Source organism: Labrys sp. ALF-8, assembly GCF_059699065.1.
The window spans coordinates 559,526-616,692 of the sequence record NZ_AP048538.1 but is presented as its reverse complement, the minus strand read 5'-3'; the positions used below and the strand labels follow the sequence as shown (position 1 = coordinate 616,692).

Genomic DNA, 57,167 nt, shown 5'->3' with positions numbered 1-57,167 from the left:
TTTTCCAGGGCCTCGACGAGATCAAGCACGACATTGTCTTCAACCGTCTGGCCGAAAGGCGTGACATCCCGGCCAGGGGCGTAGAAATTCGCCTTGCGCACATCGAGCGGATCACGCCCGAGCCGCCAGGCGATTGCATCGATGACGCGTTCGATGCCCATCATGCCCTGTGGTCCGCCGAATCCGCGGAACGCCGTATTGGACACGGTGTTCGTTTTCATCCGCCGCGTGGCGACACGGCAGTCGCCGAGGAAGTACGCGTTGTCGGCGTGGAACATCGTACGGTCGCAGATGCCGAGCGACAGATCCGCCGAATAGCCGCAACGTGCCGCATAGGTGACGTCATAGCCGCCGATCACCCCGTCCTCGTCGAAGCCGACATCGTAGTTGACCAGGAAGTCATGGCGCTTTCCGGTCATCGCCATGTCGTCGTCGCGGTCGAGCCTGAGCTTGCAGGGCTTGCCGGTGGCATGAGCGGCCAGCGCCGCGAGCGCCGCCCACTGGCTGGCCTGGCTCTCCTTTCCGCCGAAGCCGCCTCCCATGCGACGCACGGCACATTCGACGGCGGCATCAGGGATGCCCAGCACGCGCGCGACGACATGCTGCACCTCGCTGGGGTGCTGGGTCGAGGAAAGGACATGCATGTCGCCGGCCTCGCCCGGCGTTGCCAGCGCAATCTGCCCCTCGAGATAGAAATGCTCCTGCCCACCTACCCGGATCGAGCCCTGCAGGCGATGTTCCGCCTTGTCGAGGGCGCCATCCGGATCGCCCTGCCCGAAGGCATAGTCGGGCATCACCTCGCCGCCATGGTCGAGCGCTTCGTCGACGGTCACGACGGGAACCGTCTCTTCATAGCCGATCTTTGCGAGCCTGCCCGCCCGGCGTGCCTCGTCGCGGCTGCGCGCGACCACGGCGAACACCACCTGCGCATGGAACTCCACCTGCCCGTCGGCAAAGCAGGGATCGACATCGAAATCCACCGGAGAAACATCGTTCCGGCCTGGTACGTCGACAGCCGTCAGTACGGCGATCACACCGGGCGCCGCTCGTACGGCATCGAGATCAATGGAAACGATCTTGCCGGACGCGATCGCCGCGCCGACCGGCACCACATGCAATGTGCCCGCCGGCTCCAGCACGTCGTCGATATAGAGGGCGGCGCCCGCAACGTGGCGGACGGCCGAGTCATGCGGCAATGCCTGCGAGACCGCGGGGGCATCGATCATGGGGGTCGCGGGCTTATGCAGCATCTGCGCGCTCCCTGCGGCCGATGAGCCGCGTTTGCGAGGTTTCGGCGCCGGCGACTTCCACCAGTGCCTTCATCAACAGCGCGCGGGCCACTTCGTTCCGGTATTCGGCGGAAGCCCGCATGTCCGAAATCGGCTTGTAGTCGAGCGCCAGCGCGTCGAGCGCTCTCCCCCAGTGGGAACTGTCGTCGAGTTCCATGCCGGTGAGGGCCTGTTCAGTATGAGGACCGCGCCTGGGCGTGGCGGCCATGCCGCCGAAGGCGACGCGGGCGGCAGTGATGCGTCCCTCGGCCACGGTCAAGCTGAACGCGCCCATCACGGCGCTGATGTCTTCGTCGAACCTCTTCGAAACCTTATAGCAGCGGAAGCTCTCGCCTTCCCCGGGACGGACCACCGCCAGGCCAACGACGAATTCGCCTGGCAACCGGTCCTGCTTGCCGTAGTCGAGGAAGAAGTCCTCGAGCGCCATGGCCCGCCCTTCCTCGCCCCGCCGCAGATAGACCCTGGCGCCTAGCGCAATCAGGGCCGGGGCGAGATCACCGATGGGCGAACCATTGGCAATGTTGCCGCCGACCGTCCCAGAGGCACGCACCTGGGTTGAGCCGAAGCGACGCATCAACTCGCCGAGATCGGGATCGATGGCGGCGAGTACGGGCAGTGCACGGGCATGGGTGACGGTGGCTCCCATCGACACGCCGTCCTCCGCCAGGGACAGCCGGTCGAGCTTCGCCACCCGGCCCAGCCAGATGACCTTCTTCAGATCCCGCAATTGTTTCGTGATCCACAAGCCGACATCCGTGGCTCCGGCCACGAGGATGGCGTCCGGGTGTTCGAGATAGAGGCAGGCGAGCGAATCGATGGAGGCAGGAGCGGCGAAGAAGCGCCGCTCATCTCCCACGAACACGTCCATCTCGTCCTGCAGGTTCATCAGGGCCAATCGTTTGCCCGCGCGTGCGCGCGCGTACCCGTCCGAGGCCGGCGTGGCGCAGACGGAATGTGCCGCTTCGATGATCGGCCGATAACCGGTGCATCGGCACAGATTGCCCGAAAGCTGATCGGTGATCGCCTGCCGGGTCACCGGCCGTGCGCCGTCCTGATACAGCGCGAACAGCGACATCACGATGCCGGGCGTGCAGAAGCCGCATTGTGAACCGTGATGATCCACCATGGCCTGCTGTACCGGATGCAGTGTCTCGCCCTCGGCAAGATCCTCTACCGTGACGACCTCGCAGCCATCGACCATGCCGGTGAGAGTGATGCAGGCATTGACGGGCTCATAATGGAGCTCGCCGTCGCGGATGCGTCCAAGCACCACCGTGCAGGCGCCGCAATCGCCCTCATTGCAGCCTTCCTTGGTGCCGACGGCCTGCTTGGCCAGACGCAGATGATCGAGCAAAGTCTGCTTCGGATCGAGATCCTCGATGACCTCGACGGCACCGTTGCGCAGGTAACGGACGGAATTGCGCATTCACTTGCCCCGGCAGAGCAACGCGGCCAAACGCACCGCGAACCAGCTGCCATGATACCGCTTTGCAAGAGGCAAGCCAAAGCGATTCGAGGGAGGGCCTTCGCCTCGCCCGCCGTGCTGCCCCATGATTGGTTCCACCGCCATACTGTCGACTGCCTCGATTTAGAGCAGGTCGATAATTGCCTCTTTTTGGGGCGACGGAAAGGGGAATTTCGGTGCGGCCGAGACGGCAGGCATTCCGGCCTGCCGTCCGGGCGAAATCACAGCGCCTTGTCGAGGGCCTGGCTGAAATCGGCGATGAGGTCGGAGGCATCCTCGATGCCGGCGGAAAAGCGCAGCATGCCCTGCCTGATCCCCATGCCCAGACGCTGCTCCTCGTCGAAGCGCTGGTGCGTTGTCGTGGAGGGATGAGTAAGCAGGCTCTTGGTGTCGCCGAGATTGTTGGAGATGCGGGTAATCCGCAGGGCGTTGGCGACGCGGAAGGCGCCCGCCTTGCCCCCCTTCACCTCGAAGGTCACGAGCGTGCCACCAGCCTTCATCTGCCGGCGTGCGAGCGCGGCCTGCGGATGATCGTCGCGGAAGGGGTAGATGACCCGCTCGACGGCCTTATGGGCTGCGAGGGCATCGGCGATCTTGGACGCGTTCTCGATCTGGCGCGTCACGCGCAGTTCCAGCGTCTCGATGCCTTTCAGCATGACCCAGGCATTGAAGGGCGAGATCGAGGGGCCGGTCTGGCGCAGATAGGTGTGGACGTAGTCGGCGATGAATTTTTCGGAGGCGAGGATCACGCCGGCGAGGCACCGGCCCTGCCCGTCGACGTGCTTCGTAGCCGAATAAACCACGCAGTCGGCGCCCAGCTTCAACGGGCTCTGCAAGAGCGGCGTGGCAAAGACGTTGTCCACCACCAGCGTCGCATCGGCGCTCTTGGCGATCTTGGCAATCGCAGCGATGTCGAGAATCTCAAGCGTCGGATTGGTGGGGCTTTCCAGGAAGAAGACCTTGGTCTCCGGCCGCACCGCCGCCTGCCACTGTGCAAGGTCCGTGCCGTCGACCAGGGTCGACTGGACGCCGAAACGCGGCAGGAGTTCCTCGATCACGTAGCGACAGGATCCGAACAGTGCTTTCGCGGCGACGACATGGTCCCCTGCCTTGAGCTGCCCGATCAGGGCGGCGGTCACGGCCGCCATGCCGGATGCGGTGGCGCGTGCCGCTTCCGCGCCCTCCAACTCCGCCATGCGTTGCTCGAACATCGCTACCGTCGGATTGGAGAAGCGGCTGTAGATGAAACCGGCCTCGTCGCCCTTGAAACGTGCCTCGGCCTGCTCCGCGGTTTCGTAGACGAACCCCTGCGTCAGATACAGAGCCTCAGACGTCTCTCCATATTGCGAACGCAGCGTGCCAGCGTGCACAAGGCGGGTGGCCGGGCTCAATTCCCGGGTAGAGCGAGCGGTGGTTATGTGTTTGGTCATCTGCGGCAATCCCAATAGCCGCAAGTTGAGCGGTTAAGCTCTTTCTCACGGCCTCTTTAGCGAGTTGTTTAACGTGGCTGCAAGCCGGCCGGCCCAAATCCACCACGACGAGGGCTGTTGAGTAGACCTCCTGCCCCGTGGCGTCAATGGATGGTTTGGTCTAGAGCGAAACATACTGCGGCGGACACGGCTCACCAAGTCCATTGCCAGGCCGCCCCGACGAGAAGCGAGACACATGCACTCCCAAGGCATCCTGCCCTCCCAGGCGATCACGGCCCTCATCGAAAAGGGCGCCATCCGCATCGGCCCACCGCCGGCATCGGACCAGGTCCAGCCAGCGAGCCTGGATCTGCGGCTTGGCACCAAGGCCTATCGCATGCGGGCGAGCTTCCTCCCGGGGCCGCGCTCGACGGTGGCCGAGCGCATCGCTGATCTCGCCTTGCATGAGATCGACCTCACCAACGGCGCCGTGCTTGAAACGGGCTGCGTCTATATCGTGCCGCTACTCGAAAGCCTCTCCATGCCAGAGGGGCTGCTCGCCTCGACTAATCCGAAAAGCTCCACTGGCCGGCTCGATGTCTTCACCCGCGTGATCACGGATCATGCCCGTGCTTTCGACCAGGTCGAGGCAGGCTATGACGGGCCGCTCTACGCGGAAATCGGCCCGCGCACCTTCCCGGTTCTGGTACGCACGGGCTCGCGACTGTCGCAAATCCGCTTCCGCCGGGGCGAGGCCCGCATCGATGATGGGGCCCTGCGGGAACTCCAGCGCCGCATGGGCCTGGTCTCCACACCCGATCCGGATGTCGCTGGCGGCGTGGCTGTGTCGGTGGATCTCACGGGCTTCGGGAATGGGATCGTTGGCTATCGCGCCAAGCGCCATACCGCCGTCATCGACGTCGACAAGCGCGCGGCCTGCGACCTGCTCGACTTCTGGGAGCCGATCCCCCACCGCGGCAAGAACGACATGATCCTGGATCCGGACGAGTTCTACATCCTGGCTTCGAAGGAAGCGGTGCATGTTCCGCCGGACTTTGCCGCCGAGATGGTGCCGTTCGACCCGCTCGTCGGCGAGTTCCGCGTACACTATGCCGGCTTCTTCGATCCAGGCTTCGGCTATTCGCCCGATGGCATGGAAGCGGCCCGCGCCGTCTTGGAAGTGCGCTCGCGCGAAGTGCCCTTCATCGTCGAGGACGGACAGATCGTTGGTCGCCTGATCTACGAGCGCATGCTGGAACGGCCCCAGATTCTCTATGGCGCGGGGCTGAATTCAAACTATCAGGGCCAGGCGCTGAAGCTGTCCAAGCATTTCCGCTGAACCATCGAGGAATCGAGAATGTCGAAGCCGGCCTACACCTTTTGCACGCTGCTTGTTCTCTTCGCGACGCCCGCCCTCGCACAACAGCAGGAATGCATGCCGGGCGTCAGCTGCCACCAGATGGCGGAAGCCTCGGTCTCCTTCGGCATCGTGCGTGACTGCCCCGGCAACTTCATGATCAAGTCGGAGCTGAAGCCGCGCTATGACGACATCGTCCGTGCATTGAAGAGCGTGCATGGCAAGAAGGGCGCCCCGCAACTCACCTCCAAGCGCCAGCCGGTCGCCCCCGGGCTCTGCGACAACGTCGCCCGCAAGGTCCTCAAGGGCCAGTCGAACATCGAGTTCCTCGCGGTAAAGCCCGACGCCGCCGGCCGGCTCATGCAGGGCGTGAACTGAGGCGATGACGCGACGAGTGCGCCGGAGAGGCAGTCTGCTCGTCGTGGTCAGGCCACCTAGCCACTTGATTGTTTGAAAGCCTCTGTTAGTCTCGCTCTCAATCAACAACAGTCGACATGGGCAGGAAATGCCGTTCCAGGCGGTGGCGTCACAGAGGCTGTTTCAGCAGGTGGCCGAGCAGATCGTCGGCCTCATCCGTTCGGGAGAATTGCCACCGGGGACGCGACTTCCGGCTGAACGGGACCTTTCCAAGAAACTCGGTGTCAGCCGCCCGGTAATCCGCGAGGCGATGATCGCGCTCGAGATCTCCGGCTTTGTCGAGGTCAAGACCGGGACGGGCAGCTACGTCGCCGCCGCCACGCCCCGTGCCCGTGAGATTTCCGATGCGGGCCCGAGCGCCTTCGAGTTGCTCGCCGCACGCCGCACCATCGAGGGAGAGATCGCCGCGGCCGCCGCCGTTTCCGCGAGTAGCGAGAACATCGCCGGCCTGGACGAGGCGCTCGCCTGGTATCGGCGAGAATATCTGAAGGGCGAGGACTCATTCGAGGCCGACCGCGCCTTTCACCTCGGCGTGGCGGAGGCCACGGGCAACTCGGTCTATGTCCGCATGGTCGAACTGCTTTGGGGCGACATGCGCGGGCAGATCTTCTCGCGTCTGGGCGAACTCACCAAGAATTCCAACAAGCTGCGCACCAACATGGCCGACCACGAGGCGATCCGAGACTGCATCGCGGTACGGGACGCAGAAGCGGCAAGGCAGGCCATGCAGAACCACATCGCCAATGTGGAAGCCTATTTCCTGATGGATGCCGCGGAAGACGGCCAGCCGGGACAGACGAAACGCATCACTCGCGGACGCTAGACCAAGACAAGCGAACAACCTGGGAGGGTTTCATGACTTCATCCTATACGCGCCGGCAGGCGCTCGGCATGGGCGCGGGCCTCGTCGCCCTAGGCGTCACAGGCGCCCGTGCACAGGCCCCGGCGCTGCCGACCTCGCCAGTCTCACTCAACATCGTCGACGTCGCCGGAAATCTCGCCCTGACCCAGAAGGCGATCCAGAACTACGCCAAGGCCAAGTCCAACCTCGTCTCCAAGATCAACTTCACCAAGGCCCCTGCCCCGGACCTGCCCGGCAAGCTCAAGGCACAGCAGGATGCCGGCAGCGTCGATATCGATCTGGTGCTGACGGGCACCGATGCTCTCTCCGCTGGCCTCGACCAGAAGATCTGGGTGCAGCTCCTGCCCGAGCTCGCCGGCTCGCTGCCCAAGCTCGACGATATCCTCTTGCCTGCGGCAGCCAGGATGCAGGGGCTTGCCGGAGGCGCGGGCGTCGTCGTTTCCTACTACCCATCGGGTCCGCTGCTCGAATATGCACCCGAGCGCGTCTCCAAGCCCCCGACCAGCGCCGAGGAGCTGCTGGCCTACACCAAGGCCAACAAGGATCGCTTCTTCTATGCCCGCCCCGCCAATTCAGGGCCTGGCCGCACCTTCCTTATGGGGCTGCCCTATATCCTCGGCGACAAGGATCCCAAGGATCCGGTCAAGGGCTGGGACAAGACCTGGGCCTATCTCAAGGAACTTGGAGAGAACATCGAGTATTATCCCACCGGCACCGCTGCCGTGATGAAGGAGTTCGGCGAGGGTTCGCGCGACATCATCGTCTCCACCACCGGCTGGGACATCAATCCCCGCGTGCTCGGCGTCGTCCCGGAGAACGCCGCCATCACCACGCTCAAGGGCTTCCATTGGGTGACGGACGCGCATTATGCCTGCATCCCGAAGGGCCTGGAACCGGAGAAAGTCGCCGTACTCCTTGACCTGATCAACTTCATGCTGACGCCCGAGCAGCAGGCCTACACTTACGACCAGGGCTATTTCTATCCCGGCCCCGCGGTGAAGAACGTGACGATCGACATGGCGCCGCAGGAAAGCCAGGACGCGATCAAGGAATTTGGCCGGCCGGAATACGACAAGCTGATCGCCGACAATCCGACCGAACTGCCGCTGGTCCCGGCCCAGATGGTCCAGGCATTCAACATCTGGGACAAGGAAGTCGGCGCCGCCAAGACGAAATAAGGACAGGGCCTCCGCCAGTCCGGCTCGGATGACGCAAGCGCGACGTGTCATCCCCTTTCCGAGGCACTCGACCTCGCAGGGGATGACGGTCCTTTGTCTCCGGGACTGCGCCCCGAATTGTTTCCACGAGTTCGTCTCTCAACCGCCGGTATCCCGGCGCTCCATCGACCGGTGGCCTCATGTCCCCACTGAACAACTTCAAGACCTTGAAGCTCGATCATGTCGGGCGGGATTTCGGCGCCATGAACGCGCTGAAAGACCTGACCTTCGAGGTCCGGCGCGGCGAGTTCATCGCCCTCCTCGGCCCGTCCGGCTGCGGCAAGTCGACGGCGTTGAACTGCATCGCCGGCCTCCTGCCCACAACCCGTGGCTCGATCTGGCTCGACGACAGGCGCATCGACACCCTCGGCCCGGAGGATCGCGGTTTCGGCATGGTCTTCCAGAACTACGCTCTCTTTCCGCATATGAGCGTCCGCGACAACGTCGGCTTCGGCCTGCGCATGCGCAGCGTGGCCAAGGACGAGGCAGCCAGGCGCATCGAGGCAGCCCTGGCGACCGTGCGCCTCACCAACCAGGCCCGGAAACTGCCGGGCCAATTGTCGGGTGGCCAGCAGCAGCGCGTCGCGATCGCACGCGCCATAGCCATCGAGCCGCCCTTGGTGTTGATGGACGAACCGCTGTCGAACCTCGACGCCAAGCTGCGCCTGGAAATGCGCCAGGAGATACGACGCATCCACGCCGGCCTCGGCTCGATCACGCTTTACGTCACCCACGACCAGGACGAAGCCCTCTCGCTGGCGGACCGCATCGTGGTCCTGCGCGACGGAGAGATTCGCCAGATCGGCACCCCCGAGGATCTCTATCAGCGTCCCGCCACCCTCGATGTGGCCGAGTTCATGGGCTTCCGGAACCGGCTCGCCGGCGAAATCGTCGGTGGCGCGGGAGATGCGATCTCGCTGAGCGTCGAGGGGGAACGGCTGCACGGTTCGGCACGCGAAAAACTCAGTGGCCGCACAGCCGTCGCAGCCATCCGCCCGGAGGATCTCCAGGCTGGGGAACACGGGTTTCCCGCCGTCGTCGACATCTGCGAATATCGCGGCCATGCCTTCTTCGGTGCAGCCAGGGGGCCCGGGGGCCGCGAGGTGTTCTTCCGGTCTGCCACCCGCGTGAACCCTGGCGAGCAGGTGCGCCTGGCCGCGGATCCTGCCCGCGTGCTCGTGTTCAACGAGGTTGCGGCATGAGCCTGCCGAGCACCCACATATCAGATGCCGCGAAGCCGGACATCGGCTTCAAGGCCCGGCTCGCGGCCCGCGGTATCGACGGCGTCACGCTGCTGGTCCTGCCCGCAGCCGTCTTTCTGCTGGCCCTCTTCATCTACCCCTTCTTCTACGGCCTCTGGCTTTCCTTCCGACCCAAGGATGGCTCGGTCTTCGGGAACTACATCACCTTCTTCAGCGATCCCGCCTTCTACGGCACCATCTCGACCACGCTGTGGATCGCCGTGCCGGTCACGCTGTTCAACCTCCTCGCCGCCATACCGGTGGCATTCCGGGTGAGGCTGATGCGCCATCAGCGCCTGCTAACCACCATACTGGTGCTTCCGATCACCCTCGGCACCGTGCTGGTGGCCGAGGGCCTGCTTACCTATCTGGGACCGCAGGGCTGGTTCAACCGTGTGCTGGTCACCCTCGGCTTCGGCCAGGCCCGCCTCATCCACAACTATTGGGGCGTCTTCCTCTCCCTCGTCATCACGGGCTTTCCGTTCACCTTCCTGCTGACGCTTTCCTATGTCACCGGCATCGATCCTGCCCTGGAGAATGCTGCCTCCACCCTTGGGGCAAAGCCGGCAGCGCGGTTCCGGCACATCTTCCTGCCTCTGCTGGTTCCCGGCCTTGCAGTGACCTTCTGCCTGAGCTTCGTGCAGGCCTTCTCGGTGTACCCTTCGGCGGTGATGCTCGGCGCTCCCGCCGGGCCGACACGCGTCATCACCATTCCCGCCTATCAGGCTGCCACCGAGCTCTACGACTATTCCATGGCCTCGGCCATCGCGATGATCATGGGAGCGATCCTGCTCATCGTGATCGCAATCGTGCTCGGTCTGCGATCCCTGGCCTATCGCGGCCCGGCCGGCGGTGGAAAGGGGTAAGGCCATGCAAGCTTCCCGCCCTCTTTCCGAACGCCTTTGGGCGACCGCGGTCTGGGCACTCACAATCTTCTTCGTGATCAACCTGCTCGCGGTCATCGCCGCCGTGGTGGTGAGTTCGTTCGCCACGCGCTGGCTCGGCACATGGCTGCCGGCGGGCTGGACCACGCGCTGGTACTCCTCCGCCTGGGAGGAATTCCAGCTTGGCGGCCTTACCGGCGTGCTTGCCGTCACCTTCGAAGTCGTCTTCGGCGTCGTCCTTCTTTCCGCCGTCCTCGGAATTCCCGCCGCCTATGCCCTTGCCCGGCGCGACTTCCCGGGGAAGAAGCTGGTGACGCTCCTCTTCCTGCTGCCTCTGCTCGTGCCGCCGGTGACCTACGGCATTCCGCTGACCACGGTGCTCTACAAGGTCGGGCTCGGCAGCACTCTCGCGGGCGTCGTCATCGCCAACCTGGTGCCTGCCCTGCCTTTCGTCATCCTGGTGATGATCCCCTTCATCGAGCAGATCGATCCGAGGCTCGAGGCGGCGGCTCGGGTCTTCGGCGCACGGACGGGCTCGATCTTCCGGCACGTGCTGATCCCGCTGCTCCTGCCGGGGGCGCTGGCAGCCCTGTTGCTGGTGATGGTACGCACCATAGCCATGTTCGAGCTGACCTTCCTGATTGCAGGGTCGGACAGCCAGACCCTCGTCGTCTCGCTCTATGCCGCCGTCACGGCCTCCGGCGTGCGGGCGCCGCAATCGATCGATGCCATGGCTGTCATCTACATGCTCAGCACATTGGTATGGCTGGTCGTCGCACTGCGCTTCGTCAACCCGACCCAGATGGTCACGCGTGTGAAGAAGGAGCCGGCCCACTAGAGCAAAGCGCGTGTAGGTAGAAACGCCGCTTTTTTCTAACTCTTTGTTTTTGACGCATCTTTGCGTTCTGCTGATTCCGTCAAAACACAAAACGTTCCAGGGCCGGCCCAAAATGCCCTCCCAAGAAAATACTGAGCCAAACGGCTCACAGTCTTGACAAGAAGCACCGACTGCGATCACTTAGCCATATGGCTCACCTTGATCGTGTTTTTCATTCCCTGTCGGACGGCACCCGCCGTGCTGTCATCGCGCAGCTTGCCAACGGCCCCGCCAGCGTCGGCGACCTCGCGCAGCGGCATCACATGGCACTCACCAGCTTCATGAAGCACATACGCGTGCTTGAGGTGAGCGAACTCGTGACATCCCGAAAGACGGGGCGCGTGCGCATGTGCCAGTTGCGACCTGAAGCACTCGCGGCGGCGCAAAGCTGGATCGAGCAGGAACGTCGTGTTTGGGAGGCCCGGCTGGATCGGCTGGATGCCTTCGTCGAAACTCTGGCTGCAAAGGAAGATGCAAATGGACTTGAATGACAAGCTCGACCTCCTTCTCGAGCGCACGGTGAAGGCAAGCCCCGCGCAGCTCTGGCGCGCGTGGACCGAGCCGGACCTGCTGAAGCAATGGTTCGCGCCCCGGCCATACGGCGTGGCCAAGGCCGAGATCGAACTCGTTCCCCGTGGCACGTTCAATATCGTCATGCATTCGCCTGCCGGAGAAGCGTTTCCGGAGAAGCCGGGATGTGTCCTCATCGTTGAGCCGGAACGCCGCCTCGTCTGGACCGATGGCCTCGGGCCGCTGTTCCGGCCGAACGCCGAGTCCTTCATGACGGCGGAGATCAGCATGGAGCCGGTGGCCGACGGTACACGCTATCGCGCCCTCGTGCGGCACAAGAGCCCTGAGGATCGGGTGAAGCACGAGGACATGGGCTTCTTCCAGGGGTGGGGAACCTGCCTCACCCAACTGGAAGAGCTTGCCGTCCGGCTGCCCACATGAATCCTGCGACGACAGATATTCACCCCTTCGTTGCCGCGGGCTGCGTGGGAGCCGGAAGCAGCCGGCCCCGGGCAAGGAGGTAGAGGCTGCCCAAGGCGAGAATGCCGATCGCGACATTGGCGATGGCGAACAGTACCGGCGCCAGTACGAGCATGGGCTGGCTGCCGCCTTCGGCCGCGAGACGTATGACGGCCGTCGGCAGGGCGGCAACACCGAAGCTGAAGCCCCAATAGGCGGCCGAGAAGGGCTGCACCAGTATCCACGGCAGCAGACGGAGCAGGATCAGTCCCTGAAGGACGGCATAGCCCACCATCGCCATGACGAAGACGTCACTATGGCCTCCAGTGACATTGAGGTAGGCGACGGCGCCCACGGCGGGCGGTGCGAGCTGTATTCCCAGCGTCGGCCGCAGGCGTTCCGCCAGTGCGGGCGCATGCAACAGGCGATTGAGGAGCACGGATTCGAGGGCAAGCCAGGAAAACACGCCGCCGCCGAACGCGAGCTGGCCCCAGTCGGGCCAGCCCAGGGCGGAGAGCGTGGAAGCCGTGACGAAACTGCCCGCGACCGTGGGCAGATAGAGGACCGCGGTGGCCGTCGTCAGGTCACGACCGCCGCGCCAGAGCCCTCCCGAGCGATAGACTGCAAAGGCGATCGCACCGGCCATGCCCAACATCGCCAGGACGATGGAAGCAACGCGCGAATAAGGAAGAAATGCCTGGGCCGCCAGCATCGTGGTCACAGGCGCGAGGCCGATGAAGCAGCACTGGATGGCATCGGCGAACTCGACTTTTGCTTCGCTCCGGGCGAACAGCCACTTGCCGGCGAACAGCAGGATCAGCAGCAACCAGACCAGCACGCCGGCGGCGAGGATAAGCTCGGATATGAATGTGGCTAGAGGCCATAGACGTTCGGCGCCCCGCCACAGGAGACCAAGCGCAAGAATGCCGAGCGCGATACCGAAGAAGGCGGCGGGCGGAAAGCGAAAGCCGGCACGTGCCATGGTTCTCTCCTTGATTGTGCCGGCGAGGATAGAAGATTATGCCAGGCTGGTACTCGCCTTGCGGCGCAAATGCCTAGCCACGCGGATCAGGGTTTGATCGGAAGCAGGGATGGACGGGAAGATCGACGCGCTTACAGGCCTTGCTCCCCTCCTTCGGGTACGCCCGCAGCTGCAGCAGCTCTGCAGGTTCGGCGCCCAGTGGACCTCCCGGCACGATCACGAGGAAAGAGGCTGGGCCCCCTTCCACGTCGTCAGCCACGGCGCTTGCCTGCTCGATGTCGGTGAAGAAAAGGGAATCCTGCTGAAGGCAGGCGACGTGGCCATCCTTCCCCATGGCGACCCGCATACCGTGCGGTCTCCCTGCATCGCCACTGGGAGCGAAAAGCCGCTCCAGACCGTTCAGCGCCGCCATGACAATCTGCTGCTGAAGAAGAACGTCGACGGACCGCCCGACACCAAGCTGATCTGCGGGCGCCTTCGCTTCGAACAGGCCCATGACAACATGGTGCTGATGGCGCTCCCCGCCGTCATCCTGCTGCGAGCGAGCGGCGGAACCGATGCCCGGCGCCTGCGAACCATCGTCGACATGATCCAGGCCGAGCTCGACGAGGACAGGCTGGGCGCCTACGCGCTCGCAGCGGATCTCGCCAGCGCGCTCATGGTCATCGTGCTACGCGCCCATTTCGAGAGCCAGCCCAACAGCCGGGGGATACTTGCCGTACTCGAAAACCGACATACGGCCCGGGTACTCGCAGCCATTCTGGCAGAGCCCGCCCGGCTCTGGACGCTCGACGGCCTCGCCGCACTCGCCATCACCTCGCGGGCGACGTTGGTGCGCCTGTTCCAGAAAACCGCGGGAATGGCACCCCTCGCCTTCCTGGCCGAGTTACGCCTTACCATCGCCCGGCAGCGCCTCCTGGCGGGACCGGCCCCCCTCGGCTTGATCGCGGAAGAGGTCGGCTACCAGTCGGAGACAGCCTTCAGCCGTGCCTACCGCAGACGCTACGGCATCGCGCCGGCTGCCGACCGCAAGAGCGAATCGGTGCAGGAGAGCGCTAACGGCCGGAGCGCGCCCGTGCAGGGCAGCGCCGACGAAGCGCGTTTATAGCGGCTTGACCATGCGCATCGTCTCGATGGAAAAGCCGCTTTTCTCGTAGAAGCGCAGCGCCCGGCCATTGCTGGCGAAGACGTCGAGCGACAGGGCAGCATAGCCCATGCGCCTCGCCCAAGCCTCCGCGCCCTCCACCAGCAGCCCTGCGACGCCCTGCCCCTCGGCAGTCTCCGTGACAGCCAGCAGGGCAACATAGCCGATGCTTCTGCCTGTGATGCCGTCCGGACCGGGCAAGGCATGCAGGAAGCCGAGCCTTTCTCCGTTCTCATCCTCGGCGATGAGCGTGAGCGAATCAGGCGAAGGATCCCTGAGGTTGGCAGACGAATAGGCATCCTGGAAAGCGGCGATGGCGGAGGCCTCATGCAGCGGCGTCTCGATCACGCGTGCCAGGCGGGCGCCAAGCCCAAGCATGAAGCCGAGATCCTCCGCGCCCCGCGCCTCCCGGATGCCTGTCGTCATCAGCGATAGGCTGCCGCAATACCGAGGAAGTCCGCCGCCTTCAGCGAAGCGCCGCCGACCAGTGCGCCGTCGACATTGTCGACCCCCATCAGTTCCACGCAGTTGGCCGGCTTCACCGAACCGCCATACAGGATGCGGACATTGTGCCCCTCGTCTCCCAGCCGTTCGACGAGACCGGCGCGGATGAAATCATGCACTTGCTTCACATCCGCCGCTGTCGGCGTGAGCCCGGTCCCGATGGCCCAGACCGGCTCATAGGCGATCACGGCGTTTGCCCCGGTGGCTCCCGCCGGCAGAGATCCAGCGAGCTGCGTCCCGACGACGTCGAGAGTCTTGCCCGATTCACGCTCGTTCCGGGTCTCGCCGATGCAAACGATGGCCACCAGATGAGCGCGCAGGGCAGCCTCGGCCTTCGCCTTCACCTGGGCATCGGTTTCGGCGTGATCCGTACGGCGCTCGGAATGGCCGACGATGACATAGCTCGCACCCGCGTCCTTGAGCATTTCGGCTGAGATGTCGCCCGTATGCGCCCCCGAGGCTTCGGCGTGGCAATCCTGTGCGCCGATCTTGATATGCTGCCCGGCTGCTTCGGCCGAGAAGCGAGAAACCAGCGTGAAGGGCGGACAGACGAGGACTTCCGCGCTGCCGGCCTCTCCGGCGGCGACGCCGGTGGCGATGGCATCCAACTCGTTCACGCCCTTGATGAGACCGTTCATCTTCCAGTTGCCCGCAACGAGGGGGCGCGGCCGGGTTGCTGTCATGCTCTCTGTTCCTTCCTGTCGAATGGCAGGGCGGTGATTATCAACCTGCAGATCTATGAGCAAGGCACCGCACCTGTCGAGATGAATGGTTGGGACGGCCCGCGCACGCAAAGAGCGCTGTGCAGAGGTTACAAGAAACACATCCGCGCGCCATTGCGACGCCCCGCCCTCATCCCTATGATGCGCCGCTTTTCGGGAGGCCTCGGTCGCCCCCGCCTGATGGAACCAAGATACCTATGCTGAGCTCATTCCGCCACGTTATGACCAAGGGACCAGCCAAGTACGTCACGGCTGTAATCATGTTTCTCTTGATCGGCAGCTTCGGCTTGTGGGGTGTCGAGGGCTGGCTGCAGGGCACCACATCCACGGATGTCGCGACCGTAGGGGGCACACCCATCTCCTCCAACGCTTTCAGCGAAGCCTATCGTCGCAGGACCACGATGATCACCCAGGCGACCGGCCAGGCCGTGACGCCGGATCTCGCGCGCACGCTGCAGATCGACAAGCAGGTTCTGAACTCGCTGATCGCCGAAACCGCTCTCGATCTCCAGGCGAAGAAGCTGGGCCTCGGCCTCGACCAGGCCTCCATGGTGCAGGCCGTGATGAACGACCCGAGCTTCCAGGTCAGCCAGCCGGGCAAGCCGCCTGCCTTCGATCCCAATGCGTTCCGGCGGCTCCTGCAGGACAACGGCCTGAACGAGGACATGTTCTTTGCCCGCCAGCACGAGTTCTACATCCGCAACCAGGTCAACCAGGCGTTCGCGGAAGGCGGCCCCGTCTCCCAGACGATGCTTCAGGCGGGAGCCCGCTTCAATCAGGAGAAGCGCAACGTTTCCTACTTCGTGCTGCCGCAGAGTGCGGTCGGGGATGTCGGCCAGCCCGAGGCCGCTGCGCTGCAGAGCTATTACGACGAACATAAGGGCCAGTTCCGCACCAAGGAACTGCGCAGCCTCACCTATCTCCTGGTGACGCCTGCGCAGATCGATGCGATGGCGACAGTGACCGATGCCGATGTGCAGGCCAGGATCGACAGCGAAAAGGACAAGGCAGCGGCTCTGGAACAGCGGACGGTCGAGCAGATCGCCTTCCCCTCGCTCGACGAGGCCAAGGCGGCAGCAGCCCGCATCGCTTCCGGCCAGGTCACCTTCGAGGGCCTGGTAGCGGAACGCAAGCTGACACCGGACGACACCAGCCTCGGCACGCTTTCGAGGTCGCAGCTCACCGATCCGAAAATCGCCGAGGCGACCTTCGGCCTTGCCGAAGGCGCCACCTCCGGCGCGGTGCAGGGCACGCTTACCAACGTCATCCTGAAGGTCACCAAGATCGTCCCGGCCACGGACGTCATTCGAGCCCAGTTGCAGCAGCAGCGGGCCCAGGAATCCTTGAAGAACCTGCGAGACACGGTCGAGGACGAACGTATGGGCGGAACCCCGCTCAAGGATATCGCCGCCAAGCTCAAGCTGCAGGTCGCTAGCGTGGGCCCCTTCGATGCGCAGGGTCTCGATGCAGCCGGCAAGCAGGTCGATTTCCCGTTGTCGGCTCAGGTGCTGCCTGCCCTGTTCAAGACGGAACAGGGCTCTGATCCCGAATCCATCGACGGTCGCGAACAAGGCCTGATGTGGTTCTCGCTCGACAGTGTCGTCCCCTCGCGCGAGCGTACGCTCGATGAAGCCAAGGCTGACGTCGTTGCCGCGTGGGCGGCCGACGAGAAGGCCAACAGGCTGCGGGAAAAGGCTGACGACGTGGTCAAGCAGTTGAACGGCGGGAAATCCCTGGACGAGGTCGCCAAGAGCCTGACCGTGCAGGTCATGCCGGCCTGGGACCTCACCCGGAGCGGCCAGAACGCGCCGATTCCCGCCGCTGCCGTGAATGCCGTGTTCGCCACGCCGCTGAAGGGCTTTGGATCATCCATCTCCGCCAACGGCACCGACCGCATCATCTTCCATGTCGAGGACAATGTGGTTCCGGAACTCGACTTCAAGGCTGCCGACACCATCGCCAACGGCAAGCAGCTCTCCGCGGCCATCGGCCAGGACATGATGGCCGAATATGTCACCAAGGTCCGGGATCAGCTCGGCGTCACCATCAACCAGACCAATGTCGACCGCACCGTCGGCACCGGCAGCTTCTGAGCCCATCCCATGCTTCTTGAACCGTCCTTCGAAGCCTTCTCGGCGGACTATGCCGCGGGCAAGGCTCAGATCGTCACGCTGACGCTGGTCGGCGATCTCGAGACGCCCGTCTCCGCCTTCATGAAACTGGCCGGCGACAGGCCCAATGCCTTTCTCCTCGAATCGGTGGAAGGCGGCGCCACGCGCGGGCGCTATTCGATGATCGGTCTGGAGCCGGATCTGATCTGGCGTTGCCAGAACGGCAAGGCGTCGATCAACCGGCAGGTCTCGGCCAACGTCTTCGAACCTCTCGACGGCCACCCTCTGCAGACCTTGCGCGATCTCATCGCTGAAAGCCGGATCGAGCTGCCGGAAGGCGCGCCGCCGATGGCCGCCGGCCTGTTCGGCTATCTCGGCTACGACATGGTGAGGCTGGTGGAGGAACTGCCGGCGCAGAAGCCCGATCCTATCGGGATTCCCGATGCTATCCTCCTGCGCCCGACCGTGATGGTGGTGTTCGACGCCGTGCGCGACGCCATCACCGCCGTGACGCCCGTACGGCCGCAGGCGGGGGTAAGCGCCAGGCAGGCCTATCTTCGCGCGGAGGAAAGGCTGATGGCGATCGTCGACGGCCTCGACAGGCCGACGCCGAAGCTTGCAGAGACAATCGACCTCGATGCCCTTCACGCAATCCAGGTCTCCAACACCAGCGAGGCCGACTATCTGGCCATGGTGACGCGCGCCAAGGAGTACATCAAGGCCGGCGACATCTTCCAGGTCGTGCTGTCGCAGCGCTTCTCCGCACCGTTCCAGCTCCCGCCTTTCTCGCTCTATCGCGCCCTTCGCCGCATCAACCCTGCTCCCTTCCTGGTCTATCTCCAGCTCGACGGCTTCTCCGTGGTCTGCTCGAGCCCGGAAATCCTGGTACGTCTGCGCGATGGCAAGGTGACGGTCCGACCCATTGCGGGCACCCGGCCTCGCGGCAGGACCAAGGCGGAAGACGATGCCTTCGCAGGTTCGCTGCTCGACGATCCCAAGGAACTGGCAGAACATCTCATGCTGCTCGACCTTGGGCGCAACGATGTTGGCCATGTCGCGGCGGTGGGCACGGTGAACGTCACCGACCGCTTCTTCATCGAACGCTACAGCCATGTGATGCATATCGTTTCGAACGTCGAGGGCGACATCGGCCCGGACCACGACGCCCTAGACGCGCTTGCCGCGGGCTTTCCGGCCGGTACCGTCTCGGGAGCTCCCAAGGTTCGCGCCATGCAGATCATCGACGAACTCGAGAAGGACAAGCGTGGTCTCTACGCCGGAGCCATCGGCTATTTCGGTGCCGACGGCCAGATGGATACCTGCATCGTTCTGCGCACGGCCCTGGTGAAGGACGGCACCATGTATGTCCAGGCCGGTGCCGGCATCGTGTATGACAGCGTGCCGGCCAGCGAGCAGGCCGAGTGCATAAACAAGGCCAAGGCTCTCTTCCGTGCCGCCGAGGAAGCGGTGCGCTTCGCCGGACAGCCGGGACGCGGACAGTAATCGTGGGAGCGCGGACATCCGCGTCCGCCTCCTGGAAATCCAGGTCGCTTTTGCAGTTTGATGCAGGCACGATGACGGCACTCGTCCCTCCCCGTCCATTCGCTTTGCAGGCCGCCTGCCATGCATAGATGGCCGGGCTCCACGCGCTCGGCGTTGCTCACCATCGCCGCGGCCTATGTCGTGCTGCTGGCCGACTTCTATTTCTGGGGCTTGCCGGACGAGCAGCAGATTGCCGTGCTGCTACTCGGTATCTTCATTCCGGCCCTTGGCGCTGCCTACGGCATCTTCTTCTTCCACTGGCTGTTCGAGAGCGAGCGGGCGGCGGCCTACCCGGACTACAGCTTCGGCATCTGGCTGATCTCATCCCTCGTCTCGATCGTCTACATGGGCATCTTCGCCGGCTTTGCCGTGCTGATCCCCTATACGATCATGCAGTTTCCTTCCGTCTTCCCTGTGGCGGCCCGAGCCTTTGCTGCCCACATGATGGGAGCGGCCGATTATTTCACGCCCTTCCTGTGGCGGAGCATCGGGATGTTCGTGGTCCTGGAAGTGTTCGCCTGCGCCTATGGCAAGAAGGAAGGGATGCGGCATTACACGCCCTCGCAGATGAGCTGAACGTCGGCTGCGCGCAATTCAATCGCTCCCGCCTGCCGGGGGTGACGCCGTAGCGCTTGACCCCGTGGCCTCGCGCGCATAGTCGTGGAAGCTTCAAAGGAGGCTAGTGCCGTGACGACGACAGACCGTTCCATGACCGTGACGCTGATCGACAATTATGACAGCTTCACCTGGAACCTCTGGCATTATCTCGGCCAGCTGGGTTGCAAGGTCACCGTCCATCGCAACGACAAGATCACCGCGGACGAGGTCATCGCCGGCAATCCCGACGCGATCGTGCTCTCCCCGGGCCCCTGCACGCCCACGGAAGCCGGCATCTGCTGCGAGCTGATACAGAAAGCCCAGGACAGGATCCCGCTCTTCGGGGTCTGTCTGGGCCACCAGGCCATCGGCCAGGTCTTTGGCGGCGACATCGTCCGCCTCGCCATTCCCATGCATGGCAAGATCTCTTCCATCGAGCACGGCGGGCGCGGCGTGTTCCGCGGCATCAACGGCCCTTTCATGGGCACGCGCTATCATTCGCTCGTCGTCAAGCGCGATACGCTGCCGGTCGACCTGGAGATCACCGCCGAGACGGATGATGGCGTGATCATGGGCGTACAGCACAAGAGCGCACCGCTGCATGGCGTGCAGTTCCACCCGGAATCGATCATGTCCGACCATGGCCACCGCATTCTCCAGAATTTTCTGGATATCGCCGCGGCCTGGAACGTTCAACACCGCAACCTGCAGCCCGAGCACGCGTGATGGACGGCTTCAAACCCTATATCGGCAAGGCGGCTTCCGGCGCCTTGTCTCGGCAGGAGGCTGCCGAAGCATTCGATCTCCTGCTCTCGGGACAGGCAACGCCCTCGCAGATCGGCGGTTTCCTGATGGCCCTGCGCGTGCGCGGTGAAACGCCGGACGAGATCGCCGGCGCCGTCACCGCGATGCGATCCAAGATGCTGCCGGTGACCGCGCCGGCTGATGCAATCGACATCGTCGGCACCGGAGGCGATGCCTCCGGCTCCTACAACGTATCGACGGCCGCTTCGCTGATCGTCGCGGGCGCGGGCGTCAAGGTAGCCAAGCACGGCAATCGCGCGCTCTCCTCCAAGTCCGGCGCCGCAGATGTGCTGATGGCGCTTGGCGTCAACATCGAACTGAAACCGGATGCGATCACGCGCTGCATCGAGCTCGCCGGCGTCGGCTTCATGTTCGCTCCAGCTCATCACGGGGCCATGCGCCATGTCGGACCCACCCGCGTTGAACTTGGCACCCGTACGGTGTTCAACCTGCTCGGGCCGCTGTCCAATCCCGCCGGCGTCAAGCGGCAGTTGCTCGGCGTCTATGCCCGGAACTGGCTGCAGCCGATGGTGGAAGTGCTGAAGACGCTCGGCTCGACGCGCATCATCGCCGTTCACGGCAGCGACGGGCTTGACGAAATCACCACTACGGGACCGACTGAAATCGTCTCCCTCGAGAACGGCGAAATCAGCCACGGCGTCATCACGCCGGAAGAAATCGGCCTGAAGGTGGCGCGCCCCGAAGATCTCAAGGGCGGCGACGCGGCTCACAACGCACTCGCTTTGCGAGCAGTGCTGGAGGGCGAGAAGACGCCTTATCGGGATATCGCCGTCCTGAACGCGGCCGCCGCGCTTCTCGTCTCAGGCAAGGTCAAGAGCCTCTCCGAAGGTGCTGCCCTCGCTCTTGAATCCGTAGACAAAGGCAAAGCCCTCGAAACTCTCAACCGCCTGGTTGAAGTCTCCCATATGTGAGTGCCATGGCGACCATTCTGCAAAAGATCGAGGCCTACAAGCGTCGTGAGATCGAAGCGGCCAAAGCTGCGATACCCCTCGCCGAGTTGATCAGGCAGGCCGAGCGGGCCGGCTCGGTGCGCGGCTTCCAACGGACGCTCGAAGCCAAGCTTGCAGCCGGCCAGACGGGCCTGATCGCCGAGATCAAGAAGGCAAGCCCCTCCAAGGGATTGATCCGCGAGGATTTCGATCCCCCGGCTCTCGCCCGCGCCTACGAGGCAGGCGGTGCCGCCTGCCTTTCAGTGCTGACGGACGAGCCCTCTTTCCAGGGCAAGCCGGAATTCCTAACCGCCGCGCGGGCCGCCGTGGCCCTACCGGCCCTGCGGAAGGATTTCCTCTACGATCCCTACCAAGTCGTCGAGGCCCGAGCCTGGGGCGCGGACTGCATATTGGTGATCATGGCGAGCGTCACCGATCAGGAGGCCCGGGCCCTCATCGCAGCCGCCAGGGACTGGTCACTCGACGTGCTCTGCGAGATTCACAATCTCGAAGAGCTGGAGCGGGCTCTGCCCCTCGATGTCGGCATGATCGGCATCAACAATCGCGACCTCAACGATTTCGTCACCCGCCTGGAGACCACCGAGACCCTGGCCCCCCTTGTGCCGGCCGATCGGCTCCTGGTCGGCGAGAGCGGCATCTTCTCGCCTGCCGACATCGCAAGGCTGCAGGCCGCCAGCGTCAATACGTTTCTCGTCGGCGAGAGCCTCATGCGCCAGGCCGACGTTACCGCCGCCACGCGTGCGCTCCTGGCCCTGGATACGCCGGCATGAGTTCAGGCCTCACCCATCTCGATGCGTCGGGCGAAGCCAATATGGTCGACGTCTCGCAGAAGGATGTGACGAGCCGGGTCGCCGTTGCCGAAGGTCGCGTCGTGATGCAGCCCGCCACGCTCGACCTCGTGCTCTCCGGCGATGCCAAGAAGGGCGATGTGCGTGCTACCGCCCGCATCGCCGGCATCATGGCGGCAAAGAAAACGCATGAACTGATCCCGCTCTGCCACCCGCTGCTGCTCAGCAAGATTGCCGTGGAGATCGAGCCGGACGTGGCCCTGCCCGGCCTCTTGGTGCGGGCCACCGCCAAGGTCTCGGGGCAGACCGGTGTCGAAATGGAAGCGCTCACCGCCGTTTCCGTCGCATGCCTCACGATCTACGACATGGTGAAGGCCGTCGATCGCGGCATGCGAATCGAGGCTATTCGGCTGATTGAAAAGTCCGGAGGCAAATCCGGCGATTGGCACGCGGAGGACACCCCATGAGCCTGCTACCGGTTGCCGATGCCCTCGCAAAGGTCGTCGCGGATGTCGCGGCGTTGCCGAGCGAGGAAGTTCCCATCCAGGCGGCGAGAGGCAGGGTCCTGTCCTCCACCATCACTGCTCTGCGCACCCAGCCCGGCTTCAACGCCTCAGCCATGGACGGCTATGCCGTGCGGGCCGGGGATGCCCTCGATGGCGCGGCGCTCGATCTCATCGGCGAATCCGCCGCGGGCCACGGCTACGCCGGCCATGTCGGCGAGGGACAGGCCGTCCGCATCTTCACCGGCGCACCGGTTCCGGATGGAGCGGACGCGGTGGTGATCCAGGAGAATACCCGGCGGGATGGCAATCGCGTGATCATCGAGAGCGCCGTGAAGCCAGGCGCCAATATTCGCAGCCGCGGTCTCGATTTCTCCGAGGGTACCGAAGCCCTGCTGCCCGGCAGCCTGATCGGCCCTCGCGACGTCGCGCTCGCCGCGGCCATGAACCACCCGAGGCTGCCTGTGCGTCGCCGGCCGAAGGTCGCCATTCTGGCCACGGGCGACGAACTCGTTCTGCCGGGGCAGGCCGTAGGCCAAGACCAGATCGTCGCCTCCAACACCTTCGCCATCGCCGCGCTGGTCGAGACGGAGGGCGGCGAGGTGCTCGACCTTGGCATCGCCAGCGACGATTTTCCGGCCCTGGAGGCGGCGATCAAGCGTGCCCGCGCTGAAAAGGCCGATATCCTCGTGACCATCGGCGGCGCCTCGGTGGGCGATCACGACCTGATCCAGACCGCCCTCACGCGGGAGGGGATGACGCTGGGTTTCTGGAAGATCGCCATGCGCCCTGGCAAGCCCTTGCTGCACGGACGGCTCGGCGCCATGAACATCCTGGGCCTGCCAGGCAATCCCGTCTCCTCCGTCGTATGCAGCGTTCTCTTCCTCGTGCCCCTGTTGCGCACCCTGCTTGGCCGCACGGATGCGAATCTCGCCCGCAGGAAAGCCGTCTTCGCCTCCTCCTGGCCTGCCAATGATCTGCGCGAGGACTATATCCGCGCCAGGTTCGCCCTTGACGATACCTCCGGCATCATCAAGGTAGCGCCGTTATCGTCGCAGGATTCGTCGCTGGTCAGCGTGCTGCAGCATGCAGATTGTCTCGTCGTCCGGCCGCCGTTTGCTCCCGAAGCAAAGCCTGGCGATGCGTGCGAGATCATCGATTTGCGTAGCGCCGGATATTGACGGCGCTTTTTAACGTGAACTTCATTGTTGCAGAACACAGTGTGAACATGTAGCAGTGTTCTTGCTTTGTTTACTCACAGATCGTGATTCGCAGCCGCCATAACGGGATCGCCCATGCTGACCAAGAAACAACACGAATTGCTTCGGTTCATTCATGAGCGCCTGAAGGAGCAGGGTGTTCCTCCTTCCTTCGACGAGATGAAGGAAGCGCTGGATCTGCGGTCCAAATCAGGCATACACCGCCTGATCATGGCGTTGGAGGAGCGCGGCTTCATCCGGCGGCTGCCCAACCGGGCACGCGCGCTCGAGGTGGTTCGCCTGCCTGAATCGGCGGTCCCCGGCCTCACGCTGGCGACGTCGCAGCGCGGTTTCCGCCCCAACGTCATCGAAGGAAACCTCGGCAAGGTGCGCACGGTGCGCCAGGACGCGGACGACGATGCGGGACGCCCGGTCCTCATCCCGGTGATGGGCCGGATCGCAGCGGGTACGCCAGTTTCCGCCATCCAGACCAAGAGCCATACCATCAGCGTGATGCCGGAAATGCTGTCCTCCGGCGAGCATTTCGCCCTGGAAGTGCGCGGCGATTCCATGATCGAGGCCGGCATCTTCGACAATGATACGGTGCTGATCCGCCGCCAGGACCACGCCGATACCGGCGACATCGTCGTGGCCCTGATCGACGACGAGGAAGCGACTCTCAAGCGCTTGCGCAAGCGGGGCGCCTCCGTCGCCCTGGAAGCCGCAAACCCGGCCTATGAAACCCGCATCTTCGGGCCGGACCGGGTGCGCATCCAGGGCAAGCTTGTCGGCCTGTTCCGGCGCTATTGAGGACGCCGGCTTCAGGCCTGCTGTCGGCGATCAGTCGACCGCCACCATGACGTCGGATGCCTTGATGACGGCATAGGCACTCTGGCCTGGGGTGAGCTTGAGGTCGTCTACCGCCTCGTTGGTGATCGAGGCGGTAATGATCGTTCCACCGACCTCGATCTGGACATGCGAGGTGGTCTGCCCCTTGGTCACGCTCTTGATGATACCCTTGATCTGATTACGCGCGCTGATCTTCATGAGTTATCCTTCGGGAGAATCCGACGCTTCAATCATCGTCATTCTGGACGGTTGTGTCCATTGACGAATCCGGAGCGGTCGCCGGGGGAGCGGCGATGACGGCGGCCTTCGCCTTCCAGGCCGGTAATGGCGCCCAAGGCCGCGACGCCCCGGGGTCCCGAGCAGTCACCACCCGCCAGCGGGCCGCCTGCCCCTCACGCGCGGGTGGGTCGGCGTAGATCGCCATCGATCCTGCCGCCTGAATCATGTCGCGATTGAGCACGATACCCTCGCCCGCACAGCTCGTCCCGATGGCGAAGGTTCCGGCCAGCACACTGACGTGACCGCAATCCTCTTCGGCCGCGTTGACGGTGCGGTCGAGCATGAAGACATCGCCGCCCTCGATCGGCGCCGAGCAACCCTCCTTGTCGCACTGGCGTTGCTCGACCAGACCGGGATCGTCCGGCTTGCGTCGGTCACCCATCGCCAGGAGCCATTGCTGGACGGCAAAAGCGTCCGAACGCTCGGCGAGCGACGTGAGGGAGTCGCCCTTTCGGACGAGCGCCGCGTGGCCGTTGGCACCGAGGATCGCAACCGGTGTGGAAGCCACGGCCGCAACGGCAACGCCGAAGGAAAGCGGCATGAGCGCGAACACGGCAAGACGGCTGCGCATGATGGTGAGGAGCACCAGCGCGAGCGAAAACAGGCAGAGGGCGAGTGACGAGAACTGCGGCAGGACGAGGTCGGAGCCTGGCCACGTCGCGACATGACGCGCCACCTGCATGAAGAGTCCGACGGACCACCCCATCGCCTGCCAGAAGAGCGCACCATAGCCGAACGGCTCGGCAATCACCGCCAGCAGGGCCAGAGGCATCATCAGGAAGGAAACGATCGGGGTTGCCACAAGGTTGGAGACCAGCGACTGCAGCGTCAGGCGGTGAAAGTGATAGGCTGAGAAAGGCGCTGTGGCGAGGGAGGCGACCAGCGTGGTCAACATCATCGCCAGCAGGAGGGTGAGGCCCGAAGCAATGGCACGCTCCCACATAGTGGCGAATTGCGTGCGCCGCTGCCGGTTCCAGACATCATGGGCCGTCACGAGCATGGCGACCGCAGCAAAAGACATCTGGAAACTCGGGCCAAGCAACTGCTCGGGCGTCGTCAGCAGGATGAAGCTTGCCGCAAGTGCCACGTTCCGGCGGGTGATGGCGCTGCGCCCCAGCGCCACGGCGAGCAGCACGATGGCCGTCATCAGGAAGGAGCGCACGGTCGCCACCTCGGCCCCGGAGAAAAGCGTATAGGCGGCCGCCGGCAGCAGCGACAGCAGCGCCGCGAGTTCCTTGGCTCCCCGATAGAGCACGATACGGCGTGACAGAGCCAGCAATGCGCGGATCAGCGCGAAGAGACCGCCGGCGAAAAGCGCCATGTGCAGGCCGGAGATGGAGACGACGTGATAGAGACCCGAGGCGCGCAACGCGTCGTTGGCGTCGCCTGGAATCTGGCCGCGCTTGCCCGTCACCTGCGAGGCTGCGATTGCGCCGTTCTCACCTGGTACTGCCTCTACGATGCGTCGGGTCAGCCGGTTGCGCTGGTTGTCGATCCAGATATTGAAGGCTTCGGCACGGGTTGGCTCGACGGGTGCCGCCGCAGGCGCGATCTTGCCTGCCGCGAAACCCACCGCACCGATGCCGTCGAAGAAGGCGTCGCGGGCGAAGTCGTAGCCGCCGGGCAACGCAGGCGGCGGCGGAGGGCGCATCACCGCCTTGATCGTGATGCTGTCGCCGGCTTCGAGATCGCCAACCTTGCGCAAGGTGAGACGGATCTTGCCCGGCATGGCGTCGGCAGCCAGGCCCTCCATCGACGCCGGGCGGATGATGACGCGCGCACTCCCGCCGAGCCGGGCCTCCAGGGACAGCACCAGCCCGGTCACATTGCCGGACAGGGATCGGCTGAGTTGCGGTGCTGCAACGCCAAGCGTGCGCAGCTTGGCGGAGCAGAAGCCGGCTCCGGTCGCCGCGACGCAGACAAGGCCCACATGGAGCCACCAGCGTCGCCGCAAGGCCACGGCGGCGGCCGCGAGAGCAAGCGTCGAGATGAGGGGAACCAGGAGGTCCGGCTCATCCGGCGCCGCAAAATAGGCGATCACACCAAGCCCCAGGAACACCGGAACCACGAGGGCCAGCTCGAAGGCGGCGATCTCCGTGGCCATGCCCGCGGCCAGCCACGCCTTCACGATGTCGAGGGCGCGGCCGATGCGGCCGGCTCCCGGCAGGACGAGGCTCCCAGTGCCCCGGCCGCCAAGGACACCGACCCTTACACGCCCTCTTTCATTCCCAGGCAAAAGCCCCCCGCCGCTACCGCCGGATGAAACCCTGTGCTAAACGCCCTAGCCTATTTATATAAACGCCGCTCGCCAAGGGCCTGTCCCCAGCGAGCATTTCATCCGTTCGCCCGCCCGCTTTGGAATTGTCAGCCTCGATGTCTTCGCCCGTCGTCACCCGTTTCGCCCCCTCGCCCACCGGCTTCCTCCATATCGGCGGCGGTCGCACGGCCCTGTTCAACTGGCTCTACGCCAAGGCCAAGGGCGGCAAGATGCTCTTGCGCATCGAGGACACCGACCGCGAACGCTCCACCGATGCCGCGATCGCCGCCATCCTGGATGGCCTGTCGTGGCTCGGTCTCGATTGGGACGGCGATCCCATCTTCCAGTTTGCCCGTGCCGCCCGACATCGCGAGGTGGCGGAAGCCATGCTCGCCCAGGGCAAGGCCTATTACTGCTATGCGACCCAGCAGGAGCTGGAGGAGATGCGCGAATTGGCCCGCAAGGAAGGCCGTCCGCCGCGCTATGATGGCCGCTGGCGCGATCGCGAACCGGCGACCGCCCCCAGGGACGTCAAGCCGGTGATCCGCCTTCGTGCCCCTACCGAGGGCGTGACCGTCATCAATGACGACGTGCAGGGCACGGTAACCTGGTCGAACAAGGACCTGGACGATCTGGTGTTGCTGCGCTCAGACGGGACGCCGACCTACATGCTCGCCGTGGTGGTGGACGACCACGACATGGGCGTCACCCATATCATCCGCGGCGATGACCACCTCACCAACGCCGCTCGCCAGAAGCAGATCTACGAGGCTATGGGTTGGGAAGTGCCCCACATGGCTCATATTCCCCTGATCCACGGCCCGGACGGAGCCAAGCTTTCCAAGCGCCACGGCGCGCTCGGCGTCGATGCCTATCGCGCCATGGGCTATCTTCCGGCAGCCATGCGCAACTATCTCGTGCGCCTGTCGTGGAGCCACGGCGACCAGGAGGTCTTCTCCACGCAGGAGATGATCGAGTATTTCGACACGACGGCCATCGGCAAATCGGCAGCCCGCTTCGACTTCAAGAAGCTGGAGAATCTCAACGGCCTCTATATGCGCAGTTCTTCGGACGAGGAGTTGATGCAGGCCGTCGACCAGCTGTTGCCGCACATTCCGGACGGCCCCACGCTCGCGGCCCAACTCGCCGCCGGAAGCGGCGAGAAGCGCTCCCAGTTCCTGGCCGCCATGCCCGGCCTGAAGGAACGGGCGAAGACCCTGATCGAACTCCTGGATGGAGCGAATTTCCTCTTCGTCTCCCGCCCGCTCCCGCTGGACGACAAGGCCAAGGCCATGCTGAGCGACGAGGCCCGCGCCACCGTCGCCATGCTCGTACCCCGTTTCGAAGCCCTCAGCGAATGGAGCGCAGCGGCAACGGAAGCAGTCGTCCGGGCAGCCGCCGAGGAGACCGGAGCCAAGCTCGGTACCCTCGCTCAACCCCTGCGCGCCGCCCTCACCGGCCGTACGACCTCGCCGCCGGTCTTCGACGTCCTAGCGGTATTGGGCCGCGACGAGAGCCTTGCCCGGCTCAAGGACCAGGCCGGCTGACGATTGGCTGGTCTCCCCCTCTGGGAGGATTTACCCTTGGGAAGACTGCGGTTGTGATGGCGGCAAGGTGGCGATGAACGAATCACCTGTCATCATCACAATCCAGCAGGTCTTCTGACAGGTCGTTCGCGCGCATCCGCGCGGGCGCATGAGGGGAATAATCGAATGACCAGACTGCTTGCCGCGTTGGTGGCGGCCCTAGCATTGCTTTGTGGTGCCACTTTCGGCACCGCCCGGGCGGACACCTGGCGCGTTGGAACGGAATGCACTTCCTATCCTTTCAACTTCAAGGCCGCCGACGGCACCTATTCGGGCTATGACGTCGATGTTGCGCGCGAAATCGGCAAGCGGCTCGGCCATGATGTCGAAATCGTGTGCCAGCAGTGGGACGGCATGATCCCCGCTCTTCTGGCCAACAAGTTCGACCTGATCGCCGCATCCATGGGCATCACGGAAGAACGCCAGAAGAAGATCGACTTCTCCATACCCTATCGCACCTCGGTCGGCCGCTTCGTCGCCGCCAAGGAGGCGGACCTGAAGTTGTTCAATGCCGACGACAGCATCAATGTCGATGGCTTCAAGGGCATCCGCATCGGGCTTCAGCGCTCCACCACCTACGATACCTGGATTCAAGCCAAGGTACCGAGCGCCGAGGTGATGCGGTATGACAGCGTCGATGCCCTCTTCCTCGACCTCAAGGCCGGGCGTGTCGACGCCATTATGACCAACCCGATGAAAGCCTACGACGCCTTTCTGAAGAAGGATGATGGTGCTGGCTATGCCTTCGTCGGCCCGGAGATCGGCGACAAGGCGCTGTTCGGACCGGGTTGCGGCATTGGCCTGCGCAAAGGCAGCGACGACCTTCGCAAGCAGATCGACACCGCTCTTGCAGCGATGACCAAGGACGGCACGCTGGACGCCATCAGCAAGAAGTACTTCCCCTTCGCCATCTATCCGACGAACTGACTTCGCGCGGCACTTCATGCCGGTCACCGACCAGTCCCCGGCTACCGTCCCTCGAAGGCGGCCGGGGCTCCGCAAATTCCACCAGGCAATACGCAGCCAATGCTTGAGATCATCACCGACTGGGGTTGGCAGTTCGTTCAAGGCACCTTCGTCATCGTCGCGGTTTTCCTGGTTTCGCTCGTATTGACCGTCATATTCGGGCTCGTCGGCGCAGCAGCAAAACTGTCGGGGCGGCCCTGGAGGGTAAAACTAGCGAACGCCTATACGGTGCTGTTCCGCGGCACGCCGGAATTCCTGATCCTGCTGCTGGTCTATTTCGGATCCGCCTCGAGCCTGACCTGGATAGCCCAGGCCTTCGACCCCGGGATCAAATTCGTCGACATCTCGCCCTTCTGGACGGGCTCGTTCGTCATCAGCCTTATCGTGGGAGCGGCTGCCACCGAGACTTTTCGCGGCGCGTTCCTGGGGGTCGGCATCGGTCAGATGGAGGCGGCCTACGTGCTCGGCCTTAGCCGATGGCAGGCTTTCGCACTCGTTCGCTTCCCCCAGATGTGGCGCCTCGCCCTGCCGAGCCTTGGCAATCACCTGACTTCATTGGTGAAGGATACCTCGCTGATATCGTTGATCGGCCTGCAGGAGATCATGTTCACCGCGGAAATGGCGTCCTCGGTAACCTCCAGGCCTTTCGAGATCTACCTTCTGGTGTCCCTGATCTACCTCGCCTTTACCACCCTCGTGGGCGTCACGATGGGCTGGCTCGAAAAGCGGGCGAACAGCCATCTTGCGAGGGGATGATGGGTATCGATTTTCAGCTGATCCTCGACAGCCTGGGACCTCTCCTCCTCGGCCTGGAGATCACGCTCGAACTCCTTTTCGGTGCGATCGTCATCGGCTTCGCCTGCGGCCTGGCCATGGCGCTCCTGCGCCTGATGCCGATCCTGAAGTGGCCGGCCGCCGCCTACATATATTTCTTCAGGGGAACGCCCCTGCTGGTGCAAATCTTCATGATCTACTACGGCATGCCGCAACTCGGCTTCGTGCGCCACGGCGTGCTCTGGCCGATCCTGCGAGAACCGCAATGGTGCATGCTGCTCGCCCTGGTGCTCAATACGACGGCCTATACCGCCGAGATCCTGCGGGGCGGCTTCCTCGGCGTGTCCAAGGGCCTGAGGGAGGCCGGGCTGGCCCTTGGCCTGACGCGGCCGCAGGTATTCATCAAGATCACCTTCCCACTCGCCTTGCGCCTGGCGCTGCCTGCGTACGGCAATGAAATGGTGAGCCTGCTCAAATCCACGGCTCTCGCCAGCACGATTACGCTGCTAGACGTTACCGGCGTGGCGCGCACGATCGTTGCACGCAGTTTCGCGCCCTACGAGATCTTCATTTCGGCGGCGGTGATCTATCTCGCTCTGACAGGTGTGATACAGAGGGCCGTGGGCGTGATCGAGACGCGCCTCAATCGATATCTGAAAAGGTGATTCCGACTTGCCTATCCCTTCGAGCGTCTCGCGGGGCGATCTGCAGGACTACGCGGCCTTCGCCAATCGCCTTGCCGACGCCAGCCGCGCGATCATCCATCGCCACGCGGGGCCGGGCCGCGCGCCGGATGCTCGCTCCTTCGACCTCAAGGCGGATGCAAGTCCGGTGACGGCGATCGACCGGGAGATCGAGCGTGAACTTCGCCGCGTCATCGCGCGCGATCATCCGCGGCATGGCGTTCTGGGCGAGGAATTCGAGCCGACGGGCCTCGACCGCGACCTCGTCTGGGTCATCGATCCCATCGACGGCACCAAGCCCTTCATCGGCGGCATCCCCGTCTATGGGACGCTGATCGCCCTGACCTGGCGTGGGACGCCGGTGCTGGGCGTAATCGAGCAGCCCTATACCAATGAGCGCTGGCTGGGAGTCGATGGCCTGGGGACAACCTTCAACGGTGTAGCCGTTGCAAGCAGCAAGGGTCTCGCACTCGAGCGGAGCGTCCTCTTCACCGGCAATCCCGAGCCTTTCCAGGGAGCCGAGCGCGCCGCCTTCGACCGCCTGCGCAAACGCGTGAATTTCTGCGTCTATGGCGCCAACTGCTACGGCTATGGCAGCATTGCGAACGGACAGATGCATATCGGCATCGAGACGGGACACGACCCCTTCGATTTCTGCGCACTCGTTCCGGTCATCGCCAACGCCGGCGGCCGCATCACCGACTGGGAAGGAAGGCCCCTCACCATCCACTCGGGCAAGCGCTATGTCGCGACGGGAGATCCCGCCCACCACGATCAAGTGCTCCGCATCCTGAACGACATGGGCTGAGCAGGCTTTCGAAAGCAGGTGAGCCAGGAGCCATTCGCGAACTCAGCTCTCTTCCATCCGTGCCCGCACATGATCGATGAAGAGCGAGAGAAGTTCGGCCTGTGTCGAAATTCCCAGCTTCTCATAGGCATTCTTGCGGTGGCTCTTCACGGTCGTGCGGGAAATGTCGAGGTTGGCGGCGACCGAATCTGAGGAATGCCCACGCAGGACCATCACCATGACCTCGCGCTCGCGGCCGGTGAGCCTCCCCTCTCCGAAACTGCGGAACGCCTCCTCGGCAAGTGCCGTGCGGGCCGAATTGTCGAGCACGATCCTGGTCTTGATGCGCTGCCAATGCTGCCTGAAGGCGACGTCGATGAAAGGCAGCATCTCCTGGAGCCTGGCGATCATGCCGTCGCTGAATCCGCCGCCATGCTTTGCCCTGTAGAGTCCGATCTCGGTGGTTTCGCCAGCGTCCAGCGGCACCGCGATATCCACCTCTTCAAGACCGCGCGGCCAGTCCCTGGTGAGGTAGCCTATCTCCTCCTGTTCGGCGACGATGACCTCGTAGGACTTGTAGACATCGCTCGACAGATACCGGTCTGGCGCAAGTTCCCCGACGCGATAGACCCCCGAGGCGAGGCCGTGCAGGTGGCGCTGGAAAAAGGGGTTCAGGATGTAGGTCTGCGCCAGATATTGCCGAAGCCCCTTGCGGGCGGCTTCCTCCCTGAAATCGTCATGGACATGTAATGGCAGGCCATGCCCGCGATAGATCACGATTGCGATCAGATCGAACGGGACAGAACTACGTATCCAATTCGTGAAGAGATGGAAGAATTCCGGCGTACCGACCGCCTCTATGATGTTGGCAAGCTGCTTGTATTCGGCGGGGGGCATGGTCGACTTCGAATGCTCCTATCGAGGTGTCCGGCGAACTCCCCCCTTGGGAGGATGGCCCGTCCGGGCAATTGTCACTACCCCTGAAGCCGTGAATGCGGCGGCCTCGCTGCAGGGTTGGAGACGGTCGCCATGAACTATGCAAGGATGGTCATCGAAAAGGAAGCACCTGAGGAATACGGTTACGACCGCATCCGCTTCAACCTCTCGGAAAGTTCGATTGCCGATCAGCGATTGTCGGATATTGGATTTTCTCTTCCGGACGCCACCCTCTTCTACGGCGAGCATCGCGGCGACAGCGAATTGCGTCACCTGGTCGCTGCCCAGGCTTCCGGCCTGTCCGCGGATCAGGTTCTGATCACGGCAGGTGCTGCCGGGGCGCTCTTCATCATCGCGACGAGCCTCCTCTCCGAGCGCGACCATCTGATCGTGGTGCGTCCCAACTACGCCACCAATATTGAGACGCCTCGGGCGATAGGGTGCCAGATCAGCTATATCGACCTCGATTTCGACAGCGGCTTCCTGATCGATATCGAGGCGGTCTCGCAGGCCCTGAGACCGAATACCCGCTATATCAGTGTCACCTGCCCCCATAATCCGACCGGTACGATGATGAGTGGCGCGGATCTGGACGCCCTCGTTGCCCTGGCCGAACGTCATGGCTGCTATCTGCTGGTCGACGAGACCTACCGGGATCTGAGCTACGGCGCGCAGCTTCCGGTCGCCGCGAGCCTCAGTCCGCACGCGATCAGCGTAAGTTCCCTTTCGAAGGCATACGGCATCCCAGGCATCCGCATCGGCTGGCTGGTTACACGGGATGCCTCGCTCTACGAGCGCTTTCTGGCAGCCAAGGAACAGATCGGCATCTGCGGCAGCGTGATCGATGAACTCGTCGCTCGCCGGATGCTGGAACATCGCACCGGCTTCCTGGAGAAGGTCCTCCCGGATATGAGCCACCGCCGCGACATCGTACAGGCCTGGATCGACAGGGAGCCGCTGGCCGAGTGGGTTCGCCCTCAAGGCGGCGTGGTCGGCTTTGCCCGGCTTGCCGTCGACTCGAATTTCGACCTCGACCTGTTCCATCGTCGCCTTCTCGACGAGCAGGGAACTTATGTCGGTCCCGGTCATTGGTTCGAAATGTCGAAGCGCTATTTCAGGATCGGCTACGGCTGGCCGACGGAAGAGGAACTCATCGGCGGCCTCCAGGGAGTTTCCACGCTCTTGCGAGAAGCCAACGCAGGCCGGTGACCCGATACCCCGAAACGGCCTCGCCCCTCGCGAAAGGCGCTTGCCGCCACCTCCCGATCGTGAGCATCCGCCCACAAAGAGAGCGAATGTCGCCCCGCCGGAGTGAAGGCCGACGCCATTTTCGCCCGTGATGCGAAAGCATTCATCGGCGCAACCCGTCAATCATCCTACCTATCGCAAATGGCGAAGTGAACCCTCGGTTTGGTCCGCAGTCATTCTTGCGGCGTTGCAGCAAATGGTCTACCCAACGTGAACGGATGAACGGATACGCTGGCCCTCCACGGGGCAGTGCCCACCCCGGGCTCATGCGTGACGCGCTGATTTTCCGTACAAGGAGGATTGCATGACCGGTAATACGGCGACTCTGACTATTGACGACAAGACGATCGAGTTGCCGACCAAGGCCGGCTCCGTCGGTCCGGCGGTTGTCGATATTGCCTCACTTTATAAGCATACGGGTATGTTTACTTACGATCCGGGCTTCACCTCGACGGCGAGCTGTGAATCCCAGATCACCTACATTGACGGCGACGAGGGCGTCCTGCTCTATCGCGGCTATCCGATTGAACAACTCGCCGAGCATGGCGACTTTCTCGAGACCTGCTACCTGCTGCTGTACGGCGAATTGCCGACCATGGCCCAGAAGGCCGATTTCGATTATCGCGTCACGCGCCATACCATGGTGCACGAGCAGATGGCCCGCTTCTTCCAGGGCTTCCGTCGCGACGCGCATCCGATGGCTGTCATGGTCGCTTCCGTCGGCGCCCTCTCCGCCTTCTATCACGACTCCACCGACATCTCCGATCCACACCAGCGCATGATTTCGTCGATGCGCCTGATCGCGAAGATGCCGACGCTGGCGGCGATGGCCTACAAATATTCCATCGGCCAGCCTTTCGTGTATCCGCAGAACAGCCTGGATTATCCCTCGAACTTCCTGCGGATGTGCTTCTCGGTACCGTGCGAGGAATACAAGCCCAATCCGATCCTGGCGCGGGCGCTCGATCGCATCTTCATCCTTCATGCCGACCACGAGCAGAACGCTTCGACCTCGACGGTGCGCCTCGCTGGTTCGTCGGGTGCCAACCCATTTGCCTGCATCGCTGCCGGCATCGCCTGCCTGTGGGGACCCGCCCATGGCGGTGCCAACGAAGCGGCTCTCAAGATGCTGCAGGAAATCGGCACGGTCGACCGCATCCCGCAGTATATCGCCAAGGCCAAGGACAAGAACGACCCGTTCCGCCTGATGGGTTTCGGGCATCGCGTCTACAAGAACTACGATCCCCGCGCCAAGATCATGCAGCGCACCACCCACGAGGTGCTGAACGAACTCGGCCACAAGGACGATCCGCTTCTCGAGGTGGCTCTCGAACTTGAACGCATCGCCCTGCACGACGAATACTTCGTCGAGAAGAAGCTTTATCCGAACATCGATTTCTATTCGGGCATCACCCTCAAGGCGATGGGCTTCCCCACCTCGATGTTCACCGTGCTGTTTGCGCTCGCACGTACCGTGGGCTGGATCGCGCAGTGGAAGGAAATGATCGAAGACCCTTCCCAGAAGATCGGCCGCCCGCGTCAGCTCTACACCGGTGCAACGCGCCGCGACTACATCTCCCCGGCCCAGCGCCGCGGTTGAACGAAGGGGCCGGTCCCGCGACCGGCCCCTTTTTTGTTGCGCCGCGTTTCGATGCCGGCGGATATCAGCGCCGTATGGTCTCCAATACAATGCGCGCCGCGCGTTGCGAGGGCGTCTCGCCCACGACCTGCATGCGCCGGTCGATTTCGTCGAAAGCCTGCATCTGTCCTGCCCGCTCCGGCGTCTCGCCCAGCAGCGGCGTGAGGATGGCAGCCAGGTTTTCCGGCGTCACCTCTTCCTGGAAGAGTTCCGGCACGGCCCTGCGGCCGACAATGAGGTTCGGCAGCAGGAAGAAGGGCGCCTTTACCAGACGACGGGCGAGAAAGGCCTCCCAGGCCGGGAAACGGTAGGCCCCGATCATCGGAATCTGCGAGAGCGCCAGTTCCAGCGTCACCGTGCCGGAAGCAGCCAGCGCCCCGCGGGCGCGGCGGAACGCGGCAAACTTCTCTGCCTCGTCCGACACAATCCGGGGCTTGTGCGGCCAGGACGCCGTCGCCTCCGTCAGATGAGCGGCATGGCGCGGCACGGTAGGCAGGACGGTGTCCAAGGGACCGATCGCCGTTGCCAGGCGCTGCAGCGTCGCGCCGAAAATATCAGTAAGCCGCGCGACTTCACCGGAGCGGCTGCCCGGCAGGACGAGAATGAGCGGCCTTTCGCCATCCCTCGCCGCCTGTTCCTCCCGATTGGGTCGAAGCTCGGCAAGGCGCTCGATCAGGGGATGGCCCACATAGGTGCAAGGCGGCCCGTCGAGCCGCTTGTAAGCCTCCGGTTCGAAGGGCAGCAAGGCCAGGACATGGTCCACATAGGCCTTCATCTTCCTGGCACGTCCCGGCCTCCACGCCCAGACACTGGGCGAGACATAGTTGACGACGGGCAGGCTCGGTAACCGCTTGCGCACGCGCTTGGCGACGGCATGCGTGAAATCCGGGCTGTCGATGATGACGAGCACGTCAGGCGGCTCCGCGACGATATGATCGATCGCCGTCCAGGCCCGGGACCGGATCGTCGGGTAGCGCCGGATGACGTCGCCGAAGCCCATCACGGCGATGTCATCCAATGGAAACAAGCTTTCCATGCCCTCGCGACTCATGGCCGGCCCCGCCACGCCCGTAAAGCGGACGGGCCCCTGGACCGCAGTACGCAAGGCCTGGATGAGCTTGAACCCGAGTTGGTCGCCGGAGTGTTCGCCGATGACGAGGGCGATATGAAGCGGGCGCTCCGTCATGGCGCGACACCTATGATGTAGAGCCCGGCCGCATCCGCGGCGCGAATGGTCATTTCCCGCTCCACCACCAGAACGCTCCCGGCCTCGATTGCAATGCCGCCTAGTCCGGCTTCGCGGGCAAGACGCACCGTGCGCGGACCAATGGCCGGCAGGTCGACACGAAAGTCCTGGCCAGGCTTCGCGGCCTTGACGAGCACGCCGCCTGTCTGCTCCGCAATTGCCGGCCTGCCATGCCGCAATAGCCGTCCGATCAAACCCTTGCGGCGCAGGCCGGTCACGCGGCGGATCATGTTGTCGGTCCCCTCGGCAGCTTCGACTGCCAATATGCGGTGCTGGGCGACGATCAGACCCTGACCGATATCGCTCAAGCCCATCGCAGCCAGGGCCCTCCGTCCGGAGGCAATGTCCTGTGTGTCGGCCTCCGTGGGCGCGTGTCGACCCAGAAGGCCCTCCTGCACCATCAGCCGCGGCGCCACGTCCCGCACGCCGAGCACCGGAAAGCCGTTATCTTCAAGGAAGGCAATGATGCCGCGAAGGAGATTGTCATCGCCGCCCTGCACCACCTTGCGGATCTCTTCGCGGTTGCGCACCGCCTCATAGCCAGCCATCACCAATCCGATGCCTGGTCGATGAACGGTGCCCGCCATGATTACTGCTCGCGCATCGAGATCCGCGAGCGCCGCGAGCACGCCATTGGGGTCGAGCATGCCGACCGGGCGCTGCCGGAAGGCGGAAAAATCCGCATTCGCCACGCCCTTGATGGGCAGGATGGCCACGTCTTCCTGGCGTTCCGCCACCTCGGCCGCAATCTCCGCCGGCAAGCGGCCCGCCCCAGCGATGATCGCCAGAGGGCCCGCGCCGACGGCCGTGGCTGCGCTCACGCGTCGACGCCCGCGAGGTCACGCGGGGTCACCAGGGCGCGGTCGCCCCCGGTACGCACGAAATCGACGATCTGCATCACGGCCGGATGGTCGGCGAACTCCTCGGCTACCTTCTCGACCCGCTCCTTGAGCGTGCCCTCGGGCGCGAACAAGGCACGATAGGCATGGCGCAGCGCGTGAATCTGGTTGCGGTCGAAACCGCGGCGCTTGAGGCCCACGATGTTGAGACCCGCCAAGCTGGCACGATTGCCAAGCGCCATGCCGAAGGGAATCACATCGTTCTCGACGCCGGCAATACCCCCGATAAAGGCATGGGCGCCGATGCGGGAGAACTGATGGACCGCGGCGCCGCCGCTTATGATGACATAGTCTCCCACCTGGACGTGACCGGCCAGCATGACGTTGTTGGAGAAGATGACATAGTCGCCGATCTTGCAGTCATGGGCGACGTGGCTCTGCGCAAGGAACCAGCAGTGATCGCCGGTACGAGTGAGCAAGCCCCCTCCCGTCGTGCCGGGATGCATGGTGACGCCTTCGCGGATGACACAATCGGCACCGATGACGAGTTGGGAGACTTCGCCGCGATACTTCAGATCCTGCGGCGGATAGCCGAGAGCGGCGAAGGAATAGACCTGCGTGCGTGGACCGATGGTGGTATGGCCGGTCACGACGACATGCGCATGCAGGACCACGCCTTCGCCGAGCACGACGTTCTCGCCCACGATACAATAGGGTCCGATTGAAACGCCCGCGCCGATGTCGGCGCCGGCTGCGATGATCGCCGTCGGGTGGATGGCCGGAGCTGACGTCTGCGTCATTCCATCACCACCATGGCCGAGATCGTCGCCTCGGCAACGATCACGCCGTCCACCTTGGCCTCACCCTTGTACCACCACATGTTGCGGCGATTCTTGATTTTGGTCATGTGCAAGCGCACCTGGTCACCCGGCGTCACGGGCTTGCGGAAGCGGCACTCGTCGATCGTCATGAAGTAGACGACCTTGGGCCGGGCATTGCCCATGGCGTTGAGAACGCAGATCGCGCCGGCGGTCTGGGCCATCGCCTCGATCACCAGCACGCCCGGCATCACGGGCTGCTCCGGAAAATGGCCGGTAAAATGTGGCTCGTTGACAGTGACGTTCTTGATGCCGATCGCCGAATTGTCGTGGTCGATCTCAATGATGCGGTCGACCAGCAGGAACGGATAGCGATGCGGCAGCAAGGTCATCAGCTTGCCGATGTCGACGGATTCGAGCGTCGCGGGCTTTGTCTCAGTCATAACAGTCTCGTCTTCTGAATTGGCTTGCCCGAGGACAAGGCCCTTTCGTTGTTTGTCGCTGCCTTATGGGCTACGGAGCGCGGATCAGCCTTCCTTCTTGGTGTCAGTCCGTCCCCGTGTTTCCTTGACCAGGCGCTTCAGCACCGCCAGTTCGCGGGCAAAATCGCCTAGGGGCTGAGCGGGCGTGCCCGCCATGCGGGCGCCGGGCGGGACGTCGTCCTTCACATTGGCCGCGCCTGCGATCTGAGCGCCCATGCCGATGCGAATATGGCCGACGGTCGCCGAAGCCCCACCCATCACCACGAAGTCCTCCAGCACGGTCGAACCGGAAATACCCACCTTCGCAACCAGCACGCAATGCCGGCCAACCATCACGTTGTGCCCAATCTGCACTTGGTTATCGATCTTGGTGCCCTCGCCGATAATGGTGTCCCTGTTGGCACCACGATCGATCGTCGTGCCGGCGCCGATCTCGACGTCGTCCTGGATCACCACCCGCCCGACCTGGGGTACTTTCAGATGCCCGCGCGGTCCCATCGAAAAGCCGAAACCGTCCTGTCCGAGACAAGCTCCCGGATGGATGATGACCCGATTGCCGACGAGCGAATGCTGGATGACGGCGTTCGCGCTGATGGAGCAGTCGCGGCCGATCCGAACATCCGGCCCGATGACGGCGTTGGCACCGACGATCGTCCCGGCACCGATCTCTGCCCGGGGGCCAATGACGGCGCCTGGATCGACGGTGACCCCGATCTCCAGCCGCGCTTCGGGATGGACCACGGCACCGGGAGAAATTCCCTTTGCGCCGAAAAAGGACTGAGGGCGCGCAGCCTCCGGAAACAGTGCGATGCCAACCTGGGCGAAGGCACGATACGGCTCGCGGGCCACCAGAAGTGGAGCGTTCTTTGGGGCCCGGTCGAGGAATTTCGGCGAAATGAGGATCAGCGCAGCCTTGGACGAGGCCAACATCGGCAGATAGTGCGGATTCTCGAGGAAGCTGAGATCCCCCTCACCCGCCTGGTCGAGCGGCGCTACGCGCTCCACCGCGATATCCGGCGACACGCCCTCGATCGGCTCCGCACCGGTGAGGCGGGTGATGTCCGCCACCAAAAGCCGGCCCCGCGCCCGAAAGAAAACCGGATCAGTCATCATATCCACGCTGCAATCAGCCTCAGGAAGACACTTGTGATCCCAAGGATCCACCAGGAATCACGAAACACGTCGAAACTAACAGTCGAAGCAAAACAGCGTTGCCGCCCGAACGCGTCATGCTCCAGGAAACCAGCACCGGACGCAGAGCGCGCCTTCAGCTGATCGGTTCTTACGATTACACCCGCCGATTTGCAAAAGCGTTACCGGCGAGGCGACAGAACCTGCCCATACACCAGTCCGCCCAGCAGAACAAAACACCGAATATTTCAGAACCTTGCGCCACGCTGCGGAGACAGCCGGTGCCATAAGCACAAAAAACCGGCCGGTTCCAATGGAACCGGCCGGCGTGCCTCGATCAGGCGGACCATCAATAGTTGACGATCGTGCCGAAATGGAAGGCCTGGGTATCGTCATGCTTGGCCTTGGTCAGGACGTAAGCATAGTCGAAGCGCAGCGGGCCGATCGGAGAAGCCCAAAGCAAGCTGGCGCCGATGGACGAGCGGATCTGGTGGCTGTCGACCAGATCGAACTGGCGCACGCCACTGCCCGCGCCGCCGCCGGAGTTACAGTTGCCGGTGTTGCCACCGCCCGGGATCGCCACGCAAGCCTGGCTGTACTTCGTGCCGCCATATCCGAACACGGTACCGGCATCGGCGAAGATCGCGCCACGCAGGCCGACTTCACGCGGCAGGCCGAAGATCGGGAACTGCAGTTCCAGCGTGCCGCCGACATAGGTCGTGCCGCCAAGGCCGTTGCCCTTGCCGCCGCCGGCGAGGTCACGGGCGCCGATACCGCCGGGCGCAAAGCCGCGCACCAGATCCGGACCCGGATTGAACTGGTCGACGATCGCCAGCTTCTCGCCGCCGAAGCCGACCATGTAGCCGCCCTGGGCACGGGCCATCAGGGTCAGGTCGTCGGTCAGCGGATAATAGTAGCGGCTGTCGACCGAGGACTTCACATATTTGGCGTCACCGCCGAGACCGGCGATATCCTGCTTGAACTGAGCGTAGATACCTTCGCTGGGCTGCTTCAGATCATCCAGGGAGTTGTAGGTCAGCGTGTAGCCAACCTGGGAAACGATACGGTTATGGCCCGCCAGTTCCTTGATGGCGCGCGAAGCTTCGCCGTTCAGGTAGTTGTTGTCGTTGTACTGCGAAGGAATGGTGACCTTTTCGCTGTAGAGCGTGTAGTTCACGCCGACAGTGAAGTTCTCGGTGATCGGGAAGGCGGCACGGATCGTACCGCCGGTCGTCTGATCCTTGTAGTATTGGTAATCGCTATCGTCGGTCGTCTTCGAGAAGAGGTCGAAGCCGGCGGCGATACGCTGACCCATGAAGTAGGGCTCAGTGAACGACAGGCCATAGCCCTGCGTGCGCTGGCCATACTGGACCGACGCCTTCACATACTGGCCGCGACCGAGGAAGTTGCGCTCGGTGAGCGAGACTTCGCCGAGGAAGCCGTCGGAGGTGGAGTAGCCGCCGCCCACGGAGAACTCGCCGGTCGACTGGTCGACGACCTCGACATTGACCACCACGCGGTCAGGCTCGGAGCCCGGCGTGTTGGTGATGCGCACGCTCTGGAAATAACCGAGGTTGCGCAGGCGACGGGCCGCTCGGTCGATCATCGCCTGGTTGTAGGGGTCGCCTTCACCGATATCGAACTCGCGCCGGATGACGTAGTCACGCGTACGGGTGTTGCCGGAGATGTTGATGCGCTCGATGTAAACCTTGGCGCCTTCCTCGACGACATAGTTCACGCCGATGGTATCGCCGGCGTCATCGCGGACCGCGCGCGGACGAACCAGCGCGAAAGGATGTCCCGAACCAGCGAGCTGGATCGTCATGTCCTCAACGGTCCTGTCCACGTCCTCGCCGCGATAGGTCCAGTTGTTCCAGGAGTGAACGTTGTGCTGGAGTTCATCGGGATTGACGTCGGAGATGGTGGACTCGACCTGCGAAGGGCCAAACTTGTAATATTTGCCCTCGTCCATCGTGATGGTGATGATGTAGCCGTCCTGCTTCTCATTGAGAGAGGGTACGACGGAGAGAACGCGGAAGTCCGGGTAGCCGTGGTTCACGTAGAACACGCGCAGGCGATCCTCGTCCGCTGCCAGACGATCCGGATCATAGGTGTCCGTGGTGCGCAGCCATCCGAGATAGCCCGATTCCACGGTCACCATCTGACGCTTCAGGCGCCAGTCGGAGTAATTGTTGTTGCCGACGAACCTGATCTCGTCGATGCCGACCTTGACGCCTTCAGCCACTGTGAAGACGAGGTCGACGCGGTTGTTCGGCAGAGGAACTTCGCGGTAGGAGATCTGGACCGTGGAGCGACCGGCCCGGTTATAGGCCTCCTTCATCCGATCGATATCGGCGTTCAGGGTCGCCTGGTTCACCGGATTGCCGGGCTTCGACTCCATGATGGAGGAAAGCTGGTCCGACGTGACCTTCTTGTTCTTCTCGAAGACGATGCGGTTGATGATCGGCGCCGAGCGCGCCGCAACCTGCTTCCTAGGCGCCGCTTCGGCCGACCCAACCAGCGGAGAGGCCACAAACGCACCGAACAACGACGGAACCGCGACAGCCGCGAGGGCAACGCCCAGCTTCAACTTGTACATTGCTGTTGCCATCGGGTCTTAATCCCACTCTTTTTACCAAACCAATTTGAGTTCCCATGCAAAGCCGTCAGGCCCGCATTGAGCTCATTGGAAATGCTTCTACAGGGTTTCCGGACGCATGCAAACCGACCGGGAAGAGGCTGGCGTCCTTTTTTGGGAGACCGTTGCGAATCCGCCACGCCCGTTCAGCCGCCATAGATTTGTCGTGACAGATCATGGCCCAATACCAAAACCGTAATTGTAATTATCAACATGAGGCCGATGCCAAACGAAAGCTCCTGAGCACGCGCGCCGAGCGGACGGCCCCTGATGGCTTCGATGGTGTAAAAGACCAGATGGCCGCCATCGAGAACCGGTATCGGGAGGAGATTGATGAAGCCTACCGAGACCGACAGGCTTGCCGTCAACAGTATGAGTCCCATGAGGCCCATGGTCTCACTGATGGTCTTCGAAGCCACTGCAATGCCGACAATGCCGGCGACCTGGCTGGGGTCTCCACGGCCCACGACCAGCTCATAGATAAAATTCACTGATGCGCCAATGGTTTGCGTGGTCGCGAGCGTCCCGGTCCACAAGGCCGTCAGTGGGTCCAGCCGGGCCATGCCGCCGGGGCCGATGCCGATCCTGCCCTGGGTGACCGGCTTGCCGTCGGGGCCCGTGACGGTGGTGACTTTCGGCACCACGCTCACGTCGAAGGTCTCAGAACCACGTTCGATCGTAAGCTTCACGGGCTTGTCGGCCGACCCGGCGATCAGCCCGGGAAGCTGGTCGAACACGGTGACCTTGGTGCCGTTGACTTCGACGATCCGGTCCCCCCTCTGCAGGCCGGCCTTGGCAGCCGCTCCATCGACGCTCATGGGGCCGATCACGGCATCATTATTTGGGTAACCATAAATCGAGAATGCGGCTGCGAAGACGAAAACGGCGAGGATGAAATTGGCCAGCGGCCCGGCTGCGACGATGGCGATGCGCTGCCAGACCGGCTTGTGGAACAGGCTCACCGCCCGCTCCTCCGGCGTCATCAGCTGGTTGCGCTCCACGTCCGGCATGGAGGCGGCGTTGGCGTCGCCGAAAAAGCGGACATACCCACCCAGCGGTATGGCCGCCACGCGCCAATGCGTGCCGTGCTTGTCGTCGAATCCGAACAGCTCGGGACCGAAGCCGATCGAGAAGGTCACCACCTTCACGCCACACCAGCGCCCGACCAGGAAGTGCCCGAGCTCATGGAAGAAGATCAGGATGGAAATGATCACGACGAACGGCACGAAGCCGAGCGCGCCCATGCCAAGACTGTCGAGAACACCCATCATCCCGTAACCCTCAAGTATCGCCAGCTGGCGATACCCCTTTCCCAAGATCCGGTTCGCTTCCTACCAGGCCACGAACCCCGATGCCGGATGCATGCCGGCGTGAACCAATCCAATAAGCAGCGCTGCCAGGGCAGCCGCCACGAAGCCGTCGAGCCTGTCCATCGCACCGCCGTGCCCCGGAATAAGATGACTGGCATCTTTGGCATCAAAGCGGCGCTTCAGGGCGGATTCAAGGAGATCACCGCCCTGCGAGACCGCCGCCAGCAGGGCCCCGACCAGAACCACGGCAAAGGAGCCGGCGACAAGTCCGGCTGCCGCCGCGCCGAACACCACGCCGCCGATGAAGCCGGACCACGTCTTCTTGGGGCTGATGCTGGGGCACAGTTTCGGTCCGCCAAGGGTGCGTCCCGTGAAATAGGCCATGATGTCCGAACCCCAGACGATGGCGAACAGCACGAAGATGGCAAGCATGCCATGGGACTCGTCCTGCCGCAGCGACGTCACCGGAAGTACGACACAGGCGGCGTAGGGCAATGCCGCCGCCGTCAAAAGCGGCTGCGGGCGCGGCCTTGCAATGGCGACCGCCCCGAGGACGATCGCTCCGCCTGCGACAATAAGCAGCGAGGAGATGCCATGACCTTCATGGGCCATGGCCGTGGCGAGGATCAGGAAGGCCGAGGCCGCAATGACGGTCGGCCAGTCCTTCGCCCCTGCCCTGATCAGGAACAGCCACTCGCACAGAACAGCGATGGCCGCCAGCAGCCAGAACACGACGAATGAGAGACCGCCAAGCCAGTTGGTACCGAGCGCCAGCCCGGCCATCACGACTGCGGAAGCAATACGGACGGTGAGATCTGACCAGTTGGCCTTGCGCGCACTCGACATCTCAGGACCTGCAGGCGATTGGGGCGTGACGTCCAGTCTGCCGCATTTCATATCCGTTCCGATGACGCCCGAAGACAGGCCGCGCACTGCCGGGCACTCCCCCGGCAACCTCGTTTCGCAGCCCCCGCACCAAATCTAGCCCGATGTCGCTTGTCGAGAGGGCGTGGCAGCTGACACGCTGCCAAAACGGCGATCGCGCGACTTGTATTCCGCGAGGGCCGCTTCGAGAGCGCTCCGGTCGAAATCCGGCCAGAGCAAGGGCAGGAAGACGAATTCGGCGTAGGCCGACTGCCAGAGCAGAAAATTGGAAATGCGCTGCTCGCCGGATGTCCGGATCACCAGGTCTGGATCTGGTATCCCGACAGTGTGAAGCTTGCCGGCGAAGACTTCCGGTGTGATTTCCTCGGGCTTCAGCGTGCCCGCCGCGACCATCTCGGCAAGACGCCGCGCCGCCGCCGCGATCTCCTGGCGGCCGCCATAGTTGAAGGCCACGACCAGGGTCAGCCCTGTATTGGAAGCCGTGAGATTCTCCGCCTCGGCCAGCAGGTCGGCCAGCTCCCCTTCCAGCTCAGAGCGCTCGCCGATGATGAGGACGCGGACGTTGCTGGCATGAAGCTCGGCCAGGTCATTGCGGACGAAGCGCTTCACCAGACCCATGAGATAGTCGACCTCGGTACGAGGACGCGACCAGTTTTCGGAAGAGAAGGAATAGAGTGTGAGGTACCGGATGCCCAGATCCGATGCGGCGCGAACCGTACGCCGCAACGCCTCGACACCTCGGCGATGCCCCTCGAAACGAGGCATCAGGCGCTTGGATGCCCAGCGACCGTTCCCGTCCATGATGATGGCGACATGTGTCGGCGGCGCCACATTCGCTTCCTCGATCAGATCCCTGCCAAACATAAGTGCCTCGAAGCCTCATCCGCCCTATATTGGCACGAATTCTATCGAACGATCATCCGGGGGACAGTGGATATTTAGTGTCAAAATGGCTAGAGGAATAGTCCTTGCGGGAAGGTTGCAAGGCCCACCCGTCACACCTGCATGATTTCCTTTTCCTTGGCGGCGAGCGTCTTGTCGATTTCTGAAATCATCGCATCCGTCGCCTTCTGCACCTGATCGGCCAGACGCTTTTCCTCGTCCTCCCCGATGGTGCCGTCCTTCTCGGTCTTCTTCAAGACGTCGAGACCGTCGCGGCGCACATGCCGAACCGCCACGCGAGCCGATTCGGCGTACTTATGCGCCACCTTCACAAGTTCCTTACGGCGATCCTGCGTCATCTCCGGGATGCGCAGGCGGATGACCTGGCCCTCGGTCTGCGGGTTGAGGCCGAGATTGGAATTCATGATCGCCTTCTCGACGGCGCCGACCATGCCACGATCCCAGACCTGCACGCTGATCAGTCGGGGCTCCGGCACGGAGACCGTGGCCACCTGGGAAAGAGACATGCTGGCGCCATAGGCTTCGACATGCACCGGCTCAAGCAGGGATGAAGAGGCGCGCCCCGTGCGAAGGCCGCCCAGCTCATGCTTGAGCGCGTTGAGCGCGCCTTCCATGCGGCGCTTGACATCGGCAATATCGAATGACTCAGACATGTTCCTGCCCTCGGAAATCTTCTGGTTGGACGATCAGGCTGTGACCAGGGTGCAGGGTGCCTGCCCCCGCAGGACCGCGGCGATCGATCCAGCTTCATGAATCGAAAAGACGATTATCGGCAAGCGCGCCTCGCGGGCAAGCGCAAACGCGGCCGTATCCATGATCTTGAGGTCTTTTCGGATCACCTCGTCATGGGTTACCCGGTCATAGCGGGTGGCGGTGGGATCCTTCTTCGGATCGGCGGAATAGATTCCGTCGACCTGCGTGCCCTTCATCAGCACGTTGCACTCGAGTTCGGCCGCACGCAGCGCCGCGCCGGTATCCGTGGTGAAGAAAGGATTGCCGGTGCCGCCGGCAAGCAGGACAACGCGGTCCTTGGCGAGGTGCTCCATCGCCTGCTGGCGCGTATAGGTCTCGACCACGGAGGGCATCGCTACGCCCGACATGGCGCGGGCTGACTGGCCGAGCGAGGCCAGTTGGGCCTCGAGTGCAATGACGTTCATCACCGTGGCGAGCATGCCCATGGAGTCGGCGGCCGGGCGCGACAGGCCCATGCCGGCGATCTGCGAACCGCGGAAGATGTTGCCGCCGCCGACCACGACCGCCACCTCGACCCCGAGCTTGACCGCCTCGATCACGTCCTCGGCAATGCGACGCACCGTGCCGCGATCGATACCGAAGGATTCCTTGCCCATCAGGGCTTCACCAGAGAGCTTTACCAGGACGCGTTTATAGGGAAGTGCCGTCATGATTGCTGCTCCGATTCGCTAGCCACTTATACAACAGGCGGCACAAGGCCGCCTGTTGGTCGTTTCATCGATCCACATGGCCGAAAGATGGCCATGCCGGTATTCTTGTCAGGCGCCCCCCGGCACGTTGGGAAGCGTCGACGCCTCCCCGAAGATCCGCGCCGGCCCTAGACCGTTACTGCCGTCAGGCGGGATGACCGGCCTGGGCAGCGACCTCGGCCGCGAAGTCGCTTTCCTGCTTCTCGATGCCTTCGCCGAGGGCGTAGCGAACGAAGCCGGCAACCTTGATCGGGCCGCCCGCAGCGCCTTCGCTCTCCTTGATGGCCTGGCCGACCGACTTGGAGGGCTCGAAGATGAAGGGCTGCTCGAGCAGCGTCACTTCCTTGAAATAGGTCTTGATGCCGCTCTCCACGATCTTGGCGATGGCCGCTTCCGGCTTGCCCTGCTCGCGGTACTTGTCGGCAAGGATGCCCTTCTCGCGCTCGATCGTCGCGGCATCGACGCCGGCGGCGTCAACGGCGACCGGGTTCGAGGACGCCACATGCATGGCGATCTGGCGACCGAGTTCCGCAAGCTTCTCGGCATTGCCGCCGGTCGATTCGAGCGCAACGATCACGCCGATGCGGCCCTTGTTCGGCACCACCGGGTTGTGGATGTAGGTGGCGAGCGCCCCCTGCCCGACCGACAGCGTCTGCGCGCGGCGCAGCGACATATGCTCGCCGATCTTGGCGACGGTGGCGGAGATCTTGTCGGCAACGGTGCCCTCGTCGCCGAAAGAAGCGGCCTTGATGGCCTCGACCTCGTCCCCGACCTTCAGCGCCACTTCGGCGATGCCGGAAACCAGATCCTGGAACTCAGGATTGCGAGCCACGAAGTCCGTCTCGGAGTTCACCTCGACGGCAACGCCCTTGTTGCCTTCGACGAACAGGGCGACAAGACCTTCGGCTGCGACGCGGCCAGCCTTCTTGGCGGCCTTCGACAAGCCCTTCTTGCGCAGCCAGTCGACAGCCGCCTCGATATCGCCGCCCGTCTCGGTCAGGGCGGCCTTGCAATCCATCATGCCCGCGCCAGTCTGTTCGCGCAGGTCCTTCACCATGGCGGCGGTAATGTTCGACATCAGGGAATACCTCGTTGGGAAACCGGAATCAGTCCGGTGATGGGAAGCGGCCCGGCGCTTACCATTCCGATATGACAAACGGAATGCGAGCGGCCGGGCCGTATTTCACGATATATGGACAGGCTGCGAGAAAATTGCAGCCCTTCGATCTCAGGCGCCGGTGACGAGGTTGCGGGCGAGTTCCACCCAACCGTCACGCTCGATGCGGCCATTGAGCTTGAGTTCGGCATCGACCTTGGCGACGTCTTCCGGCGTCATGGCCGCGAACTGCCAGTAATGATAGAGGCCGCCCTCGTTCAGCTTCTTCTCGAGCTGCGGGCCGACACCGGTCAGCTTGGACAAGTCATCGGGAGCGCCGCGGGGAGCCGAGAGCAACTCGAAAGCTTCGCTGGAGGCATAGTCTTCGCCAGCCGGCAGTTCCTCGACCAGCGGAGCTTCCTCGGCACCGACATCCAGACCCAGTTCGCCATGGGCGCGGGAAATGCCATCGAGCGCCGCACGAGCGACCAGGTCGCAGTACAGCGACAAGGCGCGGCCGGCGTCGTCATTGGCCGGGATCGGATAAGTGATGCCGTCCGGGTCGGAGTTCGAGTCGAGGACCGCGGCCACCGGAATGTTCAGGCGCCGGGCTTCCTTGATCGCGATGTCTTCCTTGTTGGTATCGATGATGAAGATCAGGTCGGGCGTGCCGCCCATGTCCTTGATACCGCCGAGGGCGCGCTCGAGCTTGTCACGCTCGCGGGTAAGGTCGAGACGCTCCTTCTTGGTGTAGCCCTGCTGGGCGCCGCCGGAGAGCAGCTCGTCGAGCTTGCGCAGACGCTGGATCGAGTTGGAGATCGTCTTCCAGTTGGTCAGCGTGCCGCCGAGCCAGCGGGAATTCACATAATACTGGGCCGAACGGCGGGCCGCATCGGCGACCGCATCCTGAGCCTGGCGCTTGGTGCCCACGAAAAGCACGCGACCGCCGCGAGCCACGGTGTCGGACACCGCCTGCAGGGCGCGGTGGAAAGCCGGAACCGTCTGGGCGAGGTCGATGATGTGGATGCCGTTGCGAACACCGAACAGATAGGGCCCCATCTTGGGGTTCCAGCGGTGCGACTGATGGCCGAAGTGGGCACCGGCTTCGAGAAGCTGGCGCATGGAGAAATCGGGTATTGCCATGAGAGTTGTAACTCCGGTTTGATAAGCCTCCGCGGACATCCACCGTGCCTGCCCTGCTGCACTATCGCAGACAGAACAAAACACGGCACCGGAGCGGCATGGCCGCTTCGTCCGCGTGTGGAATGGGCGGGTCTATAAGGGGGTGGGGGCGAATAAGCAAGTGGAAATCCGGGGAAGGCGGACATTCCCAGGCTACATCTGCTGCACCGTCGCCACGCCCGGTATCGCCTTGATCGCGCCAGCGATCTGCGGCGTGACGAGATAACGGCCCGGCAATTTCAGCTCCACCTCGCGCTGGCCATCCTCGATCTGCAGGATCAGGAAGACCTCGCCCTCGCCGCGCGTTCCCAGCCGCTTGGCGACCGAATCGAGCGCCTGGTCGCCCTGCAGGAAGACCTTGATGCCGCGCTGGGTCTTGGCCGTGGCCACATCCAGCCGCTCCGCGGTGACGATACGGATGCGCACGTCATCGCCCTCGTGCGCCGCCTGGACCGCGATCAGCACAGCCGTGCCGGGCTCCAGCAGGTCACGGTACTGGGCAAGTCCCTCGGAGAAGATCACAGCCTCGAATTGGCCTGATGAGTCCGAAAGCATGATCACGCCCATCTTGGAACCGGTGCGTGTTTTGCGTTCGGAGCGCGACAGTACCGTCGCTGCGAGACGTCCGGCCGTCGCCCCCTGCTTCACCTTCTGCGTGAATTGGACCCAGGAAGGAACCTGGAGGCGCTCCAGCGACGTAGCATACGCATCGAGCGGATGGCCCGACAGGAAGAAGCCGATCGCGTCGAACTCGCGCTGGAGGCGATCCGAAGGCTCCCAGGCCTCCACGACGGTACCCTTCAACGGCTCAGGCGCCGAGGCGGAGCCGAACATGTCGGCCTGTCCGCCGCTCTTTTCGGCATGGGAGCGCTGGGCCTGTGCCATGATGCCGTCGATCGACGCCGTTACGCGGGCGCGATCGCGATCGAACTCGTCGAAGGCGCCGGCTGCCGCGAGGCTCTCGAGGATGCGCTTGTTGATGGCCTTGGGATCGATACGGCGGGCAAAATCGCCGAGATCGAAGAAGGGTTGGTCGCCCCGGATCTCGACGAGGCGCTGCATGGCGGCAAGGCCCACCCCCTTGATCGCGCCCAGCGCGTAGCGGATGGCGCCGTCATGTACCTCGAAATCGGGGCCTGAACGATTGATGGACGGCGGCTCGACCTTGATGCCGAGGCGGCGCGCCTCCAGGCGGAATTCGTTGAGCTTGTCGGTGTTCGAGATATCCAGAGACATCGACGCCGCAAGGAACTCTACCGCGTAGTTCGCCTTCAGATAGGCCGTGTGATAGGAGACGAGCGCATAGGCGGCGGCATGGCTCTTGTTGAAGCCGTAGTCCGCGAACTTCGCGAGATAATCGAAGATCTCGTCGGCCTTGGCCTTCTTGGTCCCGCGCTCCACCGCGCCCTCGACGAAGCGCGCGCGCTGCGCGTCCATTTCCGCCTTGATCTTCTTGCCCATGGCGCGGCGCAGCATGTCGGCCTCGCCCAGCGTGTAGCCGGAGAGGATCTGTGCGATCTGCATCACCTGCTCCTGGTAGATGATGACGCCATAGGTCTCCTCGAGCGCCGGCTTCAGCTGATCGAGCATGTAGTCGGGCTCTTCCAGCCCCTTCTTGCGGGCGTTGTAGACGGGAATGTTCGCCATCGGGCCCGGGCGATAGAGCGCCACGAGGGCGATGATGTCCTCGAAACGGTCGGCATTCATGTCGAGCAGGGCCTTGCGCATGCCCGCGCTTTCAACCTGGAACACGCCGACCGTCTCGCCGCGCCCGAGCATCTCGTAGCTCTTCACGTCATCCAGCGGCACGCTGGCGAGATCGAGCCTGATGCCGCGCTGAGCGATGAACATCAACGCGCGCTGCAGCACGGTGAGCGTCTTGAGGCCGAGGAAGTCGAACTTCACCAGACCGGCCTGCTCCACCCACTTCATGTTGAACTGCGTCGCCGGCATCGGCATCGCCGTCTTGGGGTCGTGATACAGCGGCACGAGCTCCACCAGGGGCCTGTCGCCGATCACGACGCCGGCCGCGTGCGTGGAGGCGTGGCGATAGAGACCTTCGAGCTTCTGGGCGATGGTCAGCAGGCGCTCGACCGTCGGATCGTCCTTGGCGGATTCACGCAGCTTGGGCTCGTCCTCGATAGCCTTGGCCAGCGTGACCGGATTGGCCGGGTTCTGAGGCACCAGCTTGCAGAGCTTGTCGACCTGGTTGTAGCCCATCTCGAGCGTCCGCCCGACGTCGCGCAGCACGCCGCGCGCCTGGAGGGAACCGAAGGTGATGATCTGCGCGACGCGATCCTCGCCATACTTTTCCTGCACGTAGCGAATGACCTCGTCCCGGCGCTCCTGGCAGAAGTCGATGTCGAAGTCCGGCATCGAGATACGCTCGGGATTGAGGAAGCGCTCGAACAGCAGGCTGAAACGCAGCGGGTCGAGATCGGTGATCGTAAGCGCATAGGCGACGAGCGAACCCGCGCCCGAGCCACGGCCCGGGCCCACCGGGATGCCCTTCGACTTGGCGTGCTTGATAAAGTCAGACACGATAAGGAAGTAGCCGGGAAACTTCATGCGCTCGATGATCGAGAGCTCGAATTCCAGTCGCTTGGCGTAGCTTTCCTCGGTGTGGCCTTCCGCCGGGCCATGGGCCGCAAGCCGAGCGCGCAGGCCCTCCTCCGCCTGGCGGCGCAGTTCCACCGCCTCGTCCACGGGCTGTCCGGTCTCGTCCGAACCCGTCGAGAAACGTGGCAGGATCGGCTTGCGCGTCCGGACACGAAAGGCGCAGCGCCTGGCGACTTCGAGTGTATTTTCAATTGCTTCCGGAATATCCTTGAATAAGGATATCATCTCGTTGCGCGTCTTGAAGTAGTGATGCGCCGTCACCTTGCGACGATCGCCCTCGGCCAGGATGCGCCCTTCCGCAATGGCCAGGAGGGCATCGTGTGATTCATGATCCCCTCGTGCGGCGAAGTAGACCTCGTTGGTGGCAACGATCGGTATGTCTGCGGCATAGGCGAGCTCGATCAGCGGCGCCTCGATCTGCTGTTCCTCCGGCGTATCGTGGCGCTGTACCTCGACATAGAGCCGGTCGCCGAAAAGATCGGCAAGGCGCTGCAGCCGCGTGCGGGCCAGATCGTCGAGACCCTCGCGCAGAGCCATGTCGAGCGCTCCCGAGGGACCTCCCGTCAACACGATCAGGCCACCGCCCAATTCCGCCAGCCGCTCCACCGACACATGGGGCTCCTCCCCGTTGGCCGGATCCGTGTAGCTATGGGAGGACAGCGCCATCAGGTGGCCATAGCCCTCCTCGTTCTGGGCCAGCAGCACCATGCGGGGCAGGCGCCGCTGGTGCAGGGGGCGACGGTCAGAGGAATCGTCGCGATCAGCGAAGTTGACGGCAAGCGAAATGCCCATGATCGGCTGAATCCCGCTGCCCGCAAGTTTCTCCGAAAACTCCAGCGCACCGAACAGATTGTTGACGTCGGTTAAAGCGACCGCCGGCATGCCATCGGCCTTTGCGAGGTCGGCGATCTTCGGGACCTTCATGGCGCCTTCGAGCAAGGAATAGGACGAGCGCACATGCAGATGCACGAATCCAGGTCCGCCTGCCGCCTTGCCCTCTGCCATGATGCCTCCGCTCGCCGCTGCTCCGACCCGAGGGGAACGACTCATCACCCTCTGTCGATCAACCATCTATGGCAAACCGGGCGGCGGCCATAGGGAACATTTCGCCCCCTCCCCGGCAGCCCGATCGCCGCCACATATCGGGCAACCGCCTGTTGAATGCCTGTGGATAAGTGTGGAAAACTGGGGATCAAATACCGCTCAGGAAGCCGGTCCACATGGCAATCATGATCAGGAAGAGACCCATCGAGGTGATGGCGGCGAGATCTTCGGCAAAACGAACGAACATTGCGTCCTCCTCTTTGATATCCCCATCGTATGTTCATGTTTTGTTCTACGTCAAGCACTGCGTCGCCGAACTGCCATCTTGCGTCGCGCTTCTGTTCCGCTTTGTTGCACGGAATGAGCGCAGACCAAGAACGAACATGGTTCTCGCAGCAGTGGATTCTCCAGGAATTTCAAGAGCCTGATAGTGGGGCCGGTTCAACCGGGACCGGGGCGCCGCCGGCGTTTACCATACGGCCAAGAGGCTTTCGGAACGGCCCCGCCCCCAACCGGACCTGCTCAATCCAGTTCGACGATCCGCCCATCCTGCAGGGTGACGCGGCGGTCCATCCGCGCAGCGAGATCGAGATTGTGCGTGGCGATCAGGGCGGCCAGCCCCGAAGCCCTCACCAGCGCCGTAAGCGTGCCGAAGACATGGTCCGATGTGCCGGGGTCCAGGTTTCCGGTCGGCTCGTCGGCCAAGATCAGGTGAGGCGCATTCGCCACCGCGCGGGCAATCGCCACGCGCTGCTGCTCGCCGCCGGACAGTTCGTTCGGCCGATGCCCGAAACGCTCCCCGAGGCCCAGGAAGGTCAGGAGTTCCTCGCCTCGCCGGCGCGCCTCGCTACGGGAAAGGCCCCGGATCATCTGCGGCAGGATGACGTTCTCCAGCGCGGAGAATTCCGGCTGGAGATGATGGAACTGATAGACGAAGCCGATGGCGTTCCGGCGCAGCCTGGTGCGGCCGGCGTCATTGAGATCGCTGGTGGGTTGGCCCGAGACCACGACCTCCCCGCCGTTCGGCTTTTCGAGCAGGCCTGCGGTATGCAGGAGCGTAGACTTGCCGACGCCGGACGGAGCGATCAGCGCCACGGACTGGCCGGGCATCACGGTGAGGTTGACGCCGCGCAGGATCCGCAGTTCCGAAGGGCCCTGCTGATAGCTGCGCTGCACATCGATCAGTTCGAGCGCCGGGACGGCTTCAGGCATCGCCATGTCTCAAGCCCCCCGCAGCGCTTCGACGGGATCGAGCCGCGCCGCCCGCCATGACGGATAGAGCGTGGCCAGGAAGCAGAGGACGAGCGTGGTGATGACCACAATCACGACTTCGGTCGGATCGGTCTTCGCCGGCAGGCGCGACAGGAAGTAGATCTCCGAATTGAAGACCTGCGTATTCGAAATCCAGGAAATGAACTCCTGGATATTCTCGATGTAGCGGCAGAACACCAGACCGACGACGAGGCCGCAGGCCGTCCCGATGATGCCGATGGACATTCCCGTGATGAAGAAGATGCGCATCATCGCGCCGCGCGTCGCCCCCATGGTGCGCATGATCGCGATATCCGTCTGCTTCGACTGGACCAGCATCGCCATGCTGGAAACCACGCCGAGGGCCGCCATGATGACCAGCAGCAGCAGGATCATGAACATCACATTTCGCTCGACCTGCAGCGCCGTGAAGAAGGCCGTATTGCGCTGACGCCAATCCGTGAGGGTGACCGGACGCTCGGCCGCCTTCTGGATCGCCTCCCCGATGGACTGCACGTGATCGGGATCGTCGACATAGACTTCGATGCCCGTCACATCGCCGTCCCGGCTGAAATAGGCCTGGGATTCCTGCAGGGGCATGATGACGAAGGCCGAGTCGATATCCGACATGCCGACTTCGAACGTCGCCACCACCGGATAGACCTTTATGCGAGGCGTGGTGCCGAAGGCCGTTACGTCGCCCTTCGGTGAGATCAGGGTGATGCCGTCCCCGATCTGCAGGCCGAGCGCTTGCGCCAGCCTCGTGCCGATGATCACGCCTTGACCCTGATCGAAATTGTCGAGCTTGCCGTCCTTTATATTGGAGGCCAGCCCGGGCATCTTCTGAATGTCCTCCAGCCTCATGCCATGCACCACCGCGCCGCTCGCCGAGAAAGGCGAGGACACCAGGACCTGCCCCTCCACGAAGGGAACCGCAAGCTTGACCCCGGGCACCTTGCCGATACGTTCGGTCACGGCCGCGAAATCATTGAGCGGCGTCTGGTAGGGCGTCACGATGACATGCCCGCTGAAACCGAGGATCTTGGACTGCAATTCCACCCGGAAGCCGTTCATAACCGACATGACGATCACGAGGGTGGCAACGCCCAGCACGAAGCACAGGAAGGAAACGGCGGCGATCAGCGAAGCAAAACCACCCTTGCGGTGCGGCAAGAGATAGCGCATCGCCACCATCCACTCGAACGCGGAAAAGGGGGCCGTTCCTGTAGGTTCCGACGATTTGATGGCTGGAGTGGACGCGTTCATAGGGTTCCAGGCGGGAAACTGAGGGTCCGGTGCCGACGACCAAAGCCGAAGCCGGCGAATGGACCTCGAACCCTTAGTCCGCGAGAATCGCGGCGTTTGCACGGCAAAAATACAACCATAACCATCTTTGCCACGGCTTTTTGCGCCAAGAAGGCCACGCGACAAAGCCCGTAAATCACAAAAACCTCTTCAATATCAAAATGCTGAAGAGGTTTTCTAATTTTACAGGAAAAAATCAACCGATCTCGGCGTGCAGGAATCCAAGTGCGCGCTCGCGCGCTTGCGAGGCACTGGCCGGTTCATAGGACGAGCGCTCGTCGCAATTGAAGCCATGGTCGGCCTGGTAGGTAAAGAGCTCGACGTTGGGATAGACCCGCACCTTGGCGAGATCGGATTGCGGGATATGCGTATCGAGCAATCCGAAATGTCCCTGCACCGGCACATCCGGCTTGCGGTCGGAATAACGCCCGATGCCACCGCCATAGTAGACGACCGCCGCATCGACCGGCAGTTGCGATGCCGCGAGCCAAGCATAGGTCCCACCCAGGCAATAACCGATGATGCCGACCTTGCCCTCCTTCTTGAGCAGGTCGACGGCGGCGGCGATATCCTGCATCGAATCTGTCGCCGAGACCTTCTGCATCAGCGCAATACCCCTGCTGCGGCCCGCGTCATCGTAACCGACTTCGAAACCCGGTTCCGCCCGGTCGAAGATCGCCGGTGCAATAACGTGAAAGCCATCGGCGGCATAGCTTTCAGCGACGCGGCGGATGTGGCCGTTCACGCCGAAGATCTCCTGGATCACCACCAGCCCACCACGGGCAGGCCCGTCCGGCAGCACTTCATAGGCGCTGATCTCGACGCCGTCAGCGGCCTTCAGCTTGATCCACTGTGCTTTGGTCATGAAAATTCTCCCTATGGGGACAGGCGTTGAAAGCGAGAACGAAATGGCGGATGAGCCTGGTACGGCAAGCAGGTCCGCACCGATTAGCGAGGGCCGACCATCCAAGGCAAACCGGATTGGCGAATCCCAGGGTCACAATCGCTTGAACAAAAAAGGGAGGGCCGCCTGTGGCGCGGCCCTCCCCGACAGATTGCAGGATTCAGGAATTCGATGAACGGGCGCCGTCACGACAGCAAGGCGAGCGCATCCGCCG

53 protein-coding genes and 1 riboswitch (2 of these 54 running past the window's edge) are annotated in these 57,167 nt (G+C 63.4%); of the genes, 26 read left to right on the top strand and 27 right to left on the bottom strand.

Going from position 1 to position 57,167, the window contains the following annotated elements:
* The 3 genes from xdhB to AC6H34_RS22670 form a co-directional block, all read right to left on the bottom strand.
* Positions 1–1,250, bottom strand: the 5' portion of a protein-coding gene (xdhB, locus tag AC6H34_RS22680; RefSeq protein WP_497540301.1) for a xanthine dehydrogenase molybdopterin binding subunit. 1,069 nt of this gene lie to the left of the window's left edge; the window shows 1,250 of its 2,319 coding nt (coding positions 1–1,250); it begins with the start codon at positions 1,248–1,250; its stop codon lies off the left edge, out of view.
* Positions 1,240–2,715 (bottom strand): xanthine dehydrogenase small subunit, encoded by a 1,476-nt coding sequence (gene xdhA / locus AC6H34_RS22675; protein ID WP_497540300.1) that lies wholly within the window; start codon positions 2,713–2,715, stop codon positions 1,240–1,242. Before xdhA ends, xdhB begins: the two co-directional genes overlap by 11 nt.
* Positions 2,716–2,975: 260 nt before the next feature.
* Positions 2,976–4,184, bottom strand: a complete 1,209-nt coding sequence (locus tag AC6H34_RS22670; protein WP_448147219.1) for an O-succinylhomoserine sulfhydrylase — start codon at positions 4,182–4,184, stop codon at positions 2,976–2,978.
* A 35-nt stretch (positions 4,185–4,219) separates the two neighbouring features.
* Positions 4,220–4,300, bottom strand: a riboswitch (SAM riboswitch).
* A gap of 119 nt (positions 4,301–4,419) precedes the next feature.
* Here AC6H34_RS22670 and AC6H34_RS22665 point away from each other — a divergent pair.
* From AC6H34_RS22665 to AC6H34_RS22625, 9 genes are all read left to right on the top strand, one after another.
* Positions 4,420–5,502, top strand: a complete 1,083-nt coding sequence (locus AC6H34_RS22665) for a 2'-deoxycytidine 5'-triphosphate deaminase (protein ID WP_497540299.1) — start codon at positions 4,420–4,422, stop codon at positions 5,500–5,502.
* An 18-nt stretch (positions 5,503–5,520) separates the two neighbouring features.
* Complete coding sequence (locus AC6H34_RS22660) at positions 5,521–5,898, top strand: hypothetical protein (protein WP_497540298.1); 378 nt, start codon at positions 5,521–5,523, stop codon at positions 5,896–5,898.
* A gap of 127 nt (positions 5,899–6,025) precedes the next feature.
* Positions 6,026–6,760 (top strand): FadR/GntR family transcriptional regulator, encoded by a 735-nt coding sequence (locus AC6H34_RS22655; protein ID WP_497540297.1) that lies wholly within the window; start codon positions 6,026–6,028, stop codon positions 6,758–6,760.
* Positions 6,761–6,792: 32 nt separating this feature from the next.
* Positions 6,793–7,977 carry an extracellular solute-binding protein gene (locus tag AC6H34_RS22650; RefSeq protein WP_497540296.1) on the top strand — a complete coding sequence of 395 codons (1,185 nt, stop codon included), beginning with the start codon at positions 6,793–6,795 and terminating at the stop codon, positions 7,975–7,977.
* A 179-nt stretch (positions 7,978–8,156) separates the two neighbouring features.
* On the top strand, positions 8,157–9,218 hold the full coding sequence (locus AC6H34_RS22645; RefSeq protein WP_497540295.1) for an ABC transporter ATP-binding protein: 1,062 nt from the start codon (positions 8,157–8,159) through the stop codon (positions 9,216–9,218).
* A complete protein-coding gene (locus AC6H34_RS22640; RefSeq protein WP_497540294.1) occupies positions 9,215–10,123 on the top strand; it encodes an ABC transporter permease in 909 nt (302 codons plus the stop codon). The genes AC6H34_RS22645 and AC6H34_RS22640 overlap by 4 nt, the downstream gene beginning before the upstream one ends.
* A 4-nt stretch (positions 10,124–10,127) precedes the next feature.
* Entirely contained in the window at positions 10,128–10,979 is an 852-nt protein-coding gene (locus AC6H34_RS22635) for an ABC transporter permease (protein ID WP_497540293.1), read from the top strand.
* A gap of 188 nt (positions 10,980–11,167) precedes the next feature.
* Positions 11,168–11,509, top strand: coding sequence for an ArsR/SmtB family transcription factor (locus tag AC6H34_RS22630; protein WP_497540292.1), 342 nt, complete (start codon positions 11,168–11,170; stop codon positions 11,507–11,509).
* Positions 11,496–11,969, top strand: a complete 474-nt coding sequence (locus AC6H34_RS22625; RefSeq protein WP_497540291.1) for an SRPBCC family protein — start codon at positions 11,496–11,498, stop codon at positions 11,967–11,969. Before AC6H34_RS22630 ends, AC6H34_RS22625 begins: the two co-directional genes overlap by 14 nt.
* Positions 11,970–11,988: 19 nt before the next feature.
* On the opposite strand, the gene tehA is transcribed toward AC6H34_RS22625, so the two are convergent.
* Entirely contained in the window at positions 11,989–12,969 is a 981-nt protein-coding gene (tehA, locus tag AC6H34_RS22620; protein WP_497540290.1) for a dicarboxylate transporter/tellurite-resistance protein TehA, read from the bottom strand.
* A gap of 109 nt (positions 12,970–13,078) precedes the next feature.
* Here tehA and AC6H34_RS22615 point away from each other — a divergent pair, with 109 nt between their 5' ends.
* Positions 13,079–14,077: an AraC family transcriptional regulator gene (locus tag AC6H34_RS22615; protein WP_497540289.1), complete on the top strand. Its 999-nt coding sequence runs from the start codon at positions 13,079–13,081 to the stop codon at positions 14,075–14,077.
* On the opposite strand, the gene AC6H34_RS22610 is transcribed toward AC6H34_RS22615, so the two are convergent.
* Both AC6H34_RS22610 and tpiA read right to left on the bottom strand, forming a co-directional pair.
* A complete protein-coding gene (locus AC6H34_RS22610) occupies positions 14,072–14,539 on the bottom strand; it encodes a GNAT family N-acetyltransferase (RefSeq protein WP_448147207.1) in 468 nt (155 codons plus the stop codon). The genes AC6H34_RS22615 and AC6H34_RS22610 overlap by 6 nt on opposite strands.
* Complete coding sequence (tpiA, locus tag AC6H34_RS22605) at positions 14,539–15,300, bottom strand: triose-phosphate isomerase (RefSeq protein WP_497540288.1); 762 nt, start codon at positions 15,298–15,300, stop codon at positions 14,539–14,541. The genes AC6H34_RS22610 and tpiA overlap by 1 nt, the downstream gene beginning before the upstream one ends.
* A 236-nt stretch (positions 15,301–15,536) precedes the next feature.
* On the opposite strand from tpiA, the gene AC6H34_RS22600 reads away from it, so the two are divergent.
* The 9 genes from AC6H34_RS22600 to lexA all read left to right on the top strand — a co-directional run bounded on the left by AC6H34_RS22600 (position 15,537) and on the right by lexA (position 24,664).
* The gene (locus AC6H34_RS22600) at positions 15,537–17,432 is read left to right on the top strand and encodes a peptidylprolyl isomerase (RefSeq protein ID WP_497540287.1); all 1,896 of its coding nucleotides are present in this window, start codon (positions 15,537–15,539) and stop codon (positions 17,430–17,432) included.
* Between the two features lie 9 nt (positions 17,433–17,441).
* Positions 17,442–18,953, top strand: a complete 1,512-nt coding sequence (trpE, locus tag AC6H34_RS22595) for an anthranilate synthase component I (protein ID WP_497540286.1) — start codon at positions 17,442–17,444, stop codon at positions 18,951–18,953.
* Positions 18,954–19,073: 120 nt separating this feature from the next.
* Positions 19,074–19,568, top strand: a complete 495-nt coding sequence (locus AC6H34_RS22590; protein ID WP_497540285.1) for a hypothetical protein — start codon at positions 19,074–19,076, stop codon at positions 19,566–19,568.
* A gap of 132 nt (positions 19,569–19,700) precedes the next feature.
* Positions 19,701–20,315, top strand: a complete 615-nt coding sequence (locus AC6H34_RS22585) for an anthranilate synthase component II (protein ID WP_497541260.1) — start codon at positions 19,701–19,703, stop codon at positions 20,313–20,315.
* A complete protein-coding gene (gene trpD / locus AC6H34_RS22580) occupies positions 20,315–21,325 on the top strand; it encodes an anthranilate phosphoribosyltransferase (protein WP_448147202.1) in 1,011 nt (336 codons plus the stop codon). The genes AC6H34_RS22585 and trpD overlap by 1 nt, the downstream gene beginning before the upstream one ends.
* A 5-nt stretch (positions 21,326–21,330) precedes the next feature.
* Positions 21,331–22,134 carry an indole-3-glycerol phosphate synthase TrpC gene (gene trpC, locus AC6H34_RS22575; protein ID WP_497540284.1) on the top strand — a complete coding sequence of 268 codons (804 nt, stop codon included), beginning with the start codon at positions 21,331–21,333 and terminating at the stop codon, positions 22,132–22,134.
* On the top strand, positions 22,131–22,619 hold the full coding sequence (gene moaC / locus AC6H34_RS22570; protein WP_448147200.1) for a cyclic pyranopterin monophosphate synthase MoaC: 489 nt from the start codon (positions 22,131–22,133) through the stop codon (positions 22,617–22,619). The genes trpC and moaC overlap by 4 nt, the downstream gene beginning before the upstream one ends.
* Positions 22,616–23,836 carry a molybdopterin molybdotransferase MoeA gene (locus AC6H34_RS22565; protein ID WP_497540283.1) on the top strand — a complete coding sequence of 407 codons (1,221 nt, stop codon included), beginning with the start codon at positions 22,616–22,618 and terminating at the stop codon, positions 23,834–23,836. Before moaC ends, AC6H34_RS22565 begins: the two co-directional genes overlap by 4 nt.
* A gap of 114 nt (positions 23,837–23,950) precedes the next feature.
* On the top strand, positions 23,951–24,664 hold the full coding sequence (gene lexA, locus AC6H34_RS22560) for a transcriptional repressor LexA (protein WP_448147198.1): 714 nt from the start codon (positions 23,951–23,953) through the stop codon (positions 24,662–24,664).
* 30 nt (positions 24,665–24,694) lie between these two features.
* Here the strand turns inward: lexA and AC6H34_RS22555 are convergent, their stop codons facing one another.
* Both AC6H34_RS22555 and AC6H34_RS22550 read right to left on the bottom strand, forming a co-directional pair.
* Positions 24,695–24,901, bottom strand: coding sequence for a TOBE domain-containing protein (locus AC6H34_RS22555; RefSeq protein ID WP_448147197.1), 207 nt, complete (start codon positions 24,899–24,901; stop codon positions 24,695–24,697).
* Between the two features lie 28 nt (positions 24,902–24,929).
* Complete coding sequence (locus AC6H34_RS22550; protein ID WP_497540282.1) at positions 24,930–27,218, bottom strand: ComEC/Rec2 family competence protein; 2,289 nt, start codon at positions 27,216–27,218, stop codon at positions 24,930–24,932.
* 137 nt (positions 27,219–27,355) lie between these two features.
* On the opposite strand from AC6H34_RS22550, the gene gltX reads away from it, so the two are divergent.
* The 5 genes from gltX to AC6H34_RS22525 all read left to right on the top strand — a co-directional run bounded on the left by gltX (position 27,356) and on the right by AC6H34_RS22525 (position 32,056).
* The gene (gltX, locus tag AC6H34_RS22545; protein ID WP_497540281.1) at positions 27,356–28,786 is read left to right on the top strand and encodes a glutamate--tRNA ligase; all 1,431 of its coding nucleotides are present in this window, start codon (positions 27,356–27,358) and stop codon (positions 28,784–28,786) included.
* A gap of 165 nt (positions 28,787–28,951) precedes the next feature.
* On the top strand, positions 28,952–29,752 hold the full coding sequence (locus AC6H34_RS22540) for a transporter substrate-binding domain-containing protein (protein WP_497540280.1): 801 nt from the start codon (positions 28,952–28,954) through the stop codon (positions 29,750–29,752).
* Between the two features lie 99 nt (positions 29,753–29,851).
* Entirely contained in the window at positions 29,852–30,547 is a 696-nt protein-coding gene (locus AC6H34_RS22535) for an ABC transporter permease (protein ID WP_497540279.1), read from the top strand.
* A complete protein-coding gene (locus tag AC6H34_RS22530; RefSeq protein ID WP_497540278.1) occupies positions 30,544–31,230 on the top strand; it encodes an ABC transporter permease in 687 nt (228 codons plus the stop codon). The genes AC6H34_RS22535 and AC6H34_RS22530 overlap by 4 nt, the downstream gene beginning before the upstream one ends.
* 7 nt (positions 31,231–31,237) lie before the next feature.
* Entirely contained in the window at positions 31,238–32,056 is an 819-nt protein-coding gene (locus tag AC6H34_RS22525) for an inositol monophosphatase family protein (protein WP_497540277.1), read from the top strand.
* A gap of 42 nt (positions 32,057–32,098) precedes the next feature.
* Here the strand turns inward: AC6H34_RS22525 and AC6H34_RS22520 are convergent, their stop codons facing one another.
* On the bottom strand, positions 32,099–32,932 hold the full coding sequence (locus tag AC6H34_RS22520; protein WP_448147190.1) for a helix-turn-helix transcriptional regulator: 834 nt from the start codon (positions 32,930–32,932) through the stop codon (positions 32,099–32,101).
* Between the two features lie 132 nt (positions 32,933–33,064).
* Between AC6H34_RS22520 and AC6H34_RS22515 the strand changes: the two genes are divergently transcribed.
* Together AC6H34_RS22515 and gltA are read left to right on the top strand one after the other, a co-directional pair.
* Positions 33,065–34,180, top strand: coding sequence for an aminotransferase class I/II-fold pyridoxal phosphate-dependent enzyme (locus tag AC6H34_RS22515; protein WP_497540276.1), 1,116 nt, complete (start codon positions 33,065–33,067; stop codon positions 34,178–34,180).
* A gap of 343 nt (positions 34,181–34,523) precedes the next feature.
* Positions 34,524–35,819 carry a citrate synthase gene (gene gltA / locus AC6H34_RS22510; RefSeq protein WP_448147188.1) on the top strand — a complete coding sequence of 432 codons (1,296 nt, stop codon included), beginning with the start codon at positions 34,524–34,526 and terminating at the stop codon, positions 35,817–35,819.
* A gap of 64 nt (positions 35,820–35,883) precedes the next feature.
* Here gltA and lpxB read toward each other — a convergent pair whose 3' ends face one another.
* From lpxB to proS, 18 genes are all read right to left on the bottom strand, one after another.
* A complete protein-coding gene (gene lpxB / locus AC6H34_RS22505; RefSeq protein WP_497540275.1) occupies positions 35,884–37,044 on the bottom strand; it encodes a lipid-A-disaccharide synthase in 1,161 nt (386 codons plus the stop codon).
* The gene (locus AC6H34_RS22500) at positions 37,041–37,925 is read right to left on the bottom strand and encodes an LpxI family protein (protein WP_497540274.1); all 885 of its coding nucleotides are present in this window, start codon (positions 37,923–37,925) and stop codon (positions 37,041–37,043) included. The genes lpxB and AC6H34_RS22500 overlap by 4 nt, the downstream gene beginning before the upstream one ends.
* On the bottom strand, positions 37,922–38,743 hold the full coding sequence (gene lpxA / locus AC6H34_RS22495) for an acyl-ACP--UDP-N-acetylglucosamine O-acyltransferase (protein WP_448147185.1): 822 nt from the start codon (positions 38,741–38,743) through the stop codon (positions 37,922–37,924). The genes AC6H34_RS22500 and lpxA overlap by 4 nt, the downstream gene beginning before the upstream one ends.
* Positions 38,740–39,204, bottom strand: a complete 465-nt coding sequence (fabZ, locus tag AC6H34_RS22490) for a 3-hydroxyacyl-ACP dehydratase FabZ (protein WP_448147184.1) — start codon at positions 39,202–39,204, stop codon at positions 38,740–38,742. Before fabZ ends, lpxA begins: the two co-directional genes overlap by 4 nt.
* Positions 39,205–39,288: 84 nt before the next feature.
* Positions 39,289–40,353, bottom strand: a complete 1,065-nt coding sequence (lpxD, locus tag AC6H34_RS22485) for a UDP-3-O-(3-hydroxymyristoyl)glucosamine N-acyltransferase (protein WP_448147183.1) — start codon at positions 40,351–40,353, stop codon at positions 39,289–39,291.
* Between the two features lie 370 nt (positions 40,354–40,723).
* Positions 40,724–42,985 (bottom strand): outer membrane protein assembly factor BamA, encoded by a 2,262-nt coding sequence (bamA, locus tag AC6H34_RS22480; protein WP_497540273.1) that lies wholly within the window; start codon positions 42,983–42,985, stop codon positions 40,724–40,726.
* Between the two features lie 173 nt (positions 42,986–43,158).
* The gene (locus AC6H34_RS22475) at positions 43,159–44,283 is read right to left on the bottom strand and encodes a M50 family metallopeptidase (RefSeq protein ID WP_497540272.1); all 1,125 of its coding nucleotides are present in this window, start codon (positions 44,281–44,283) and stop codon (positions 43,159–43,161) included.
* A 60-nt stretch (positions 44,284–44,343) separates the two neighbouring features.
* Positions 44,344–45,219 (bottom strand): phosphatidate cytidylyltransferase, encoded by an 876-nt coding sequence (locus AC6H34_RS22470; protein WP_497540271.1) that lies wholly within the window; start codon positions 45,217–45,219, stop codon positions 44,344–44,346.
* Positions 45,220–45,303: 84 nt separating this feature from the next.
* A complete protein-coding gene (locus AC6H34_RS22465) occupies positions 45,304–46,071 on the bottom strand; it encodes an isoprenyl transferase (RefSeq protein ID WP_448147178.1) in 768 nt (255 codons plus the stop codon).
* Positions 46,072–46,202: 131 nt separating this feature from the next.
* Complete coding sequence (gene frr / locus AC6H34_RS22460; protein WP_497540270.1) at positions 46,203–46,763, bottom strand: ribosome recycling factor; 561 nt, start codon at positions 46,761–46,763, stop codon at positions 46,203–46,205.
* 33 nt (positions 46,764–46,796) lie between these two features.
* Complete coding sequence (gene pyrH, locus AC6H34_RS22455) at positions 46,797–47,513, bottom strand: UMP kinase (protein WP_448147176.1); 717 nt, start codon at positions 47,511–47,513, stop codon at positions 46,797–46,799.
* A 184-nt stretch (positions 47,514–47,697) separates the two neighbouring features.
* Positions 47,698–48,630 (bottom strand): translation elongation factor Ts, encoded by a 933-nt coding sequence (gene tsf, locus AC6H34_RS22450; protein ID WP_448147175.1) that lies wholly within the window; start codon positions 48,628–48,630, stop codon positions 47,698–47,700.
* Positions 48,631–48,780: 150 nt separating this feature from the next.
* Complete coding sequence (locus tag AC6H34_RS22445) at positions 48,781–49,791, bottom strand: 30S ribosomal protein S2 (RefSeq protein WP_497540269.1); 1,011 nt, start codon at positions 49,789–49,791, stop codon at positions 48,781–48,783.
* Between the two features lie 192 nt (positions 49,792–49,983).
* Positions 49,984–53,454, bottom strand: a complete 3,471-nt coding sequence (gene dnaE / locus AC6H34_RS22440) for a DNA polymerase III subunit alpha (protein ID WP_448147173.1) — start codon at positions 53,452–53,454, stop codon at positions 49,984–49,986.
* Between the two features lie 561 nt (positions 53,455–54,015).
* On the bottom strand, positions 54,016–54,711 hold the full coding sequence (locus AC6H34_RS22435; RefSeq protein ID WP_448147172.1) for an ABC transporter ATP-binding protein: 696 nt from the start codon (positions 54,709–54,711) through the stop codon (positions 54,016–54,018).
* Positions 54,712–54,714: 3 nt separating this feature from the next.
* A complete protein-coding gene (locus AC6H34_RS22430; RefSeq protein ID WP_497540268.1) occupies positions 54,715–56,010 on the bottom strand; it encodes a lipoprotein-releasing ABC transporter permease subunit in 1,296 nt (431 codons plus the stop codon).
* 235 nt (positions 56,011–56,245) lie between these two features.
* A complete protein-coding gene (locus tag AC6H34_RS22425) occupies positions 56,246–56,914 on the bottom strand; it encodes a dienelactone hydrolase family protein (RefSeq protein ID WP_497540267.1) in 669 nt (222 codons plus the stop codon).
* Positions 56,915–57,138: 224 nt separating this feature from the next.
* Positions 57,139–57,167, bottom strand: the final stretch of a protein-coding gene (gene proS, locus AC6H34_RS22420; protein WP_448147169.1) for a proline--tRNA ligase. The gene runs 1,291 nt beyond the window's last position; 29 of the gene's 1,320 nt are visible here — the last part of the coding sequence; the start codon falls outside the window, past its right edge — the gene reads right to left on this strand; its stop codon occupies positions 57,139–57,141.

Bases quoted from the DNA above. Each gene is read 5' to 3' on its own strand.
- xdhA (WP_497540300.1), bottom strand. From the start codon at position 2,715: ATGCGCAATTCCGTCCGTTACCTGCGCAACGGTGCCGTCGAGGTCATC.
- AC6H34_RS22670 (WP_448147219.1), bottom strand. From the start codon at position 4,184: ATGACCAAACACATAACCACCGCTCGCTCTACCCGGGAATTGAGCCCG.
- AC6H34_RS22665 (WP_497540299.1), top strand. From the start codon at position 4,420: ATGCACTCCCAAGGCATCCTGCCCTCCCAGGCGATCACGGCCCTCATC.
- AC6H34_RS22660 (WP_497540298.1), top strand. From the start codon at position 5,521: ATGTCGAAGCCGGCCTACACCTTTTGCACGCTGCTTGTTCTCTTCGCG.
- AC6H34_RS22655 (WP_497540297.1), top strand. From the start codon at position 6,026: ATGCCGTTCCAGGCGGTGGCGTCACAGAGGCTGTTTCAGCAGGTGGCC.
- AC6H34_RS22650 (WP_497540296.1), top strand. From the start codon at position 6,793: ATGACTTCATCCTATACGCGCCGGCAGGCGCTCGGCATGGGCGCGGGC.
- AC6H34_RS22645 (WP_497540295.1), top strand. From the start codon at position 8,157: ATGTCCCCACTGAACAACTTCAAGACCTTGAAGCTCGATCATGTCGGG.
- AC6H34_RS22640 (WP_497540294.1), top strand. From the start codon at position 9,215: ATGAGCCTGCCGAGCACCCACATATCAGATGCCGCGAAGCCGGACATC.
- AC6H34_RS22635 (WP_497540293.1), top strand. From the start codon at position 10,128: ATGCAAGCTTCCCGCCCTCTTTCCGAACGCCTTTGGGCGACCGCGGTC.
- AC6H34_RS22630 (WP_497540292.1), top strand. From the start codon at position 11,168: ATGGCTCACCTTGATCGTGTTTTTCATTCCCTGTCGGACGGCACCCGC.
- AC6H34_RS22625 (WP_497540291.1), top strand. From the start codon at position 11,496: ATGGACTTGAATGACAAGCTCGACCTCCTTCTCGAGCGCACGGTGAAG.
- tehA (WP_497540290.1), bottom strand. From the start codon at position 12,969: ATGGCACGTGCCGGCTTTCGCTTTCCGCCCGCCGCCTTCTTCGGTATC.
- AC6H34_RS22615 (WP_497540289.1), top strand. From the start codon at position 13,079: ATGGACGGGAAGATCGACGCGCTTACAGGCCTTGCTCCCCTCCTTCGG.
- AC6H34_RS22610 (WP_448147207.1), bottom strand. From the start codon at position 14,539: ATGACGACAGGCATCCGGGAGGCGCGGGGCGCGGAGGATCTCGGCTTC.
- tpiA (WP_497540288.1), bottom strand. From the start codon at position 15,300: ATGACAGCAACCCGGCCGCGCCCCCTCGTTGCGGGCAACTGGAAGATG.
- AC6H34_RS22600 (WP_497540287.1), top strand. From the start codon at position 15,537: ATGCTGAGCTCATTCCGCCACGTTATGACCAAGGGACCAGCCAAGTAC.
- trpE (WP_497540286.1), top strand. From the start codon at position 17,442: ATGCTTCTTGAACCGTCCTTCGAAGCCTTCTCGGCGGACTATGCCGCG.
- AC6H34_RS22590 (WP_497540285.1), top strand. From the start codon at position 19,074: ATGCATAGATGGCCGGGCTCCACGCGCTCGGCGTTGCTCACCATCGCC.
- AC6H34_RS22585 (WP_497541260.1), top strand. From the start codon at position 19,701: ATGACCGTGACGCTGATCGACAATTATGACAGCTTCACCTGGAACCTC.
- trpD (WP_448147202.1), top strand. From the start codon at position 20,315: ATGGACGGCTTCAAACCCTATATCGGCAAGGCGGCTTCCGGCGCCTTG.
- trpC (WP_497540284.1), top strand. From the start codon at position 21,331: ATGGCGACCATTCTGCAAAAGATCGAGGCCTACAAGCGTCGTGAGATC.
- moaC (WP_448147200.1), top strand. From the start codon at position 22,131: ATGAGTTCAGGCCTCACCCATCTCGATGCGTCGGGCGAAGCCAATATG.
- AC6H34_RS22565 (WP_497540283.1), top strand. From the start codon at position 22,616: ATGAGCCTGCTACCGGTTGCCGATGCCCTCGCAAAGGTCGTCGCGGAT.
- lexA (WP_448147198.1), top strand. From the start codon at position 23,951: ATGCTGACCAAGAAACAACACGAATTGCTTCGGTTCATTCATGAGCGC.
- AC6H34_RS22555 (WP_448147197.1), bottom strand. From the start codon at position 24,901: ATGAAGATCAGCGCGCGTAATCAGATCAAGGGTATCATCAAGAGCGTG.
- gltX (WP_497540281.1), top strand. From the start codon at position 27,356: ATGTCTTCGCCCGTCGTCACCCGTTTCGCCCCCTCGCCCACCGGCTTC.
- AC6H34_RS22540 (WP_497540280.1), top strand. From the start codon at position 28,952: ATGACCAGACTGCTTGCCGCGTTGGTGGCGGCCCTAGCATTGCTTTGT.
- AC6H34_RS22535 (WP_497540279.1), top strand. From the start codon at position 29,852: ATGCTTGAGATCATCACCGACTGGGGTTGGCAGTTCGTTCAAGGCACC.
- AC6H34_RS22530 (WP_497540278.1), top strand. From the start codon at position 30,544: ATGATGGGTATCGATTTTCAGCTGATCCTCGACAGCCTGGGACCTCTC.
- AC6H34_RS22520 (WP_448147190.1), bottom strand. From the start codon at position 32,932: ATGCCCCCCGCCGAATACAAGCAGCTTGCCAACATCATAGAGGCGGTC.
- AC6H34_RS22515 (WP_497540276.1), top strand. From the start codon at position 33,065: ATGAACTATGCAAGGATGGTCATCGAAAAGGAAGCACCTGAGGAATAC.
- gltA (WP_448147188.1), top strand. From the start codon at position 34,524: ATGACCGGTAATACGGCGACTCTGACTATTGACGACAAGACGATCGAG.
- lpxB (WP_497540275.1), bottom strand. From the start codon at position 37,044: ATGACGGAGCGCCCGCTTCATATCGCCCTCGTCATCGGCGAACACTCC.
- lpxA (WP_448147185.1), bottom strand. From the start codon at position 38,743: ATGACGCAGACGTCAGCTCCGGCCATCCACCCGACGGCGATCATCGCA.
- fabZ (WP_448147184.1), bottom strand. From the start codon at position 39,204: ATGACTGAGACAAAGCCCGCGACGCTCGAATCCGTCGACATCGGCAAG.
- lpxD (WP_448147183.1), bottom strand. From the start codon at position 40,353: ATGACTGATCCGGTTTTCTTTCGGGCGCGGGGCCGGCTTTTGGTGGCG.
- bamA (WP_497540273.1), bottom strand. From the start codon at position 42,985: ATGGCAACAGCAATGTACAAGTTGAAGCTGGGCGTTGCCCTCGCGGCT.
- AC6H34_RS22475 (WP_497540272.1), bottom strand. From the start codon at position 44,283: ATGATGGGTGTTCTCGACAGTCTTGGCATGGGCGCGCTCGGCTTCGTG.
- AC6H34_RS22470 (WP_497540271.1), bottom strand. From the start codon at position 45,219: ATGAAATGCGGCAGACTGGACGTCACGCCCCAATCGCCTGCAGGTCCT.
- AC6H34_RS22465 (WP_448147178.1), bottom strand. From the start codon at position 46,071: ATGTTTGGCAGGGATCTGATCGAGGAAGCGAATGTGGCGCCGCCGACA.
- frr (WP_497540270.1), bottom strand. From the start codon at position 46,763: ATGTCTGAGTCATTCGATATTGCCGATGTCAAGCGCCGCATGGAAGGC.
- pyrH (WP_448147176.1), bottom strand. From the start codon at position 47,513: ATGACGGCACTTCCCTATAAACGCGTCCTGGTAAAGCTCTCTGGTGAA.
- tsf (WP_448147175.1), bottom strand. From the start codon at position 48,630: ATGTCGAACATTACCGCCGCCATGGTGAAGGACCTGCGCGAACAGACT.
- AC6H34_RS22445 (WP_497540269.1), bottom strand. From the start codon at position 49,791: ATGGCAATACCCGATTTCTCCATGCGCCAGCTTCTCGAAGCCGGTGCC.
- dnaE (WP_448147173.1), bottom strand. From the start codon at position 53,454: ATGGCAGAGGGCAAGGCGGCAGGCGGACCTGGATTCGTGCATCTGCAT.
- AC6H34_RS22435 (WP_448147172.1), bottom strand. From the start codon at position 54,711: ATGGCGATGCCTGAAGCCGTCCCGGCGCTCGAACTGATCGATGTGCAG.
- AC6H34_RS22430 (WP_497540268.1), bottom strand. From the start codon at position 56,010: ATGAACGCGTCCACTCCAGCCATCAAATCGTCGGAACCTACAGGAACG.
- AC6H34_RS22425 (WP_497540267.1), bottom strand. From the start codon at position 56,914: ATGACCAAAGCACAGTGGATCAAGCTGAAGGCCGCTGACGGCGTCGAG.